This window comes from Microbulbifer maximicatervae (SeqCode), from assembly GCF_052467225.1.
Map to the genome: position 1 here is coordinate 3,824,017 of NZ_CP174303.1, position 57,671 is coordinate 3,881,687.

The 57,671-nt window shown below is 49.3% G+C and carries 46 protein-coding genes, 3 tRNA genes and 1 pseudogene (1 of these 50 running past the window's edge); 19 read left to right on the forward strand and 31 right to left on the reverse strand.

Going from position 1 to position 57,671, the window contains the following annotated elements; genetic code table 11:
- Nucleotides 1–261 precede the first annotated feature (261 nt).
- On the reverse strand, nt 262–1,092 hold the full coding sequence (locus ACJJIZ_RS16505; RefSeq protein WP_444914155.1) for a glycerophosphodiester phosphodiesterase family protein: 831 nt from the start codon (nt 1,090–1,092) through the stop codon (nt 262–264).
- A gap of 786 nt (nt 1,093–1,878) precedes the next feature.
- Here ACJJIZ_RS16505 and ACJJIZ_RS16510 point away from each other — a divergent pair.
- On the forward strand, nt 1,879–2,157 hold the full coding sequence (locus ACJJIZ_RS16510) for a hypothetical protein (RefSeq protein WP_444914156.1): 279 nt from the start codon (nt 1,879–1,881) through the stop codon (nt 2,155–2,157).
- 1,436 nt (nt 2,158–3,593) lie between these two features.
- On the opposite strand, the gene ACJJIZ_RS16515 is transcribed toward ACJJIZ_RS16510, so the two are convergent.
- Nucleotides 3,594–4,934: an ATP-grasp fold amidoligase family protein gene (locus ACJJIZ_RS16515; RefSeq protein ID WP_444914157.1), complete on the reverse strand. Its 1,341-nt coding sequence runs from the start codon at nt 4,932–4,934 to the stop codon at nt 3,594–3,596.
- Nucleotides 4,935–5,888: 954 nt separating this feature from the next.
- On the opposite strand from ACJJIZ_RS16515, the gene ACJJIZ_RS16520 reads away from it, so the two are divergent.
- The 4 genes and pseudogenes from ACJJIZ_RS16520 to ACJJIZ_RS16535 form a co-directional block, all read left to right on the forward strand.
- A complete protein-coding gene (locus tag ACJJIZ_RS16520; protein WP_444914158.1) occupies nt 5,889–6,074 on the forward strand; it encodes a hypothetical protein in 186 nt (61 codons plus the stop codon).
- 1,016 nt (nt 6,075–7,090) lie between these two features.
- Complete coding sequence (locus tag ACJJIZ_RS16525) at nt 7,091–9,622, forward strand: glycosyltransferase (RefSeq protein WP_444914159.1); 2,532 nt, start codon at nt 7,091–7,093, stop codon at nt 9,620–9,622.
- Nucleotides 9,623–10,491: 869 nt separating this feature from the next.
- A protein-coding gene (locus tag ACJJIZ_RS16530; protein WP_444905442.1) for an IS3 family transposase occupies nt 10,492–11,630 on the forward strand; the annotation gives its coding sequence in 2 pieces (ribosomal slippage) (nt 10,492–10,741 and nt 10,741–11,630; 1,140 coding nt in all).
- Nucleotides 11,631–11,662: 32 nt separating this feature from the next.
- Nucleotides 11,663–11,980: pseudogene (locus tag ACJJIZ_RS16535) on the forward strand (integrase core domain-containing protein); the annotation flags it as partial.
- Between the two features lie 408 nt (nt 11,981–12,388).
- Here ACJJIZ_RS16535 and ACJJIZ_RS16540 read toward each other — a convergent pair.
- The 8 genes from ACJJIZ_RS16540 to ACJJIZ_RS16575 all read right to left on the reverse strand — a co-directional run bounded on the left by ACJJIZ_RS16540 (nt 12,389) and on the right by ACJJIZ_RS16575 (nt 19,057).
- Nucleotides 12,389–12,628, reverse strand: coding sequence for a hypothetical protein (locus ACJJIZ_RS16540; protein ID WP_444914160.1), 240 nt, complete (start codon nt 12,626–12,628; stop codon nt 12,389–12,391).
- A 733-nt stretch (nt 12,629–13,361) separates the two neighbouring features.
- Nucleotides 13,362–13,604 carry a D-Ala-D-Ala carboxypeptidase family metallohydrolase gene (locus tag ACJJIZ_RS16545; protein WP_444914161.1) on the reverse strand — a complete coding sequence of 81 codons (243 nt, stop codon included), beginning with the start codon at nt 13,602–13,604 and terminating at the stop codon, nt 13,362–13,364.
- 71 nt (nt 13,605–13,675) lie between these two features.
- The gene (locus tag ACJJIZ_RS16550) at nt 13,676–14,503 is read right to left on the reverse strand and encodes a hypothetical protein (RefSeq protein ID WP_444914162.1); all 828 of its coding nucleotides are present in this window, start codon (nt 14,501–14,503) and stop codon (nt 13,676–13,678) included.
- A gap of 1,118 nt (nt 14,504–15,621) precedes the next feature.
- A complete protein-coding gene (locus ACJJIZ_RS16555) occupies nt 15,622–17,307 on the reverse strand; it encodes an RCC1 domain-containing protein (RefSeq protein ID WP_444914163.1) in 1,686 nt (561 codons plus the stop codon).
- A 316-nt stretch (nt 17,308–17,623) separates the two neighbouring features.
- Nucleotides 17,624–18,085: a hypothetical protein gene (locus ACJJIZ_RS16560; RefSeq protein ID WP_444914164.1), complete on the reverse strand. Its 462-nt coding sequence runs from the start codon at nt 18,083–18,085 to the stop codon at nt 17,624–17,626.
- Between the two features lie 609 nt (nt 18,086–18,694).
- Nucleotides 18,695–18,770 (reverse strand) — tRNA-His (locus ACJJIZ_RS16565).
- 115 nt (nt 18,771–18,885) lie between these two features.
- A tRNA-Arg gene (locus ACJJIZ_RS16570) sits at nt 18,886–18,962 on the reverse strand.
- A gap of 18 nt (nt 18,963–18,980) precedes the next feature.
- Nucleotides 18,981–19,057, reverse strand: a tRNA-Pro gene (locus ACJJIZ_RS16575).
- 340 nt (nt 19,058–19,397) lie between these two features.
- Here ACJJIZ_RS16575 and folD point away from each other — a divergent pair.
- The 3 genes from folD to ACJJIZ_RS16590 are packed head-to-tail and all read left to right on the forward strand — an operon-like array spanning nt 19,398 to nt 21,965.
- Nucleotides 19,398–20,243, forward strand: coding sequence for a bifunctional methylenetetrahydrofolate dehydrogenase/methenyltetrahydrofolate cyclohydrolase FolD (gene folD / locus ACJJIZ_RS16580; protein WP_282932201.1), 846 nt, complete (start codon nt 19,398–19,400; stop codon nt 20,241–20,243).
- The gene (gene rsuA, locus ACJJIZ_RS16585) at nt 20,224–20,940 is read left to right on the forward strand and encodes a 16S rRNA pseudouridine(516) synthase RsuA (protein ID WP_444914165.1); all 717 of its coding nucleotides are present in this window, start codon (nt 20,224–20,226) and stop codon (nt 20,938–20,940) included. Before folD ends, rsuA begins: the two co-directional genes overlap by 20 nt.
- Nucleotides 20,941–20,948: 8 nt before the next feature.
- Nucleotides 20,949–21,965: a class I SAM-dependent methyltransferase gene (locus ACJJIZ_RS16590; RefSeq protein ID WP_444914166.1), complete on the forward strand. Its 1,017-nt coding sequence runs from the start codon at nt 20,949–20,951 to the stop codon at nt 21,963–21,965.
- Nucleotides 21,966–22,014: 49 nt separating this feature from the next.
- Here the strand turns inward: ACJJIZ_RS16590 and ACJJIZ_RS16595 are convergent, their stop codons facing one another.
- The 11 genes from ACJJIZ_RS16595 to ACJJIZ_RS16645 form a co-directional block, all read right to left on the reverse strand.
- A complete protein-coding gene (locus tag ACJJIZ_RS16595; protein WP_282932198.1) occupies nt 22,015–22,470 on the reverse strand; it encodes a hypothetical protein in 456 nt (151 codons plus the stop codon).
- A gap of 126 nt (nt 22,471–22,596) precedes the next feature.
- Nucleotides 22,597–23,343, reverse strand: a complete 747-nt coding sequence (locus ACJJIZ_RS16600) for a spermidine synthase (protein WP_444914167.1) — start codon at nt 23,341–23,343, stop codon at nt 22,597–22,599.
- Entirely contained in the window at nt 23,343–23,816 is a 474-nt protein-coding gene (gene msrC / locus ACJJIZ_RS16605; RefSeq protein WP_444914168.1) for a free L-methionine (R)-S-oxide reductase MsrC, read from the reverse strand. The genes ACJJIZ_RS16600 and msrC overlap by 1 nt, the downstream gene beginning before the upstream one ends.
- A gap of 131 nt (nt 23,817–23,947) precedes the next feature.
- Complete coding sequence (locus tag ACJJIZ_RS16610; protein ID WP_444897771.1) at nt 23,948–24,409, reverse strand: 6TM ABC transporter family protein; 462 nt, start codon at nt 24,407–24,409, stop codon at nt 23,948–23,950.
- 168 nt (nt 24,410–24,577) lie between these two features.
- Nucleotides 24,578–25,780, reverse strand: coding sequence for a Wadjet anti-phage system protein JetD domain-containing protein (locus ACJJIZ_RS16615; RefSeq protein ID WP_444914169.1), 1,203 nt, complete (start codon nt 25,778–25,780; stop codon nt 24,578–24,580).
- Nucleotides 25,781–25,822: 42 nt separating this feature from the next.
- Complete coding sequence (locus ACJJIZ_RS16620; RefSeq protein ID WP_444914170.1) at nt 25,823–29,470, reverse strand: ATP-binding protein; 3,648 nt, start codon at nt 29,468–29,470, stop codon at nt 25,823–25,825.
- 156 nt (nt 29,471–29,626) lie between these two features.
- Nucleotides 29,627–30,391 carry a DUF4194 domain-containing protein gene (locus ACJJIZ_RS16625; protein WP_444914171.1) on the reverse strand — a complete coding sequence of 255 codons (765 nt, stop codon included), beginning with the start codon at nt 30,389–30,391 and terminating at the stop codon, nt 29,627–29,629.
- Nucleotides 30,384–31,811: a Wadjet anti-phage system protein JetA family protein gene (locus ACJJIZ_RS16630; protein WP_444914172.1), complete on the reverse strand. Its 1,428-nt coding sequence runs from the start codon at nt 31,809–31,811 to the stop codon at nt 30,384–30,386. The genes ACJJIZ_RS16625 and ACJJIZ_RS16630 overlap by 8 nt, the downstream gene beginning before the upstream one ends.
- 15 nt (nt 31,812–31,826) lie before the next feature.
- Entirely contained in the window at nt 31,827–32,015 is a 189-nt protein-coding gene (locus ACJJIZ_RS16635; RefSeq protein ID WP_108733723.1) for a DUF3012 domain-containing protein, read from the reverse strand.
- A gap of 114 nt (nt 32,016–32,129) precedes the next feature.
- The gene (gene cysS, locus ACJJIZ_RS16640; RefSeq protein ID WP_444914173.1) at nt 32,130–33,506 is read right to left on the reverse strand and encodes a cysteine--tRNA ligase; all 1,377 of its coding nucleotides are present in this window, start codon (nt 33,504–33,506) and stop codon (nt 32,130–32,132) included.
- 87 nt (nt 33,507–33,593) lie between these two features.
- Complete coding sequence (locus tag ACJJIZ_RS16645; RefSeq protein WP_444914174.1) at nt 33,594–35,267, reverse strand: glutamine--tRNA ligase/YqeY domain fusion protein; 1,674 nt, start codon at nt 35,265–35,267, stop codon at nt 33,594–33,596.
- Nucleotides 35,268–35,480: 213 nt separating this feature from the next.
- Between ACJJIZ_RS16645 and ACJJIZ_RS16650 the strand changes: the two genes are divergently transcribed.
- Both ACJJIZ_RS16650 and ACJJIZ_RS16655 read left to right on the forward strand, forming a co-directional pair.
- Entirely contained in the window at nt 35,481–35,990 is a 510-nt protein-coding gene (locus ACJJIZ_RS16650) for a peptidylprolyl isomerase (RefSeq protein WP_108733726.1), read from the forward strand.
- Nucleotides 35,991–36,025: 35 nt separating this feature from the next.
- Nucleotides 36,026–36,751 (forward strand): UDP-2,3-diacylglucosamine diphosphatase, encoded by a 726-nt coding sequence (locus ACJJIZ_RS16655; protein WP_444914175.1) that lies wholly within the window; start codon nt 36,026–36,028, stop codon nt 36,749–36,751.
- Here the strand turns inward: ACJJIZ_RS16655 and ACJJIZ_RS16660 are convergent.
- Genes ACJJIZ_RS16660 through ACJJIZ_RS16670 form a run of 3 tightly spaced genes read right to left on the reverse strand, consistent with a single transcriptional unit; the run spans nt 36,748 to nt 39,853 of the window.
- Complete coding sequence (locus ACJJIZ_RS16660) at nt 36,748–37,689, reverse strand: NAD-dependent epimerase/dehydratase family protein (protein ID WP_444914176.1); 942 nt, start codon at nt 37,687–37,689, stop codon at nt 36,748–36,750. The two genes, ACJJIZ_RS16655 and ACJJIZ_RS16660, sit on opposite strands and share 4 nt — an antisense overlap.
- A 24-nt stretch (nt 37,690–37,713) precedes the next feature.
- The gene (locus tag ACJJIZ_RS16665; protein WP_444914177.1) at nt 37,714–38,514 is read right to left on the reverse strand and encodes a glycosyltransferase; all 801 of its coding nucleotides are present in this window, start codon (nt 38,512–38,514) and stop codon (nt 37,714–37,716) included.
- A 34-nt stretch (nt 38,515–38,548) separates the two neighbouring features.
- Nucleotides 38,549–39,853: a condensation domain-containing protein gene (locus ACJJIZ_RS16670; RefSeq protein WP_444914178.1), complete on the reverse strand. Its 1,305-nt coding sequence runs from the start codon at nt 39,851–39,853 to the stop codon at nt 38,549–38,551.
- Nucleotides 39,854–40,063: 210 nt separating this feature from the next.
- On the opposite strand from ACJJIZ_RS16670, the gene ACJJIZ_RS16675 reads away from it, so the two are divergent.
- The 5 genes from ACJJIZ_RS16675 (at nt 40,064) to adiC (ending at nt 48,578) form a co-directional block, all read left to right on the forward strand.
- Nucleotides 40,064–41,224: a saccharopine dehydrogenase family protein gene (locus tag ACJJIZ_RS16675; RefSeq protein ID WP_444914179.1), complete on the forward strand. Its 1,161-nt coding sequence runs from the start codon at nt 40,064–40,066 to the stop codon at nt 41,222–41,224.
- 98 nt (nt 41,225–41,322) lie between these two features.
- On the forward strand, nt 41,323–43,005 hold the full coding sequence (locus tag ACJJIZ_RS16680; protein ID WP_282932184.1) for an FMN-binding glutamate synthase family protein: 1,683 nt from the start codon (nt 41,323–41,325) through the stop codon (nt 43,003–43,005).
- Between the two features lie 25 nt (nt 43,006–43,030).
- Nucleotides 43,031–44,743 carry a thiamine pyrophosphate-dependent enzyme gene (locus tag ACJJIZ_RS16685; protein ID WP_444914180.1) on the forward strand — a complete coding sequence of 571 codons (1,713 nt, stop codon included), beginning with the start codon at nt 43,031–43,033 and terminating at the stop codon, nt 44,741–44,743.
- 41 nt (nt 44,744–44,784) lie between these two features.
- The gene (locus tag ACJJIZ_RS16690) at nt 44,785–47,088 is read left to right on the forward strand and encodes an Orn/Lys/Arg family decarboxylase (protein ID WP_444914181.1); all 2,304 of its coding nucleotides are present in this window, start codon (nt 44,785–44,787) and stop codon (nt 47,086–47,088) included.
- A gap of 8 nt (nt 47,089–47,096) precedes the next feature.
- The gene (adiC, locus tag ACJJIZ_RS16695) at nt 47,097–48,578 is read left to right on the forward strand and encodes an arginine/agmatine antiporter (protein ID WP_444916217.1); all 1,482 of its coding nucleotides are present in this window, start codon (nt 47,097–47,099) and stop codon (nt 48,576–48,578) included.
- A 2-nt stretch (nt 48,579–48,580) separates the two neighbouring features.
- Here the strand turns inward: adiC and ACJJIZ_RS16700 are convergent, their stop codons facing one another.
- Nucleotides 48,581–49,051 carry a YpsA SLOG family protein gene (locus tag ACJJIZ_RS16700; RefSeq protein WP_444914182.1) on the reverse strand — a complete coding sequence of 157 codons (471 nt, stop codon included), beginning with the start codon at nt 49,049–49,051 and terminating at the stop codon, nt 48,581–48,583.
- Nucleotides 49,052–49,180: 129 nt separating this feature from the next.
- Here ACJJIZ_RS16700 and ACJJIZ_RS16705 point away from each other — a divergent pair, with 129 nt between their 5' ends.
- Nucleotides 49,181–49,636, forward strand: a complete 456-nt coding sequence (locus ACJJIZ_RS16705) for a DUF2269 family protein (protein WP_444914183.1) — start codon at nt 49,181–49,183, stop codon at nt 49,634–49,636.
- 18 nt (nt 49,637–49,654) lie between these two features.
- On the opposite strand, the gene ACJJIZ_RS16710 is transcribed toward ACJJIZ_RS16705, so the two are convergent.
- From ACJJIZ_RS16710 to ACJJIZ_RS16720, 3 genes are all read right to left on the reverse strand, one after another.
- Entirely contained in the window at nt 49,655–50,635 is a 981-nt protein-coding gene (locus tag ACJJIZ_RS16710; RefSeq protein WP_444897788.1) for a hypothetical protein, read from the reverse strand.
- A gap of 74 nt (nt 50,636–50,709) precedes the next feature.
- Nucleotides 50,710–51,339: a malonic semialdehyde reductase gene (locus ACJJIZ_RS16715; RefSeq protein ID WP_444897789.1), complete on the reverse strand. Its 630-nt coding sequence runs from the start codon at nt 51,337–51,339 to the stop codon at nt 50,710–50,712.
- Nucleotides 51,340–51,393: 54 nt separating this feature from the next.
- On the reverse strand, nt 51,394–51,858 hold the full coding sequence (locus tag ACJJIZ_RS16720; protein ID WP_444897790.1) for a DUF3429 domain-containing protein: 465 nt from the start codon (nt 51,856–51,858) through the stop codon (nt 51,394–51,396).
- Between the two features lie 70 nt (nt 51,859–51,928).
- Between ACJJIZ_RS16720 and ACJJIZ_RS16725 the strand changes: the two genes are divergently transcribed.
- Nucleotides 51,929–52,189 carry a DUF3081 family protein gene (locus ACJJIZ_RS16725; protein ID WP_413662543.1) on the forward strand — a complete coding sequence of 87 codons (261 nt, stop codon included), beginning with the start codon at nt 51,929–51,931 and terminating at the stop codon, nt 52,187–52,189.
- 302 nt (nt 52,190–52,491) lie between these two features.
- Here ACJJIZ_RS16725 and ACJJIZ_RS16730 read toward each other — a convergent pair whose 3' ends face one another.
- Together ACJJIZ_RS16730 and ACJJIZ_RS16735 are read right to left on the reverse strand one after the other, a co-directional pair.
- The gene (locus ACJJIZ_RS16730; protein WP_444914184.1) at nt 52,492–52,758 is read right to left on the reverse strand and encodes a hypothetical protein; all 267 of its coding nucleotides are present in this window, start codon (nt 52,756–52,758) and stop codon (nt 52,492–52,494) included.
- A gap of 1,934 nt (nt 52,759–54,692) precedes the next feature.
- Complete coding sequence (locus ACJJIZ_RS16735) at nt 54,693–55,319, reverse strand: MiaE family protein (RefSeq protein ID WP_444914185.1); 627 nt, start codon at nt 55,317–55,319, stop codon at nt 54,693–54,695.
- 219 nt (nt 55,320–55,538) lie between these two features.
- Here ACJJIZ_RS16735 and ACJJIZ_RS16740 point away from each other — a divergent pair, with 219 nt between their 5' ends.
- Complete coding sequence (locus ACJJIZ_RS16740; protein WP_444914186.1) at nt 55,539–56,474, forward strand: hypothetical protein; 936 nt, start codon at nt 55,539–55,541, stop codon at nt 56,472–56,474.
- Nucleotides 56,475–56,517: 43 nt separating this feature from the next.
- On the opposite strand, the gene ACJJIZ_RS16745 is transcribed toward ACJJIZ_RS16740, so the two are convergent.
- Nucleotides 56,518–56,967, reverse strand: a complete 450-nt coding sequence (locus ACJJIZ_RS16745; protein ID WP_413662547.1) for a DUF1289 domain-containing protein — start codon at nt 56,965–56,967, stop codon at nt 56,518–56,520.
- Nucleotides 56,968–57,271: 304 nt separating this feature from the next.
- On the opposite strand from ACJJIZ_RS16745, the gene acnB reads away from it, so the two are divergent.
- Nucleotides 57,272–57,671: the start of a bifunctional aconitate hydratase 2/2-methylisocitrate dehydratase gene (gene acnB / locus ACJJIZ_RS16750; protein WP_444914187.1), read on the forward strand. 2,216 nt of this gene lie beyond the right edge of the window; 400 of the gene's 2,616 nt are visible here — the first part of the coding sequence; the start codon lies at nt 57,272–57,274; the stop codon falls past the right edge of the window.

Here is a 57,671-nt window from a genome sequence, read left to right on the forward strand (position 1 = left end):
CGCAGAATACATACAACACTGGGAGATCTAGCCCCTATCGAATTTGAGGAATGTACTTAAAGAAGTGTCCGGCTGGAGTTGACCACAACAAATAGTATACTATTTTTGCCCATAACAACCGATATTACCTTCTCCGAGGGCCTTAAAAATCCAATGAAGCACTGACTTTTTAAGGTTGAAATTATTAAGTTATCACTAACTTCACTATTCTTTAATAAGAACATTTTTTTACTGGGCAATTCTGACCCGCATCTAGAAAAATTACCGCTCTCCAGCACTCTCAAGTAGTTGATAAACTCGCCCAGGGAAATCGCCAATAATCCCATCTACACCAAGGGATATACTGCGCTCAATGTCATCTATATCGTTAACTGTCCAGAGATCGACGGCCACGCCTTTACTCTGAAAAAAGCGAACATAGGGCTTAGTGGTAATACTGTATGGCAGTTGGGCAACTTCAAAGTCCGGCTTGAAAGCCCATCCAAAGCCCGAGCTCCAGGCTAGACTGGCCTCTATAAGTTCACCGATTGTTGCGCTTGTTCTAACCTCTCCTCCACTGATATCACGAAAATGTCCCATGGCTTTACTGTGCTGGCTGGCCACAGTAACTTGCTGCTCCATTCTATAGTCAACAACTACTTGCCATAGTATTTCTGAGAGGACTCTATCATTTGGTTTAATTTCAATATTAAATATAGCATTGGGGTAGCGCTCAAATAGCTCATTTAATGTTAAGAGAGTGTGCCCCTGGTCTCGGAAGGGGTAACTATCACCATTATCTAAAGTAAATTCATACCCTGCATCCAATGTTTTTATTTGCGCCAAAGTCAAATCTTCGATTTTGTCTGAGACACCTGCATTTTTTTCAAGGTCTGCATCGTGATTAATAATGATGAACCGATCTTTCGACAAATGTATATCCAACTCTAGAATATCTGCTCCCTGCTCTAATGCCATATCAAATGCCAAGGCGGTACTCTGAGGATACTCACCAGATGCTCCCCTGTGAGCAAGTATGTCAATGGCCCAAACCTCTTTGTAAATCGCCATCGATAAAACTAGACAAGTAACGACCTTGAGTACGCTGTTCATTTAGAAGTTTCCTATATTTTAAGATAAAAGCTATTGCTAAGAGTCTGCGAAAGGCCAATCAAAAAAGAGATACTACAGTTAGGTTTGCTATTACACTCACTTGCAAAGCACCTGCTTACTCATTCAACCCACTTACACCACTTAAGGGATGCAGAAAGTCTTCAAGGCCCATTTCGCCCACGTATACCCACAGAGCCACCACTAAAGCAATTAAGCCTGATTGGCATCCCACCTTAAATGCACCCATTTATCTTAGGCAAGATCATGTATTCAAGTATTTAGTACCAACACACAAATTCGAAAAATATCGCCACCTAATTCATTAACTAGACAAGCTTTCCTCTATAAATCAAGGATACACCCATCAGCCTTCTGATCTAATAAATTCCAATTTTAAAGCGACCCATGAAATATTTGGGTCAACTCAAGAAGGTTAAGGACCATAAAAAAGGCTTAAAAAGTCTCCCCCCACCTACACAGATGAGAAAAATAGAAATATATCGAACAATATAATATGCAACACAATTGAGGCTATTATCCTTATACAGATATGATGTAGATCACGACAAAAGTTCCCCCTCAAATTGCGAAAGCAAATCCTGATTAAGCTTCTGTACATAAACCAAATGGTTAAATTTGAGAAGATCGTTAGCATGTAAGCTTTATTAAAAGATAAGACATACCTTTAACCAAGCAACTAGCCAACTGCGCCTTGGCGTACCCAGCCGACAGTGGCTATCCAGGGCTACAGACTCGAAACTTAGATTGATAAATGTGGAGAATCCCATGGAAAGATACGCATTGTTCACCGGCACTTATAACCTACTTATGGGAGGAATAAAGGACTTTAAGCGATCATTTCACGATAAGGAGGACGCCTACACAGAGATAGAACAGATTGCCCAAATTGACCCATTTATCCATTGGGCACAGATATTTGATAAGAAAACCGACAAAGCGAGAGTTTTCCATATTGTCGATAAAAAGGTGATTGAGAGTAAAGCCGGTGGTTGCCCAAAGCAATCTGCAGAATCTATGATTAAGGCAGTAATCGAGATAAATTGAATAATATACAGGCAGTTTTTGAGCTCGCTTAAAGCGGGCTCGCTGCTTTCATTAGCAATATCGTAAATCAGAAACTGCAGATGGCTATTCAAACCTGTTACCTGCTATCAAGCCCCAATCAGTATTAATATTGCTAACATTGCTATTCCTCAATACGGATGAGATTTTTACAATCAGGGTTTAGAAAGCTTTAATCCACACATAGAGCTCATCGCACAATCAAAAGAGGTAGCTGGGACGCTATAGGTTCCTGAGTAACCAGTAATTTAGGTATTCGTACTAAAACTGCACGCTCATCATAGGCGTATTTTAGTGGTACAGCGGCTGTAAAAAAGGCAATGCCTATGATATTTAGAAGCCTATACAGAAAGGGCAAACCTCCCAGCAACATCTTTAGATTTCAAAATCTGAAAATATATCTCAGCAAGCATTCTCCATCATTTCTTTTACCGCACACTGAATTTTCACACCACCTCCAATCCTTCATTTATTTTTTAGCGTTACACCACACAACATAACCACCAACGCCAGCCATTATAATCTCTAGCAACGTGAACACCTGAGTTACTATTTTTAACTCTTTCATGCTTATCGACATCAGTCTCATCTGGGGCCGCTATACCAGTAATATTTTCGAGCCAATTAGATACAACTGAAATTATTAGCTGCTCTGAATTTCGGTCTGCGCATGATAACACCAATAAAATTAAAGGTTCTTAAGATTTAAAATGCCAAATAGTAAGTTGGAACGGCTAATTTCCACCTAAACAAGTTAAACTTTACCAGCACTAAGCCCTACTTCGTAAATTTTAAACCCACTACCTGAACAGTAATTATCAACAGCGTCACCACTAAAACCCCAAACTCACTTCACTATCTACTGAAAATTAATAGCTCAGGATAGGATGCACCCTCACACTAGTACAAACTTCAAATAATTGACCTATTATTTTCTGCAGAATGAAAAACAAAATACCCTCAATGTGACTTTTCCTGCAGTATCCGCACTTTGAAGACAAGCTTAGAAACCACAAGTGGTTCATCAGAGAGTGTCGCGATGGAAATAGCACTACGCAAGCTATCCAGAGTCAGCGCCCATGTAGAGGTATCTGTATCGAATTGCAATCACCCCGGATTTTCGCTCGAATTATTTGCGCTTACCCGGGGATCCAAAATTAACATTAATTGAAAATATAACCTTTCACTTCGACAACAGACAAAGTTATACCCTCGCCCTCAGATAGTTTTCTCACTTTTGAGTAAGTATCTCCCTCAAAAGATCTTTTGCCAGCAATAACTTGAGATAATCCCCCTTCAGAAATAGAACTCATTTTACGCAGACTTCACCTACGAAAGCCTGGATGGTTCCAAACCCCATGTTATTCCGATACTTATAGAGGCTTTCAAAAAAATTATGCACTCATAGCTCACTGACATTAATCAACTATTTTTTTTGCCAAATCTCTAACGGCGGGGGCATATTCGAGCTCGGCAAGCGCCTTAACAAGAGCTTCACCGATAACTCTCTGCTTATCGTCACCCTTCTTCTTGAGTAGACGCCCCAAACGCAAGGTGTACCAATTATGTTTCCCCAAATAAGGCTTGTAGAATTCCTCTGCTTTGCCCAAATAGTGTTGAACCGCATCATTTTCAAATACAGGGCTCTTGGAAATTTGACGTGCCACTCGCTCGAAAACCTCTCCGTTACCACCTTGAGATGCAAGAAAACTCCAAATTAGCGACACATAATTCAACACACTATTATTTGCATCCTTAAGCAACTTAGATAAAAGTAGAGCTGCCCTGTTATCTCCCAAATAGTATGCAGTTGCTAAAGACCTGTAATCATCAACCCTCAAAGAACCCAAATCACACTGCATATCCCTTAATTTTTTAACATTCAAAACCCCCAAATTGTTAATATTCTTCGATAACACTTCGCCATCAAATATTCTGTCAAACTTATTAAGTATTTCTCCAGAAAAAACTGCCAGCTTCATCTGTAAAGCACCTGGAGAAAATGTAAACTCTCCAAAAACAGGGCCTTCTATGCCATCATAAAGATCTACACTTACAAACGGAGTTTTTGGAATTTTGGATAATTTTTCTGCACATTCAATCAGTTCACTAGCCCTGTAGGGTATCAGAGGTTTTCCTGGCTTCCAGAAGGAGTCATTGATCCAATAATCTACTTGGTAGTTATAGGGGAAAAAATTTCCATCATATATAACAACCCTAGGTGGACTTACATTTCTATCTATTTGAACAATAGCACCCACCTGTCCGTTAAAGCAGTAAAATTTGTAATCCAGAGGTATGTCAATATCGACACTTCCACTTTCAATCTTTTCTTCTATATACCATACAGAACTATCTTTATTTACCTTTTCTGAAATAGCTTTTTGATTTTTACAAATTTCATTCCAGCTAAAATTTTTCTTCTTTAAAATATCCCTGTACATACGACACTTGGAATCCCCCTGCTTAACAGACTTTAGGATATCTATTCCAATACCCGAGTGAGCATCGCTATACTTCAGAACAAAACTTTCTGGAAGGCTATCTTCAGCATCACGTAAATCTTCGATAGAATCGAAGGTTGCCAACCTTTTGGGTACACGAAAACCTGCCTCTGACACAAACCCTGCACTTTTCACTTTAGCCGCGTAAAGAGGGATATCTGTATGTGTCCAGTTTCCGTAGAAATTCTTATGTATAAAGTTTAAAAACGGGCTATCATTATAATAGCCATGAATTGGTGGGTTTATATTGTTCATTTGCTCATCGACCACTATTCTACAATGAAGTAACAACTATCAGATGTTCTGAGCGAAGCATCCTCAAATTACCAATTGCAAGACAATGTCAACTTGCTATCGACACTAAACTCCCCTCGAGCCCGTATCTTACTAATCAACACGCCAAAACCCCTGATTGTATTGACATGCGTCATAGCTATTTAGAAGACTGTTTCAAGATCGTTCCTGGTCAAGCCCTAGAGTCTTCTGTGTGCTTGTGCCGCTTGGTATCCACGCTATCTCCTAAAACAATCAAAATCAACATACATAATTGCCCAGTAAACGGGCCTACGGAACAGCTCCGCTCGGTACGCGAAGCATATAAACCTTAACATCCAAGCTCATCCATAAGAACCTTATCCTGCCCCGGGTTATATTCCTTGAGCATTGATCAAACCCACCTTTGAAATATAACCCCAGCACTGAAACCGGAAACCGGAAACCGGAAACCGGAAACCGGAAACCGGAAACCGGAAACCGGAAACCGGAAACCATAGTAAGCCTCGACAGTTTATCGACACATTAAAGCCAGAGAGCAGATAGGGCTCCCAAGACATATGAACTTCACAATCTAACTCTGCAACCCGCACCTAAATACCATTGAAACAACCCTTCCAAAACTCAATGCCCGCCCAAGTGTGTTGGGGCAGATCGCTTAACCAACCAAATTCATTAGGAATATTTGCCACTTCCTCAAACCTGGAGAATATTCAAATTTCCTCCAAACTACTGGCAAGGTTCCACATCATAAACAAAAGGCTTTAGGCGACCGTTGGAAGTGGCTAAAGTCTCATCACCTCCCCAGAACTTTAGCAAAAGACAACCCAGCGCTAGACTCTCCATGGTACCACCCTCAGGATCTTATCTGGAGCGACCCCCTGCTCGTTCAGACTCTTCACTTATCGTGCTTCGCCCTACCCCCTGGTTAATATCATGAAGGCAATCAATAGCCTCACCTCCACTGGTCAGATGGTCACTACCGACCTAGAAGGGGTTACCTCCCAGCTTGCTTCAAGGAAATTTAATAAGTTGATTAGCTCCCTGCTTCTATTAAGAGCAACCATGCTAGATGTGAAGTCTGATCAGATTGTCCCATTTAAGGATTGGTTTGAAGTCTGATTGCCGACGATTATTTGAGTACATTCAGTATTGCAGATGTATAGCCACCAAGGGAAAACCATTTTTGGTGTTTGGTAGCTTTGAGGAAATAAGCTAGTCCAATCCCCGTGATAGGCTTGGGCAAGCACTCAGCGCCCCCATTGGTTTTCCGGGCACAAGTTGGGGTACGGTCGTACTTAATTTCCTGTAAACGAAAGAACTTTCGGAACGGTTTTCCAATACAACCGGAGCCAATGTTTGCATCAACCGCCTCACCACAGCCCCCAACTAACAAGCAAGAACGGCACCTAAAGCCAAAAACTAAAGGTCGAGTGGTGGGTTTCATCAGGCAAACCTCAAGGTTAGTCAGGCTGATCATCAATGGTCACGTAAAAACAATCCCAACCAACCTCTTGGAACCGTGCCTTATGATTGCCAACTATACATTGATCGAGGATCCAGCTTTTGATACTCAGAGATGTAAAAGCTCGCCAGTTAAAGACAGGGACGGATAGAGCTTGGCAGCAACCTTCTGAGCCCAGAGACTATACTCCTTGCAGCGATAGATTCCCCATTGCCGAATAGTTAAGCCACCACATCTTCACAGTAAGTGCTCTGCCAACCTATTAACACCATTTAAGTACACGTAACACTATTTACTCTCAAATATAACGCAGAATTCCTATCTCGCCTGCTAATGACATAGATCTCTTGACAGGGTTTGCTGTAAAGTCCACAACAAACATCTCAATGCGCCAAACAATCTCCTGAGTAATCCCGCGTAAGCCACCTCAGCCCCTGAAGCATGTGGTCGCCTCGGCATACGCATTTGTTATTTGGCCCTAAGTTGCTTTGAGACCATAGAATGGGCGAAAATAGAGGCCTCAAACTGACTCTAGAGACATAAAGATACAGCCCAACACTCGGGCGAACTCTATAGTCACAAATGAACTGGGAAGGGTCGCCGATGCTCCTTAATCTTTGAGACGCCGGCTAAGTTTATAAAAAATATAGTGTACGTACATAGCGAGAGAATAGTGCCTAAAAAAGTTTCAATAGTTATTCCTATCTACAATAACTCAGAACATCTCCAAGACTGCCTCGATAGCATACTTAATCAGACAATATCAGACATCGAAATTATATGCATTGATGACAAATCCGAAGATGATAGCGTTGAAATTCTGGATGAATATGTAAGAAAGTATCCAGATATCATCACAGCTATTAAGCACGATAAAAATCTTTCTGCTTCTCAATGTAGAAAAGATGGCGTCCTCTCATCTTCAGGCGAATATATCATGTTTGTAGATGCAGATGATTATATTGAACCAACGGCATGTGAAATTGCTTACAACTCAATAACGGAAAATGATACTGATATTCTGCAATTTGGGACTTTTATTGAAAATTGCGGCAACTTACCGCAATCTAGAATAGACTCCAATCAGAGAATGGTGCGGCCATTTATCGAAGAAACTATTTCAAGCAACTTGATGCAGGAATGTTTTTTACAAAAGAAGTTCAGCATCAACCTGTGGAATAAGATTTATAATGGAGCCATTTGCCGTAAGGCCTTTTCAGAGATTTCAGATGGTTATTTCCCCAAAGCAAATGATCTATACGCATTTTTCTTTATTTTAAAATACGCGAATAGCTACTCTGGAATTGATGATAAGTTATATCATTATCGGTTTGGCCTTGGAATGACAGGTCAACCAACTATGAGCCTAGAAAACTTCAAACTGCACTGCCAATCGGTATTAGTGTTAAACAAAATCAGGGAAAGTATTGGTTCTGAAGACAGTGACATTATCGAGGCATACAATTCTATTCTCAATAAAATTGAGAGCAACCTTATTAATGAGCAAGTCGAAAGATGGTTTACTAATTTATCGCAAGATGAAAAACATTCCGGCCTTCGCGAGATGAATGCAGCTTGGGCAAGAGGATATGACTTTATAATAGCAGCTTTAGCGAAAAACAGGTGGTTTAATAGAAGCGAAATATCCTCATACTTTAAAAACTTTGCTGAACTTGAGCATATACCAAGAAAAATAGAGACCATTGCACTTTACTATCATTCCGTTCGGGGAGGAGGAGCCCAAAGAGTGGTTGCTCATTTGTGCAATCTATTTGCGGAAGCCAAAATCAACCAAAATTACAAGTATAATGTGGTGCTAGTCACCGACCAGCCGCAAACCAATGATGAATTCTATATCTCCCCGCGAGTGAACAGAGAAGTCATTCCTGACGTAAACTTAATCCCCAAAAAAGAAAACTATACCAAGCGCGCTAAAGCTTGGGTGAGTATTATTGATAAATACAATGTGGATATTGTACTTAACTCCGCTTGGTTGAGCTCTGCAAACCTTTGGGACACCTTAACCATCAAGTCTCACCCAAAGCGACCAGCTTACATCAACCATACACATAATTTTTTCGCTATGATTTACAGGGTAAGCAACAAACTCAGCGAAATACTTAACTCCTATTATATTTCAGATGGTGTAATCACACTAACCGAATATGATGAAATCATTTGGTCGAATTTTAATAAGAATACCTATCTCATCCTTAATCCAATTCAAAAACTTAACGATACATGCGCCAAATTTGTTTCGGATAGAAAAAGAATTCTTTGGTTATCTCGAATTTCGGATGAAAAAAAGCCTTTAGAAATCGTATCAATAATGGAGCACGTCGTAAAGGTTCATCCCGATGCAATTTGTAATATTGTTGGGGATGGTGATGAAAAAATTATAAACGACCTGAGAAGGGCAATATCTCAAAAAGGCCTAGACAGAAATATTAACATAGCTGGCTATAACAAAGACGTTGGCATGTACTATTCAAGCTCATCTGTCTTCTTGATGACCTCTGTTTATGAAGGTTTTGGGTTGACCTTATTTGAGAGTGCCAGCCTTGGACTGCCCACTGTAATGTACGACCTTCCATGGCTCGAATATTACAAAATACTAGAGGGGTGGGAGAGTGTCCCACAATTTGATTCAAAGAGAGCTGCCGAAAAAATTTGCAACCTGCTAAGTGACGAGGAACGCTGGACCCAAAATAGTACTTTATTGAAAAATAGCTTTGCAAAATACGAGAAGCTTAACTTGCTATCTAAATGGGAGACGCTATTTAGCAACCTACATAATGGCGTAACTCCTACAAGTAAATCCACACCCTTCAATAAAAACTTAATTGAGCAAATCTCACTCTTTCACACTCAAGCCATGTATAGAGAGACAAATAAAAGCAATATTGCTCATAAAGAAAAGTCAGAAATAAATGCAAAACTTCAGCAAGCTTACAAAGAGAAATCAGAAATAAATGCAAAACTTCAAAAGACATATGAAGAGAAATCTGAAATAAGTGCAAAACTTCAAAAGACATATGAAGAGAAATCTGAAATAAGTGCAAAACTTCAAATAACTTACAAAGAGAAAGCGGAGCGTGGCTTAAAAATCAAGGAGCTTGAACATGAACTACAAAAAAGTAAAGAAAATTCTTTTGTGAAAAGAAAGTTATTGAGTTATTTTTCTCGCACAGAAGCAGCTGAATAAACTGCTATAGGGAATATTCGCACATTTATTTTTGATGGCCTTTCCTCTCACATTTGTTGTGAGGGGAGGTTATGGGCGATACAACCAGCTCACAGTAATTGAGTAGCATCGTCTGCAATGAAGAGGCATGGATCAAAGGCTATCTTGCTGGAATGCTCTTTGTCCTCTATCTGTTTGTAAACGCTTTGAGTGCAGCCTCTCCGATAAACGCAGAAAATTTAAACTAGAAGTTTGTATATTCGCGGCCCACTAAAGGTATCGAACATTCCCGAAGAACAATTCGCAGCCACTTCAACCAAGGAGCCATTTCTTCCCCAATCACAGCATACCGCTAACAAGAGCCAAACAAGGCGGGGTGGCATGGGTATGATCTTTCCCAGCTTTAACTGACACCAAAGTCAAGCGGACGAGGTGCCCTATGCCTAAATACAACAAGCCTAGAAAGACTTGGCGGTATTCAAATGAACTCAAAGTGAAAGAGCTTAATAGAGAGCATTTAAGTTAAAGAAGCGGCCAAAGCACTCAACACTCACCCTTTCATACTGTCACGATAACGAAAAGAGTGTCAGGAAGGGAAAGTTGTGGCAGATAAACGAAAAAAGCTTACTGAGGTAGGAGCTAGAACAGAAAAGGAACCTTATAAAATAAAGCGTATATACGAATAGAACAACAGAGTTAACCCGAATCGAATACTATATGAAAAAGAGGGTCACAATCGTAATTAATATTACACACGAACAGAGGCGTAGAGTACAGAGGGCCCGAGCATCAAAAAGGGTTGAGTACCCAGTATAGTTTGCGTAGAGTGTAGTGGTCTAATCCTTCCGGACACTTCGCTAAGATGGTAAAACTACCAAGCGAGGTGAAGTATGACAACAAAAGGTACACGTCGGCATTTCAAGCCGGAATTTAAGAAAGACGCCGTAGCGCTAGTCTCTGAGCAAGGGTATTCAATTTCTAAAGCAGCAGAGGCTGTAGGAACAACAGCCAATAACCTGCGACGCTGGATAAAGGAACAGAAGCAGGAAGAAGACGGTGTGAGGTTGGATGTAGGCGAGCGCGCAGAATTAGAGCGATTACGACGTGAAAATAAGCAGTTGCGGATGGAGAAAGAAATCCTAAAAAAGGCCAGCGCCTTCTTTGCGAAAGAAATGAAATAAAGTACAGCTTTATTGAAAAACAGCAAGGCAGCTTTCCTGTTAGGGTGCTCTGCCGGGTAATGCAGGTAAGTAAGACTAGTTATTACGATTGGTGTTGCCGTGGTAATAGCTCAATAGATGCTCAAACATGGCAACTATGCCATCGTTTGAAGGCCCTATTTGCAGAATCTAGACAGAGTCTCGGAAGTCGTCGGTTAATGAAGCTGTTACGTAAAGAAGGCTTTGAAGTCGGGCGCTATCGAGTCCGCAAGCTCATGAAAAAGCTAGGCTTGGCAGTAAAGCGCAAGAAGCGATTTACACTGACGACAGACAGTAAACATCACCTGCCTGTCGCAGAGAACCTTCTGAATAGGGAGTTCTCACCGAGTGCTAAAAATCAAGTTTGGACGACTGATATTACATATATTTGGACTTCGCAGGGCTGGCTGTACTTGGCGGTAGTGATTGATCTCTATTCGCGCCGGATTGTTGGTTGGCATCTAGATCGCAAGATGGAAACGGCCCTGGTAACTCGTGCGTTGATGATGGCTGTCAATTTGCGTACGCCCCCAAAAGGTCTCCTGCATCACTCTGATCGTGGCAGTCAGTATGCCAGCCATACCTACCAAATGTTATTGAGTCAGCAGGGGATGGTGTGTTCAATGAGCCGTAAGGGAAATTGTTGGGACAACGCACCGACTGAACGTTTCTTCAGCAGCCTGAAGCGGGAGTGGTTAACGGGAAACCTCTATCCGACAAGGGAGGATGCGGTAGCAGATGTAAGAGCCTATATTGCTTATTACAACTCACGCAGAATACATACAACACTGGGAGATCTAGCCCCTATCGAATTTGAGGAATGTGCTTAAAGAAGTGTCCGGCTGGAGTTGACCACAACAATTGCGGCAAGCTGGAGCAGCATGATTATCAGTTGTACTTGAATATCAACGAGATAGAACATACCAAGACAAAAGCCAGGCACCCACAAACAAATGGTATCTGTGAGCGCTTCCATAAAACTATATTACAAGAGTTCTACCAGCCATCGTTACGACGAAAGATCTATGGATCAATAGAAGAGCTACAAAAGGATCTGGACGAATGGCTCGTATATTACAATAATGATCGAACTCATCAGGGTAAAAAGTGTTGTGGTCGCACACCGATGGTAACCCTTGAAGAGGGTAAAAGTATCTGGAAGGAGAAACTCGTAAACTGAATTTGACCTGACAGAGTACCTTCTGAAAAACCGGTAACTGTCAGATCAAGTCTGAACTACTACATTTTATCGGGCAAGATCATCATTTACTCCCGGCCCTTTTTCAGACACCCAACACTCCGTTTACCGCTCCTACAAAGTGCTTACCTATAGGTTCTTAAGTACTATTTACCTCCCTCCTTTTTAACACCTATACAAGCACGGGGCCCTACCAGAATGTTCTTATAGGTATCGACTGAGATATTCCCGCTCCGGTTTAGCCTTGCTGCTTTTCCATGTACGGCATATACACCTGCAGACAGTAGACCCAAATGCCGAAGTGCACACTCAAACCTCTTGTCGCTGCGCTTCATATAGACATCTGACGATTTCAAGTATTTACTCGGCGCCGTGCCGTTGGTCACTTGATCACCAATAAAGATCTTCACAATACCTGGGCGCTGACACTGAATTCTTCACCAGTACAGAATTCAGTGTCAGCTTCGCTGGAGTTGTAAAGATGCATCCAATTGCTGCGTGCTCTTCTCCACGTATACGAAAGGTCGCATTATTTAGGGCAACCGAGCTGGTGTAAGGTAACTTCTTTCTTATTTCAGCAGATACCCAATCAAACTTTGAGACATCGAGCTTTACATTAACGTCCATCATTCCCACCCTGCTGCTCTTACGGCTTCTTGCGATACCGATCAACCATCAAGCCCGCCGTAACTATCAGTACTCCAACATGACCTAACCAGTTATCCACGAGCCAACCAGCGAGAGTTTCAACATCAATGGCAGTCGTGTAGCCAGCCTTATCCGCTATTCCTCTCAAAAATTACTAAACTGTAATGACTGCTTCCAGGCGATCACCACCTTCTTAACACTGCGCCTCACGATATAGCCACCGAAGCCGGTTCTTACGATTTCCAGTAATGCGAGCGTCTGGTCCTCACTGAGGTTTGGGGCAGCCCACCCCAACCAGTGAATTACAATCAGCCCAACGAATATGAGTATTATTACTGGCCGCCAATTTCTCTGCAGCCATGATTCTCCTGAAGCCTCTGAAGTAATTTGCCTTAAGCTCTTCCTGATCCATCACAATCAGCTGTGAATCTATCTGCGTCTTGAGTCGGTTGACCTCAATCTTGCTTGGAAAGGCTTTGCCTAGTAAATTTGATATGACTAAAATCATTAGTAGCTTCAGACAGTTGGGCGTATACGCCTGCCTGGGATTGAGTCATAGTCAGCCAAATGTATAAACCACTTTTTGATCGCCCCCCTTTTGCTTCACTCCTATCCCAGTGAAGCCCTCCTCTAAGGCAGTATTCAGAACTTTATGCGCCCAACTCAAAGCCACTGAAATATCAACAACCTGTCCAGTGGCATGGATTACGGTGACCTATAGCCGGGCGTTATGATCACGACAGTGATAACTGGAAATAATAATTATCGGATTACCATAAAGCTCTCTGACTTTAATCAAGCACCTAAAAGTTTCATCTTTAAAATAATTTTTTTTGCAACAGCGACGAGACAACCCCGCTTCAGTGAAATAATCGCTATCAAATATGAGGGCACCAGAAACAAAAAAACCCGCACAAGGTGGGTTAATTTTTATGAAATAAGTATCGCTACAGAGCAACTTTCTAAGATTTCTTAACTGATTTTAACATACAGCACACCTTAAATCTTAAATCAAAATTAAGGTTGCACTTAGAACTCATAAGCTTCTCTCAACATATCTTCAAGATATACGTGATGAGTTTCAAATTCCATACCTTGCGCGTCTTTCACTTTAATGCGTATGGCTGTTTCATCACCATCAGGACTAGGTGTTGTTGAAGCTTCTAGCTTATATGCTTCATAAAACTTTGATTCATCACCGAAAGGTGCGTGAAAATGGTAAACTTCTTTCCCCTCACCAAACCACAGCAACTCGACCACAAATACCATATCGCCACTGATTGAATTTGGATCAAGGATTGGGTTATCTCTTAAAGATAATTCAACCGGATTACCGTCAACTGTGAACGATGCGACATCAACAACCTTGCTTGGAGTCACATCAATCAGCTGTCCATGAACAGTAAATAGTCTCTGGTCAAAATTTAGTGAGCGCTCTTCCCCAATAAAATTATTGGCCTCAGAGACATAACCCTCAATGTTGATCATTGTATTATTTGAGCTTTCTAAGTCCAGGCCATCTACTACAATATCAAGCTGACGATATACCCAAACACCATCGACGATCGCTTCATGCCTCCAACCTCCGTCATCCACCTGGAAATTACTTACTGACAAACTGGGTGCATTAGGAAAGTTAATTTCCAACGAAGTAAGTATAGCGGGGGACCATTGATCCTCTTGATCGACAGTCAAAATTACAGAGCTAGCACCTTCTAAATCTAGACCTGGGTACTGTATTTCGCCACCAAATGAACCTAGATCTTGAAGTTCGTATTGGAACGTTTTAGCCTGCGCGCCGAAGGCCAATAAGGCCACAGAAACAGCAACTGTCTTGACGGTATTCCTAAAAAGCATAAAAACTCACCAAAAAATGTATTAAATTAACTAGCGAAAGAAGAAGTGAAACTTACAGCGTACCTTAAACCAAGCAAATTATATTTAACTTAAGTTAACATCCTTTTCTGGTACGATCTTACAAATTAAAGAAACTCAAAATTTCACGGGTAATATCTTTCTCATTCACCCGAATTAATACAAACAGAACGTATAAAAACCCAGTACCTGATCACACTTTGTAAAACAGCCACTCAAAAAACACATATAGTGGGATTAAGACCTGAAAAAACTTACTAATGACAGTAAAGCTGATTGCCTTCTAGGCACAAAAAAACCGGCTCAGTGGCCGGTTTTTTTGTGAAAAGCAGAAAGATTGCATGGTAGGGAATCTATACCTACTCAGGTCGAAGCTGTCAACAGACGCCTTTAAGCTACCCCCCCTGTACTCTTGCACAATCTCAGATATGGACCCTAAAGCTCTTGCAGGTAAAGGGGGCTGGCCCCGCTGCAAACGTTTCCAAGTTCTTACCCCCCTATCCCAACGCTTTTTGTCACACCCTGAAATTGTCCGCGCATTGCCCAGATCTATTAATCGACCAACCACATTACGCAGTCCACATGTATTAATGCAAAATGGCGCCAACTGGCTAACCTTGTCTCACGGGTGCGGCTCTTCCCATTTGTCGAATTCACTCATCAAGTATTTCAGTATTGTCGCTCGCTCTTTGACTCCTAACATTCGCGCCGAGAATGCCGAGGAATATATGACAGAGAAGCATAGCTGTATGTAGATCGGGTGATGCACCTGCACACGGCAAAACCACCCAGGCAGGCCATGCTAACAGATTACCACCCCCCTCTCTTCTGCTTTTTAAGGCCTTCTAAATCAACCGAATATTACGGATAGCCTAATTAGGAGACCCATTATTAGCTGATGGTAAACAATATTTCTCTTTTAATATACTTGAACTAAGGAGCCTGCAAAAAAATAGGAACAATACTCTGCCCAAAATGATAATCACCCTGACCATCACTTTCCTCACCGGCCCCCCAACAAACAACACTACCGCTATCAATTACACAGGCATGAGTCATTCCTAGGGTTAGTGAAGAAATATTGTTAAGGTTTTGAGGTACTATTCCCTGCCCAAAGTGGGGCCAGTCATTTGTATCACTTGAACCCCCCCCCAACAAATCAGCTCACTATTCTCGAAAGCACAACTATTATAAAAGTAACCAATTTCGAATAAATCTGGAAGAATCACTGTATCAGGTACTTTATTTTGCCCATAGCCATCAACTGTTCCCCAGCAGTTCAAACCCATACTTCCAGTTGCGCAGGTTATTAATCTGCCCGCCCCAAAGCCAGTAATTGATGATAAGCCACTAGGTGTATCGCTTTGCTTCCAACGATTTGACCCCCAACACTGCAACCCTTCCTCATCAAGCGCACAAGTATGAAAGAACCCAGCTGAAATATCAGTAACTACGCCTAAACTATCCGGAACTCGACTTTGACCTACATCTACGCCGAAAGCATCGGTATTTGATCCCCAACAACTGACTTGGCCATTAGAAAGTGCGCAAGTGTGTTCATATCCTGCAACCAGCTTCAACACATTGAAAACTTCTTCAGGCGGAGATGCCTCTCCACTAAAATTACGCCCCCAACATGAAATGCCATTCTCATCAGCTGCACAGGTATGGTATTCGCCAGCGGCCAAGTGTGTAACATCACCGAGGTGCCCAGGAACGGTAGCCTGTCCGACATCATTCAGTCCCCAGCAATATATCGTCTCCTGCTCTAATGCACAGGTGTGAAAAGCACCGGCATCTATAATGGATGCCTCCCCGCTAAATGATTGCTCAACAGTAACTTCCACATCAAATGCTGGACTATCAATCTTCCCATTATTAAATATTATTTCAATCTTATAAGTGCCAGCATCTTTATAGTCGGGCTCCAATACTAGGTCTATCGCTCCACTTTCTGACTGTAAAATTGCGCCAAATTTGGGTACCTTTGATGATGTAACCGATACTAAACTTCCAACCCCAGCCGAAAGAAGCTCATGAGTAGTTTTTGCACCTTCGGATACAACTATTTCTTCAGGAAAAGTTATTTCAGGAGCAAAGATAGCCTGTCTTACAATTACATAAAACGTGACTTTCTGCTTCCTGAACCCATCGGTCAATTCAAAATCAACAACATAGGTTCCAGCAGAGCCTAACTCTGGAGCCAGCTCAATGGCCAAATCATTAGACTCACCAATAAATATATTCGCAAAATCAGGAGCAGCTAGGTTATCTATATGAACTTCATTTGTGCCAATGCGATTGACTGGAAATCTCAAGATTTCGCTACCAGCTTCCTCAATTGAAATATCATTCAGGCTATCAATTAGCCCCGTCGAGTCACCATTTACCACCCGGACTGAAAAGGAAGTATTTGTGACACCTTTACCGTCAGAAATGTCAATACTCAAATGGTATTCACCCTCATCACCAGCTTCTGCTGCAAAGTTCAATGATAGCTTTCCGTTATTATTATCACTTGCAGAAATGAACTGAGGCAGATCTTCAACACTGAAAGATAAAGAGTCACCATCTGAATCTTTAGCAACTACCTGTAAGGTTAGATTGACACCAACTTCCAAAGTAAAATCTTGAATTCGATTTGACACTACTGGAACTCGGTTTTCCTTTTCAGCTTCTTCAGTACTTGATGGCTCCTCCTTACTTGCTCCTCCATCCTTACATGCTTGCAGGGTAAAACAAAAAATCAACAATAAAACGAAAAAATAATGACTCGTGTACTTCACAATATAATATCTTTGTGTCACAAATTTTGTTGTACATCATTTATGTACAATACTTAGTTAGAGTTTATTATCCTCCAAAATTGCCGCCAGGCTTTTTAGATTTAAAGCGCTGAAGATAATTTCAGAAGTTCAAGAAGACAGAAATTTAAGAGGATAGAGATCCCCATTCGACAACCCCAAAAACAGGACTGTATTGGTTCTAAATATTGACGAAGCTAAACTTTCCGTCCGCATCAGACTTATATGAATAAACAGGCGGAAAAAAGAAAAATACTTATCAAGTTATTTACGGGGCCCCTTAGAAAGAGAACCCATACTACCACTGATAAGCAAACTTTATACTCGCACCGGTAGTATGCTCATCAAAATACGGCCTATCGCCTGATCTGGTTCCCGCATGAACAGCGGCACCAAGAACAAGTGAGGATTCAGAAAACCCTGAGAAGTAATAATTGTAAAGCAAAGCAATCCCGTTATAGCGCGCTGCTTCATTTCTACTGTAGTGAACCTCTACAAGCCCCAGGAAAGCTCCTAAAGAATGGCTATCGGAAGCTACAAGTCGCTCCCAACCCAATCCGTAACCCGTGACTGAACCAGCCTCATCGGAGAAGCCCTTCCAACCCAAAGAGCCGAAGTACTTATCTTTACCGCGGTTAATCGAATACTTTGCTCCTAACCCAGCATGATCCACACCCACCCCTAATGAGAAATTTGAGTCCCCAGCCGCAGAGGCGAAAGCAGAACAAGTTAGGAAAAATACGGACAGCAGATACTTCATTACAGCTCCAAGCTACTTCTTAGTGATTTCAACAGGAGGGAGGGGGAATCTTTACCGCCAGATGGACATGACTCACGATCTGCCAAAATTAAACCTCAACATAGATTGAGGCCAAAATTGGCACCATGAATTGGCACCACGAATTGGCACCACGAATTGGCACCACGAATTGGCACCACGAATTGGCACCACGAATTGGCACCACGAATTGGCACCACGAATTGGCACCACGAATTGGCACCACGAATTGGCACCACGAATTGGCACCACGAATTGGCACCACGAATTGGCACCACGAATTGGCACCACGAATTGGCACCACGAATTGGCACCACGAATTGGCACCACGAATTGGCACCACGAATTGGCACCACGAATTGGCACCACGAATTGGCACCACGAATTGGCACCACGAATTGGCACCACGAATTGGCACCACGAATTGGCACCACGAATTGGCACCACGAATTGGCACCACGAATTGGCACCACGAATTGGCACCACGAATTGGCACCACGAATTGGCACCACGAATTGGCACCACGGGGCCTAAAACTCAAAAACCCCGCACTCGGCGGGGTTTTAAGTCCTTGATAAACAAGGAAGAATCTGGGGTGGCCGACGGGGATCGAACCCGCGACCTCAGGAGCCACAATCCTGTGCTCTACCAACTGAGCTACGGCCACCATAAAAGTGATATACTTCAGCACCTTGTGGCAGTACTGATTGCCGGATACCTCTTGCAGCCAATCTGGCTTCAGACTAAGTCCTTTTTGCCAAACCAGCACCATCTTGTGAAGATGGCACGCCCGGCAGGACTCGAACCTGCGACCATCCGCTTAGAAGGCGGATGCTCTATCCAGCTGAGCTACGGGCGCAAGGTGAACCCGGAAAATTGGTCGGGGCAGAGGGATTCGAACCCCCGACATCCTGCTCCCAAAGCAGGCGCGCTACCAGACTGCGCTATGCCCCGTTTTTCCAATCATTCGCACCTCTTTGACCCTGTTAACCGCCCCGTAGGTGGTTGTGTAAGTCGCTGTAGCTGCGAAGTGCGTGCATAGTAATGATACCCCCGGCCCATGTCAACGCTTCTAAGCTATTATTTTTAAAGAAGTTTATCCTTTTGCCTATCTGGGCCCAGAAGTGGCGAAATTATTTCCAACCTGTGCGAAAATGGCGCACTTCGCGAATCCGACCGGATAAAAAGTAAGCGTTTTTAAAAATCGCCTGCTTCCGCCCTTCTATATAAAGTAGGTGCTGAAGCAGATTCCGGTCTATTAGCCATCGATTTTTTACTGTTAGAGATAGTATCTATGTCTGCACTGGTTCTGGACGGCAAGGCCCTGGCACAGAAAACTGAAGAGGAACTCTCGGCTCGGGTAGCCGTACTAAAGGAAAAGAGTGGTGGCCAAACGCCAATCCTGGCGACCATTCTGGTAGGTGATGACCCCGCCTCCGCCACTTACGTAAAGATGAAGGGCAATGCCTGCCGCCGAATCGGCATGGACTCCCTCCAGGTGGAACTGCCCTCCTCCACCACCACTGAGCAGCTGCTCGCCAAGATCGAAGAACTCAACTCCAACCCCAACGTCCACGGCATTTTACTCCAGCACCCGGTACCGGCGCAGATCGATGAGCGCGCTTGTTTTGATGCGATCAGCCTGGAAAAAGATGTAGACGGTGTAACCTGCCTGGGCTTTGGCCGTATGGCAATGGGAGAAGAGGCTTACGGCTGCGCGACTCCTAAAGGAATTATGCGCCTGTTGGAGGCCTACAATATTGAATTGGAAGGCAAGCACGCTGTGGTTGTGGGTCGCAGCCCCATTTTGGGTAAGCCGATGGCGGCCATGTTGTTGAATGCCAATGCCACCGTGACTATCTGCCACTCCCGCACCCAAGACCTGGCCGAGCATATCCGCCGCGCCGATATCGTAGTGGGCGCCGTGGGCAAGCCTGAGTTTATCAAGGCCGAATGGATTAAGGATGGCGCTGTGGTTGTGGATGCCGGTTACCACCCCGGCGGTGTCGGCGATATCGAGCTGGGCCCACTGACCGAACGCGCTGCAGCTTACACCCCGGTACCCGGTGGCGTTGGTCCCATGACCATCAATACCCTGATCTATCAATCTGTCGATTCCGGTGAACGTAAAATTGGCTAACCTGATTCGTCTGGATAAAGCGGTCAGCCAGGTCACCGACCTCTCCCGCACTGATGTAAAGCGCGCCGCCTGGGCGGGGCGCATTACCGTCAATGGTGAGGTGGTCACCAATGCGGCCACCAAAATACAAGTCAGTGATGAGTTGTGCCTGGATGATGAGCCCCTGCACGAGGCGGGGCCCCGCTACATTATGTTGAACAAGCCCCTGGGCTATGTCAGTGCCACCAAAGATGGCGAGCACCCCACGGTGCTGGACCTGATTGATGAGCCTAACAAGGAAAAGTTACATATTGCCGGGCGCCTGGATATTGATACCACCGGCCTGGTGCTGCTTACCGATGACGGCCAGTGGTCCCACAAAGTGACCTCCCCCAACCACCATTGCGACAAGACCTACTACGCTCTGTTGGCCGAGAAAATTGAGGAAGATGCCGTGGCCAAGCTTGCCAAGGGTGTCTGGCTCAATAACGAAAAGAAGAGAACCAAGCCCGCCAAGCTGGAGATCCTCTTTGCCAACGAAGTGCGCATCACCATCGGTGAAGGGCGCTATCATCAGGTGAAGCGTATGTTTGCGGCCCTGGGCAACAAGGTATTGGAGTTGCACCGGGAAAAGATCGGCGAAATCATCTTGGATGAAGAACTTCAGGAAGGTGATTACCGCCTCCTGACCCCTGAAGAAATTGCCTCTATCAATTAAAAAAAGATATGTCAGCCCTTCTACATCAGGAACTTATCCAGGCCCCAGAGGAAACACTGTGGATCGCCGATGAAAACAGCAAACCCCTCTTACACCAGGAGGGGTTTCATTTTGCCGGAGATTTAATCAGTAACCGCTGGGATATTGCCGAACTCGCCGAAAATACGGTGAAGCGGAGCTTCTTCAACGATTTCCACTTTGAAGAACTGGACCGCAAATACCGCCGTATTGTTTACGCCGTTTCGAAAGAGAAGGCCGTAGTTCACCATATTATTGATTGTGCACCCCACTTCCTCGGTGAAGGTGGCGAGTTGGTTCTGCTGGGTGAAAAGCAAAGCGGAATCAAAAGCTACGCTGCGAAAGTAGCCGAGCGCCTGGGCACTGCCAAGCACTTGCAAAAAAACGGCAACGACTACCTGAGCAGTAATGTTGTCGCTCACGAGGACACCGGCAATCCAATCAGTGAGCTTCAGTACGCCCAGTTACAAAAGCTGCCCGAGCTTGGCGGCCTCTACTCCAAGCCGGGATTGTTCGGCTGGAACAAAATCGATAAAGGCAGTGCCCTACTCGCCCAGCAATTAACGACGGAGTTGCCACAGGACGGTTCTCGTATTGTTGATCTCGGTTGTGGTTATGGCTACCTGAGTATGCAATTAGCCGCTTTGGGTAAATATCATTTTACCGCTACGGATAATAACGCCGCTGCTCTATTGGCCTGCCGCAAGAATTTTACCGAACAAGGAGTCGAAGGCACCGTTGTACCCTCTGATGCAGGCTCTGAACTGGAAAGTGAAATCGCCGATCTGGTGCTGTGCAACCCACCTTTCCACCAGGGCTTTCAGGTGGAGGGAGATTTGACCGATCGCTTTCTGCAGCAGAGTGCGCGGATTCTTAAAGATTCCGGCGCTGCGATTTTTGTGGTGAATGAATTTATTCCCCTGGCGAAAAAAGGGCCCCGCTATTTTTCCCAGGTGGATTTGATCACTAAAGAGCAAGGATTTTGCGTATACCGTCTGCGCCCCTAAGAGCTAGGGGCGCAGGCCGGTAGCAGTCGCCTGGAAACTGAATTAAAGGCTAGTAATCGCGCAGATTAAACAAGTTCATCGACAGCGTATGCTCTTCCAACTCTTCGAGTTGTCGCAATCGTTCGAATGCATCTCGTGCCGATGGGGTTTCAGCGCCCTGGGCTAGATCCCGATATTGATCGGCCAGGTAGATCTCGATATCCATGGCCAACTTGGCAATCTGCTCCAAGTCTTCAATATCAATGCCGCGCAAGCGCTGCAAAAATTCTTTCTCTCGCCCTTCCGGGGCAAATTGCACCCAGGTATGCAGGGCTCCAGGGGGCAGGTCTGCATGGAAGTTTTCCAGTGAGTGCTTCATGGAATCTTCCCGTCGTCGCAGCTGATCCAGCAGCAACTCGACCCGTTCATTGGTGGCAAGCTGCTCATACTCTTCGTATTGCAGCGCCAACTTGGCATGAAAATCCCTTCCTTCCTGAATCACTTCCTCAACAGTTTTGTACCGCATCAATCGATCCCGGCAGAACACTTCGCTCACCTTGAGTATAGTCACGAGGTGACAAAGGGCGCCAATGAATATCACTATTAAAGTGACAGGGATTTTAGGAGCCGGCCTCTGTGGGGGCTGTCGAGATCAGCGAAGCTGGCTCATGCGGAAATCCAGGCGCCGGTTGGGGTTGGCGGGATTGATCTTTTCTGGGGCCCTGGCCGCCAACTCACCTTTGCGCAGAGTTCCTCTGCTCACTGCCAGGATATGATTCTCGTACTGGGGCATATAGGCCATCCAGGCTCCGCCGAGTCGATCGCGCATAGCTTTATCGCGCCAGGCGCTGTTCTGTAGCTCGGGCCTATCCCCGAAGTTGCTGACCAGCACGCCATCCTTATGAAGCAGGCGCATCAGGCTGGAGCACCAGGACTTATCGGCGGGTACCGCTCGCTGCGCTACGCCGTCGCAGTGCCCAAATAAGTCGTCGATCACCAGGTCGAAAGTGCCGTGAGAGGGTCGCTTCAAGTGGTCGCGTACAAAGTCACAGGCATCCGCACACACCAGCTCAACATCACGTACGCCAAAGAAGCGACGGGCAATATCCAGGTGCACCGGGTCCAAATCTACGCCGACAATATGCTTGGCGGAGGTGAACGCCTGCAAAAGGCGAATCAGGGCACCGCCACCAACGCCGAGCACCAATACCGAATTCAAGCGCTCTTCAGGGAGGAAAAATGCCGGTAGCAGCAACAACTCCCATAGGGAGCCCTTGAGCGGATCGCGGGGATTCCACTGAGAGTGGAAAACCCCATTGCTGTAGAGGCGCACACTGGCGCCATGGTTGCGCACCTGGTAACAGGTGTCGCCAACCTGCTTTTGCCAAAGCAGCGCCATCAGCTCGCCGGGAGGTCTGAGGACTTGAGCAATACCCTGGCAAATTCCTGTAGGCCCGCCAGGTCTTCCTCGCTAAAGCGCGCCACACTGGGGCTATCGATATCCAGCACTCCCAGGCAACGACCCGCGTCATCATACAGTGGCACCACCACCTCTGAGGCCGACACGGCATCGCAGGCGATGTGGCCGGGGAACTGATGCACATCGTCTACCAATTGGGATTCACCGGTCGAAACAGCAGTGCCGCAAACACCGGCCCCCACAGGAATCCGGGTACAGGCAGGCTTGCCCTGGAAGGGTCCCAAACGCAATTCATCACCGTAGAGGAAATAGAAGCCGGCCCAGTTGATATCCTCCAGCTCCATAAACAACAGCGCACTGGCATTGCCGGTGTTGGCCAGCCAGTCTCGCTCCGCAGAAAGCAATCCTTCCAACTGCCCATTTAAGGTGGTGTAAAACTTGTCCAGCGACATACCTAACGCCCCTTGCCCACTTATAATTTCAAATCGTGTCAGCTAAAACTGGCAAACCCGCAAAACAGTATCCTGCGGGAGGCAGGTATTTTGCGGGCTTTGGCGAGGGAATCAATATGCTGCGTGCAAAATTACTGGTAGGGATCGACCACTGCGGGTTCTTCACCGGTCTCACCGCGATACTCATCGGCATCTACAGTTGGGCGAGACCACTCACTTTCATCATTGTTGCTACGAGTGTTCGACTGGATAGCCGGCGGCGCGCTGGTAACGTCTGATTGCATCAGGTTGCGCGACTTTTCGAAGCGGTCTTCCACTTTTGGCTTGGGCGCAACTTGTGCGGGATTGCCGCTACCTTCACGGCGAATACGGTTGGCCATAGCACTGAGATTAGGGCGGCGGCGTTCCGCAAGCTTCACGGTTTCCAACTCACTGTTCAGGCGGTTGATCTCCGCCTGTAAATCACCCATCTGCGCCTGAAGTTCAGTAATCTGGGTCAACACACCTTTTACTTTACGGCTTTCCTTTTCGTACATCACGGCGGCGCCGCCAAAGGCCAACGCAAAAATGACCAGGATGGAAAACTGACGCATAGCAAACTCCGGAAACTGCACTTGTTATTCTGAGGGGCATTTTTACAGCATATTTTTTCTATCTTCCGAGAAATTGCGCATAAAAAACAAGTTCAAACGCCCGCCGACGCCTTAATAGTCACCATTCCATAAAAACGAACAATTAAAATTTATCGGATAGCGACATGTTCATACTAATGTCCCAGCCAGCTCCCCAATCTCAACAGCCTCCTGATCCACATAGCGATTGCTGTCTGAAATTGCTGGCAACAGCGTGCTATCTGCGTATTGGCAACCAATCGCTTGCACCAGCTTTTGCCCCACCTTTTCCGCCTGTTCCGGAGCATGGGCTTTTCCCGTGCGCAGAAAATGCAGTAACAGATCGTAGCCCGGGCGCCAGCACTGCAAGTCGGGAAAGCTTTTTCTCAGCGCTGCGGCAATCCGCAATCCTTCATAGTCCAGGTCCCCCCAGAAAAATGTTGGAACCGTTCGGGACTCCCCATCGTGCCACCAGCTAAGGAATTGCTGCCGGATATTTTCACTAACCACATTAATAGTGCTGAAGCGCACTCTCTCCCCATTGCGAATCCGTTCTGCACCACCCTGGTAGCCCTCGCTATAAACCAGCGCAGCACGACTGGGTTGCAGCTCCGCCAGGCTAATAAAAGTGTCCTGGTTTTCGATAAAAATTACCTGCTCAAATTGCCTGGGCAGGTAGGCGTGGAGTAAAAGCTGGCGCTCCTGGATTTTACGGCTCAGGTCAGGATAGAGGTTGCGCACCAGAGATTGACGGCTGGGTAATTCCAGGTATTTGGAATCCCCTTTAAAGCAGCGCGCGGCTAATTGTCGCCAGGAAATTTTATCGGCAAAGATCAGCTCTTTGCCGACGGAAACCCAGCAAGCGATAATTTCTTCGACGGAATCAAACCCCGGTTGGAGTTCCAAGCCTTCGAGGGGAAAAGCAGAGGGATTTTCAAAGCGATCGACATAGGGTTCCAGCAGGCTGGTCCAGGCGGATTGGCGAACGGTGGGGGATGGGCGATTGAGCCACAGGCGCAGCTGTTCCTCGCTGGCATCCCGAAAAATCAATTGGGCCCCCTGCCACTCGGCAATACCCGGCCGCCTTTTCGGATTCGGTTTCACCGTAAAACACTGGTATTCCCGCGCAAAGTGCTGCAATTCATTCCACAGCTCCTGCTCGTCCTGATCGGGGTCCCTGAGGGGCTCCAACACTTCCAACCAGCGCTTACTGCCAGCGCGCAAATCCAGCCTGAAACTAATGCGGGCTTCCTTGCCGCGTTCCAGCTGGCTGTCCCGCCGATCCAGAATAAAATTCAGGATGCCGATTAACAGCGGGTTTTCCTCTACCCAATAGGGCAATGTCTTTTCCATCGGTTGCCTCCCTGCCAATGGAGGGGTTTCCCCCGAAAATACCTATCCCTCTACTTCTACCAGGTCCATAAAATCCAGCGATGCCTGTTGGCGAATCGTGCGGCGGTGGTTGGCCCAGAGTTCGGCGATACGCTCCTGGTTGCACACCTTGCGATCGACATACACCCGGGTATTCAGCTGGCCGATGGGCTTGGCACTGGGGCACTTACTGAATACAAACTGATTCGAGATCAGATCCATAAAAGGCCCGGATTTACTGCTGGGCATAATAAACAGCAGCTGTAAGCCCAGGGTTTCAGTCAGGTAACGGATCACTTCCTTGGAGCGGGACTCATCCATTTTGGAGAAGGCCTCATCCACCAGCACCATTTGCAAATGGCTGCCGCTCTCACCAAAGCGGAAGGCCGAAGTGACCGCTGCGGAGCGGATAATATAAGCCGGCGTTTCCAGCTGGCCGCCGGAACCGGTGCCGTACTGACTGAGCGCAATCGGCTCCTTACCCTCCGGTTCCTTATAGATCTCATAGCTGCGGTAGTTGCGATAGTCGCTGATTCGATCCAGCTCGCGCCGCGCCACCTGCTCGTCCTCACTCAGCAGCATACTCAACAGGCGATCCCGCACCTTGCGGTGCTTGGGCGCCAAGTCCGTGTCGAACAGGCTCTGCTCTTCACCCAGATTCGGCAGTTCAATTACCGCCTTAAAGAAGCTCCAGTACTCCTTGAATTCCGCCACCCACTGGTAGTCGAAACGGAAGCGCTCACGGTCGGCTCCAAAGCGGTGGTGTTCCAGCTCTTTGTTCAGATCATCCAACACGCGCTTACCATCGTTAATGGACTGGTAAATAGCGTGGCACAAGTGGGTTACAAAAGTGGTGTTAAAGGATTTTTTCAATCCCAGCAATTGATCGTGGCGCTCCACCAGCAGGTTGTTCTTCAGGCGGTTGCGCAGGGTCTCTACCTGATCGCCGAGACCGCTGATCAACTTGAACAAACCATCTTTGTGGCCGCCACTCAAGTCTGGCTCAAATACCAGGGTATCGACGCTGGCACAGGTGGCGTTGTACTCCATCACCGCGCGATCCAACTGGCGACTGTATTTCTCCAGCTGCCCCTGCCAACTTTCGATATCCGCTGAGAAGTCGAAGTTGTCAGCTGCGCGCTCTACCTGCTCATCAGCAGTAACCAGTACTTGCTCGGCATCGAAAGTGGGGTCAATGGCGGTAATACGCCTTACCATTTCCTCGCTGTCACTGGCGGCATCGTCCAGGGATTCCAGCTCGCCAGACAGCGCGTATAAGAGTTTTTCGTTGCTTCTTAGCTTGGTCTCCAGAGAGCCATGCTTGCGCTGGAGGTCCGACAGCTGCTTTTGCTGATCTTTGAGCTGGGCCTTGAGTTCATCGACCTGCTGCTCGAACTGCTCGAAGTCCTTCAGGTCCAGGTTTTCCAGAGCCCGCTCGGCGCTGCGCCATTCCCGCTGGGCCGCCAGGGCGGAATCCACAATGGACAACAGCTTGATATTCGCCAGTCCGCGCACCGCGTTGGTGACTCGGCGGTAGAGCTGGTGGCGCTCGTTGACGTGGGCGGCCTCTTCCAGCAACTGCTCCATAGCGCGCTGCTGCGCCGCCAGTGCGCGAGCGCGGGCGCCCTGGCCGAATACCAACTCGGCATCGTCCATATCGCAGCGCCACATGCTGTAGTTGCCACTGGCCATACCGTCGGCAGTCAGGCCCCGGCGGGTGCCGCGCAGCTCGTGTTCATCCTCCACCTGTACCACGGCACCGTATGAGGCGCGCAGATAGTGCTCGGCAGTTTTATGGGTAAACTCCATCAGTTCGATAATAGAGCCCGGCGGAGTATCCAGGCGCTCCGCATCGCGGCGGGCTTTATCCCCCTGGATCACGCGGGCGCGGTTGTTGCGCCCGGGCAGGCCGCGCACGATACGAATTGCGCGGGCTTCATGTTCCGGCTCCACGATAATCGAGAAGCGCGCGCCGCCCAGATAGCCTTCAATCGCCATCTGCCAGCGCTCATCCAGCACTTCCACATAATCACACAGGACGCGGGGCTCCGCTTCAGGGCACTGCTCGCGAATTGCGGCCAGGGCCGCTTCCACCGATTGGGGGTAACGCACGCGGTTGGCCTGGAGATGCTGAATGCGGCTCTCCTGGGTGCGCAGCTGCTTTTGCAGTTGCTGGACTTTTTGCTCCCAGCGGGAGGCCTGCTGGGCAATCTGCTCTTTGGGAGAAACCTCATCACTGGCGCCAGCTTTGCCACTGCTATCCAGCAGATCGAAGAGGCGGTTCTGTAGAGCTTCGCTGCTGGCAGCGCGTTCGCGCAATGGCTCCAATGCAGCCAGATCGATCCAGTCCTTGCCCAACAACTTGTGCAGATCCGGCAGGTCTTCCTCGCGGGCTACCTGCTTAATTGCCTGCACCAGTGCCTTATCGGAGAAGGCCGGAATTTCCAGCTCGGCAGAGGTGGAGTTGAGCAGGTTTAATAATTCTTCGGCGGCCTCGCGGTTCTCGCGCCAGCGGGCTTCTTCGGCAGACATGGGGGTGTGTTGCTGGGACAGCAGGCTCAGGGCATTGTTAATGCGCTGTTCCAGTTCGTCCTTATTGCGCAGTGCATCGATACCCAGGCGCTGGGCTTGAAGCTCCACCAGCTGGCCATTGAGCTGCTCGACGCGTTCGGAAGCGACGCGCACTTCGCGCTCATTGTTGTCCAGATCGCTGCGCAGTTTTTTCTGGTCGTTCTTGCCGCTCAGATAACTCTTTTGTACCCGCTGCTGGCGGTGGCGTGCGCACAAATATTCCTGCACTCGCAACTGCAACCACTGCTCCCGGTAGAGCTCTACCGACTGGGCGATGGCCTCCAGGGAACTGACCCGCTCCACAATCTGGCGGGCTTCCTGCTCCATGCTGTGAATGGTTTTCATCAGCTCGGAGACGGAGCGGATGGCATCACCCAGATCGCGTTTTTCCAACACTTCCTGGGCGACAAAATCGTTGATGCTTTTTACTGGCTTGTAGGCCATAAAATTGGCAAAGGTGCGCGCGGCGTGCATAGCTTCGCGATCGGAGACCGCATCGCGGCGTCCGCGCAGGGCGCCGTAAAGGCGGCGCAAGTAGGCCTTTTTCTTGTCGTACTGTTCTACTTTTTCGAACTGCTTGCTCAGGACCTGGTTGAATTTATCCAGCGGCAGCAGGTGTTTACCATCGGTGTAATCCCGGACAAAATCCCCCATCACCAACTGTTCGCCGGGGAATACGAAAAAGCGCAAATCACTTTGGCGAGCCTGGGCGGGCTTGCTGCTGTTATCCAGGTGCGCGCGAATACCCATCACTGCGGTAAAGGGCTCAGCATCGTCTTCACCGCTGGTGGGATGGAAAATACCGGCGATGTAACAGTCGGTGGGCTCTACACGGGCATAACTGCCATCGTCACAACCCAGTACATAGGAAGCTAGCGTCCGCACCTGCTTGCCACCCCGCCCGCGCTGGGTGGTTTCATCCTGCCCCGGGTTAAAGGTAAACAGGGTATCGTGGGCGGCGGTCATCAATGTCTGGATAGCATCAGCCGCCGTGGTTTTACCGGAACCGTTGCCACCGGAAAACAGGTTGATCGGGCCGAAATCATATTCCAACTGCGGGATATTGCCCCAGTTAATCAGGATCAGTTTTTTTAGGAACATAGTCTTTTCAAAAAAACGGTCTTTTCAAAAGCAGGGTCTTTTTTGCAGGCGGGAAGCCGACACCCTTCTCCGAGGCTCCCGGGCGCGATTTACGCAAACCCGGGCGGTCGAATGTTTTCGATTTTTTATAGCCGCTAGTGCGGCCTCTATTTTCAACTAGGAAGCGGCTTCACTCTCAAACAGGCTGTTATCTTCGACTTCTGGAGTGATGCGTTCGAGCGCTTGCTCTTGTTCCGCTTCTTCAGCCTCATTAATTTCATCAGCTTGAGTGGCCCCGCTCTCTACTGCGGGCGGGACTTCGCTGTCGATCAGCTGGTGCAATACCGACTCGCTGACAAAGTGGGCGATGGTCGGGCGTACGCGCAACCAAACCTCCGCACTGGTCTCCACTTCTTCACTGCTGAACTGCACCAGACGCAGCTGGCGCAATTTCTTCAGCAGGTTTTTACGCTCGGCATGCTTATCCGGCAGGGACATTTTCAGCAGGTTGCGCATGCCCAGTTCCAGGGCTTCCATCGATAGCGCGGCACAGCCGCTCTCATCCACCTGCCCTTCCCGCAGCGCTTTATCGTATTCCACGCGCAGGGCGAGAATCGCGGCCACTTCCTGTTGGCTGAGACGGGCGCGGAAGCCGCCGTGGTGCGGCTCTTCCTGGTCCGGCAGTCCCGGCACTTCGGCGCCGGGCGGATACACGCGGATAAACTGGAAACGGCTGTCGTGCTGCAAACGCAACCCCAGCGGGGCCAACCACTCGCGCACCAGCTGCTCGCAGCGCTGGAAGCGATCGTAAAGCGTGGTCTCAATTACGCTTTCATCCCGGCAGATAACGCCGTAATCCAACAGGCGCACCAGCAGCTCGGAAAATTCGCTGCGGTTCAGGCGACACTGCGCCAGGGCCTCTTCCAAAGCCTGTTCAATCACTGTTTTTCAGCTCCAGGATATATTCGTCAAATTCGGTGAAATAGTCATTGCTGGCGATTTCACCGGTAAATTTCACCTGCAGGTCGGCGGCACCGCTCTGGTTCACCGCCGCCGCTTCGATCACATGGCTCATAGCGAGCAGATCACGCGCATCGCGCAATGGCAGGTTGCGGCTGTTGATCTGGCGGCCGGTGCCGAGGGCATCACTCAGATAATCGCGCAGGTTACTGTTGTTGAAATTAAACGCCTGGTCGAGCAATTGTTGCAGCTCGATCTCGCGGCGGTTCTCTTCACCGATGGGGGTTTCATCTTCAACCCGGGTATTCACCGGCTGGCGGCGATTGCGCTGCCACAGCTGGGTTTGCTTGGGGTCAAACAGGCGCAGCTGGAAGCCGCCTAACTGTTCGCCCAGCTGCTCGAGAATTTGTGTTTTTTGCTGGCTCTCACCGAGGCGCTGGCACAGGTCCGCAAATTCACCTTCGGCCTGGCTGTGCAGGTAGCTGAGCTGGCGAATAATAATATCGGCGCGCTTGGTAAAGCCCTGTAGCGCGCGGCGCAAAGCGGGCAACTTCACCTCGCAGGCGCGGCGCATACGGTCCTCGATGGTGTCGAGCATCAGCCACAGCAGGGAGTGGCCCGGCTGCATCAATTCCGGCAGCAGCTGGCGCAGGCGCTTCTCCCACTCCGCTTTCTGCACATCCTCCTTTCTGCGAATGCAGTCAATCACCCGATTGATGGAATCGCGGTGTTTTTCCACGCTGTCCGCAGACAGACGGATAGCCAAGTCCGGCTGGAAACGGCTCTCCATAAAGGAGAAAAACTCATCGGTGGCCTGCTGCACCAGCAATTGGGCCTCTACTTCCCGCACCATTTCCCGCTTGCGCTCTTCCAACTCGGCGATCATATCGGTGAAATCCGCCACGATACGTTCGGAGTATTCCCAGGCATCGATCAAGTCGTGGATTTCACCTCGGCTGGCAAAGGCTTCCAGGGCATTTAAGGTGTTGCGGGTATTGCGGTGGCGGGTGCGCACGCGAGTGCCGTTCACCTCCACTAGCGGCTGAGTAAAAAGGCGGCCCCGGCGGCTAAACGGATAGGTGGCGGTGAGCGTGGCGCTGTCCACCTGCTTCTCCAGCCAACCGAATTCCACCAGGCTATTCAGTACCCAGACGGCCTGATCGCGCAGGTTGCGGAAGCGGCCCTCGGGGTCCTGCACTCCATCTTCACTATCGAGCTGCGGCGCGCGGGTCAGGGCCTCGGCAAAAATTTCCAGGATCTGCTCGCGCAGCAAAGACTCACCGTAGTCAGCCTTGGCGGTGTACAGACGCTCATACAAAAGACGCAAGCACTCAACCACCTGCTCGCGGTATTTACCGGTCAGCGGGCGGAAGAAGTGCTGGTAGGAATCGACGAAGAACAACGACTATAGGCCCGCTTATTCCTCTTCCGGCTTTTGGTTGAAGACACAATATTTTGTGTAGTCGCGGGTATCATCAAAAGTCCACTGCCCTTTGGGAATGCCATCCATTTTCTCGCACCAGGCATCGGAACCCCGTTTGGGCTCACAGCCGGTCAATGCGATAAGGGCGATCACAGCGCTGGTCAGGACAAATACTTTTTTCATGGTTCGCTTCTACAAATGAAATTCGAATTTCACTTCCCCGGCGGCCGCAATGTGCCAAGCCAGGGAAAATCTATCGGTGTCTCAAGTCTATCCGTGTCTCGGGGTGGGACCGCGCTATTCGCGGCGCCACTTGGTCCCTTCGCGGCTATCCTCAAGCACCACACCTTTGGATTTTAACTCTTCGCGAATCTCATCGGCGCGGGCAAAGTCACGGTTCTTCTTGCTCTGTGCGCGCTCTTCGATCAGTGCTTCAACTTCTTCGGCAGAAATACCTTCATCTCCACCACGGGCCTGTTTGAACCAGGCTTCCGGGTCTTGCTGGAGAATGCCCAGCATATCTGCAGCGGCCAGCAGCAAACCTTTCAGGCGCGCTTTATCCGCCACATCGGCTTTGTTCAGGTCGCGGGCAATTTGGTGCAACTCGCTGATGGCGATCGGCGTATTCAGATCGTCTTCCAACGCCTTGATAAAGGCGGTGTCGTTAAGATCTGCCCCTTCAGCCTCAACCGCTTCCGTTTCACGCAGTGCGCCATAGAGAGTATCCAGGGTGCGCCATGCCTGATCCAGCAAATCAGCACTGAAATTCAGTTCTGAGCGGTAGTGGGCAGATAGCAGTGCAAAACGCAGCACTTCACCGGGGTATTGGCTCAGCAGGTCTTTGACCATGCGGAAGTTGCCCAGGGATTTGGACATCTTTTCGCCATTGATATTTACATAGCCGTTGTGCATCCAGTAGCGCACAAAATCCACACCATTGGCGCAGCAGCTCTGGGCGCGCTCGTTTTCGTGGTGGGGGAAGGTCAGGTCGCGACCACCGCCGTGAATATCGATAGTGTCACCCAGGTGCTTCTTGATCATGGCCGAACACTCCAAGTGCCAACCCGGGCGCCCACGGCCCCAGGGGCTGTCCCAGCCGGGCTCGTCATCGGCAGATGGCTTCCACAGTACGAAGTCGCCGGCGTACTTTTTGTAAGGCGCCACTTCCACCCGCGCACCGGCGAGCATATCGTCGAGGGAGCGCTTGGACAGCTGGCCGTACTCTTGCATAGATTCCACGGCGAACAGCACATGGCCTTCGGCGGCGTAGGCGTGGCCTTTCTCCAGCAGGCTTTCGATCATCGCGATCATTTCCGGCAAGTGCTGGGTGGCGTAGGGGACAATATCCGGCTCCAGGTTATTGAGCGCGGCCATATCCTCGTAGTAGGCCTGGGCATAGCGCGCCGACAGCACGCCGATTTCCTCGCCGTTATCCCGTGCGGTCTTCATGATTTTGTCGTCAATATCGGTGATATTGCGCGCGTAAATCACATCGCTGAAATTTCTTTTTAGTACCCGGTACAGGGTGTCAAACACCACCACAGGGCGGGCATTGCCAATATGCACGCGGTTGTACACGGTGGGGCCACACACATACATGCGCACCTGATCTTCAACCAGTGGTACGAAGGGTTCTTTCTTCCCGGAAAACGTGTTGTAGACCTGTAGAGACATCTTTTCTCTCGAATTCTTTTTGCTGTGTGACTGGGCCAATCATTGACCCAGCCGCGAATACTGCCGCTCGGGCAGCTCTCCGCTTGGCTATTTGTTTTGCTCTTTGGCCCAGCTGTCGCGCAGACCAATGGTGCGGTTAAACACCGGCGCTTCTGCGCTGCCGTACTTGCTGTCGCGACAGAAGTAGCCGTTGCGCTCGAACTGGTAGCCCTGCTCCGGCTCCGCTTTGGCCAGGCCGATTTCCGCCTTACAGCCTTTTAGGATTTGTAGGTTGTCCGGGTTTACGCAGTCGAGGAAGTTCTTACCGCCGGCATCCGGCGCCGCATCATTGAACAGGCGATCGTAGAGGCGCACTTCGCAATCGACATTGTTGTCCGCAGATACCCAGTGAATAACGCCCTTCGGCTTAACGCCGTCGGCCGGGTCTTTGCCCAGGGTGTCCAGATCAACCGAGCAGATCACCTCAACAATTTCACCGGCCTCGTTCTTCACGACTTCTTCAGCGAAGATCACATAGGCGTTGCGCAGGCGAACTTTTTTGCCCAGCACCAGACGCTTGTACTTCTTGTTGGCCTCTTCGCGGAAATCCTCTTTCTCAATATAGAGAGTGCGGCCAAAAGGAAGTTCACGGGCCGGCAGATCATCGCGCACCGGGTGGCCGGGTGCTGACAGCATCTCTTCCTGGCCTTCCGGGTAATTTTTCAGGGTGACCTTCAAAGGCTCCATCACACACATGGCGCGCGGTGCATTTTTATCCAGGTCGTCGCGAATGCTGTATTCCAGCATGCCCACATCGACAACTGAGTCCGAGCGGGTTACACCGATCATCTCGCAGAAGTTGCGAATGGAAGCCGGGGTAAAGCCGCGACGGCGCATACCGGACAGGGTCGGCATACGGGGGTCATCCCATCCGTCTACATGGCCTTCGTCTACCAGTTGCTTGAGCTTGCGCTTGGACACCACGGTGTAGTTGAGGTGCAGGCGTGCAAATTCGTACTGACGTGGACGCGAAGGCACCGGCAGGTTCTCGATCAGCCAGTCGTACAGCGGCTTGTGATCTTCAAACTCCAGAGTACAGATGGAGTGGCTGATACCCTCAATCGCATCACACTGTCCGTGAGCGAAATCATAGCTGGGGTAAATGCACCACTTATCACCAGTCTGGTGGTGGGCCATCTTTTTGATGCGGTAGATGATCGGGTCGCGCAGGTTGATATTCGGCGCGGCCATATCGATCTTGGCGCGCAAGCTGCACTGGCCCTCTTCCATTTCACCGTTGCGCATCTTTTCAAACAGCGCCAGGTTTTCCTCGACAGAGCGATCGCGGAAGGGGCTGTTTTTGCCCGGCTCTTTCAGCGTGCCACGATAGTGACGAGCTTCTTCTGCGGACAGGTCGCAAACGTAGGCCTTGCCATCTTTAATCAGGTGCAGAGCCCACTCGTACAATTGATCAAAATTATCCGAGGAGTACTTCGCCTCGCCATTCCACTCAAAACCGAGCCAGGAGACATCGCGCTTAATCGCATCGACAAACTCTTCCTCTTCCTTCGCCGGGTTGGTGTCGTCAAAGCGTAAATTACAGGTGCCACCGAATTCCTGCGCCAGACCAAAATTCAGACAGATGGACTTGGCGTGGCCAATATGCAGATAGCCGTTGGGCTCCGGCGGGAAGCGGGTCGCGATCTGCGTAACCCGGCCCTCAGTCAGATCTTCACGGATAAGGTTCTGTAAAAAGTGAGCTGGCTTGCTCTCGGATGTCATAGGATTCTCTTAATTTACAGCTGTGCGAACGTAAACGGCGAATTATAACCTACTTGAGAGACAGAATATCGAATTTGAAGGAACGCTTTCCATAGAAATTCACTGCAAGCGTTTGATTTTTGTGCAATTGACACAGATATTCCGACACAGCATTTTACAGCTACAGACTACAAGGTATCATGCCGCCCCAAATCAACCCTCATAGGACATTTTATGATCACCCTTCACACAACCCATGGAGATATAGCCATCGAATTGGATTTCGAAAAGGCACCCAAGACTGCTGCCAACTTTTTGCAGTACTGCCGTGACGATTTCTATACCGGCACTGTCTTCCACCGGGTGATCAACAACTTTATGATCCAAGGTGGCGGCATGACTCCGGACATGCAACAGAAGGAAACCCGCGACTCCATCGAAAACGAAGCCAACAATGGCTTGAAGAACGACACTGGCACCCTGGCCATGGCCCGCACTATGGACCCGCATTCCGCCAGCTCCCAGTTCTTTATCAATGTTAAGGACAACGATTTCCTGAACTTCCGCAGCGAAGATTCTCAGGGTTGGGGTTACTGCGTATTTGGTAAGGTTGTCGACGGCATGGACGTGGTCAACAAAATCAAAGACGTTAAAACCGGCAGCAAAGGCTTCCACCAGGACGTACCCCTGGAGACTATCGAAATCACCGGTATCAGCATCTCTGACGCCTACGCCGATAAGTAATTCCACGGGTCAGTACCGACTCTAAGGCGGGGACATTGTCTACTTATTTTATTTCTGACTTGCACCTCGACGAAAAACGCCCGGATATTACCCGGGCGTTTTTTGATTTTCTGCACGGGCGAGCTGCCGGTGCTGAGGCGCTATATATTCTCGGCGACTTTTTTGAGGCGTGGGTTGGCGACGACGACGATGCCCCGCTGGCCCGCGAAGTGATTGGCGAGTTAAGTCGTTATAGCGGTACCGGCGTAGAGTTGTACCTGATGCACGGCAATCGGGATTTCTTGCTGGGTACCGACTTCGCCCAGCGCGCGGGAGCCACTTTACTTCAGGACCCGACTGCGTTGTCCCTCGGTAATGAGCGCGTGTTGCTTATGCACGGTGACAGCCTTTGCACCCTCGACAAAGAGTATATGGAGTTCCGCCGCCAGGCCCGGGACCCCAAGTGGCAACAAGAGCTATTGGCCAAGTCCCTTCAGGAACGTCGCGCTATTGCCGCGCAGATTCGTTTGGCATCCAAGAGTATGAACAGCCGCAAGGCTGAAGACATCATGGATGTAACCCAGGACGAAGTGGAGCGGGTGATGCTTGAGCACAATGTGCTTCGACTGATCCACGGCCACACCCACCGGCCCGCTCGCCACGCGTTGACGATCAACGGTGAACCGGCGGAGCGTATTGTGCTGGGAGATTGGGATAAGAATGCCTGGTGCCTGAAAGCGGACAAAGACTCACTGGAGTTGATTCACTGGCCGATCGGCTAGGAGCCGGCGTTTTGGATGAGGCTCTGCTGTTGCTGCACAGCCTCTACCAATTCCTCAAGCGTCTCCCGCAAACGCTGCACACCCCCAAATTGAAAACCTTTCCCCTGTAAATAAGCGCAATCCATCACTGCCGGCGGTTTCACTTGTGGCTGGGGAGGTAGCGGTCCCTGTTGTCCGGATATCGATCTTAGAATCTTCACCAACTCGCGACTGCTAACCAGGCAATCACTACAGTTTACAGCCCGCCCCCGGGCATCCTCGTGCTCCAGTAAAAGCTCTACCGCCCGCGCCATATCTTCTCCGTGCACTTCCGTTGAAAGCCGGGAGTTTAAATAAGACTCCCCGGATATCACTGCTCGAGCGATGTCATACCACTTGCTACGACTTAGCGGACTCACCAGCCCGTAAACTCCAGTTAAGCGCAATGAAACCGCATGCCAGCCACGCTGATACGCCCAAGCAGACAGCATGGCTTCCACAGCCGCTTTATAGCCGCCGTAGAAAGTATCCGGCTGAACAACCTGCTCCTCACTTAAAGAACCGCTCAACTTTCCAGTGGCATAAACGGCACGACTGGAAATAAACACAAATTTTTTTACCTTCGCTGCATAGGCAAATCGGATTAATGCCAGGGTTTGACTGAGATTTACATGTAGAAAACCCTCGAGATCGTCCCCCTCCCCTTTTCGATAGCGCCCGGGAAGATGCTCGAAAGCTGCATGTACCACCACATCCAGATTGCTGGTGAATGTCTGTAATGCTGTATCAGAAGTAATATCCCCGACGCTCCACGCTAATCTGGGTGAAGCAATACTGTGAAAAAGATCTACACTTTCCTCCCTGCGCAGTAATGCTCGCACTTCATAGCCCTGCCGCAAAAAATGCCTAACCAGAAATTGCCCCACATAGCCACTGGCGCCAGTAATCCCTATTCTCACAAATCCCTCTCTCGATTTTATTTTCTAAGCACGGGCCAGCTCATCCAGATCAACGGCGATATCTCGCCCTTCGTAAACAGCCCACCACAAGTCGATTAGGGGTTTAAGCTTTTCAACTTTTGAGTGCTGTTTTTGCCAGGGTTTTTCATATTGGTAGTGAATGACATGAATACTGTCCCACTGCCACAGCTGCGGTAAATTCAGGTAGAGGTATTGCAAGGCGTTATAGATATAAGGCAGGCCGTGCCAACGAGGAAAAAAGGACTGCAAAAATGTCTGGTCTGTGCGCCGCCAGAAAACCCCTGGTCGATCCAGTTGCTCAAGCATTTTTTGGTAAGTCGCTTCACTCGGCACCGCAGTAAACAATCCCGAATTCATGCGATGAAATCCATCCAAGTCTTCGTAAAGATTGGGCGCTGCACAAAATTCCGGGTAATTCATCAAGTGGTCAATATTGCGCAAAACCAGGGTGTCCGCATCCAGAAAAACAAGCTTATCGAATTGGGTCAATTGCCACAGTGCCAATTTACAAAAGTTATTCAATGGGTCATGGAAAGCGGGCTTACTACCCTTATCAAAGGGCGCGCGCCGGTGCAAAGAATCGCGTTTATGGCGGTGGATAAACTCATCGGAAAAACGAGGCGTATAAACTTCTTTTATCTTACAGCCCGCCGCTTCCAATGGCGCTGCATCACAGCTGTTCGGTGGCACCATACAAATTAACGGATAGGCACTGGCCGTACGATCCAATGAGTGTTTCAGTGCCTGTGCACCTATTACATAATCCGGACTATTGACCAGGGTCACAAAGGCACATCTTGACATAACAATTGGCTCTACAGTCCCTATACAGCGTTATTTACAGCGGCGGTAGAATATCTTCGGGCCCGCACAATAATCTGTCACACCAGCGACTTACCATTGCTTCTACTTGTTTTTGTTCAAAGCAATTTTCATTGTAGATAAAGCTCGAGCGCAACTGCTTCCCAAAGACGGTAATAGATAGATAGATGCCATATGGCGTTAAGCGCGTCACCAGGGGGACAATGCGAATCTTCAAGTGCTCACTCAATTTGACCCAGTCAGAAGTTTCACCGGTATAGACCGCAAAAAAACCTTCCCGATGTTCTTCTGTTTGCAAGAAAGTCACCAAGTAGCAATGGGATGCATCGAGGTGATGGCCAATCAGGCCGTGAGGCCCAATTGCATCAGCAGCATAAACCGTGCGCATGGCATACTTTATCTCCGCAGACAGGCGCGTGAGCTTCTCCTGCCAGGATTCATCCCTACAAACCATCAGGTTGACATACCTGCACATGGGGCCAAACACTTCCCGATACTCTCTCTTTAGCCGAAGGGATAAATTGCCATTCATCCAAAAAGAGTGAGGTATGAATTCACATAAAACTTGCTGAAATGCAGCCGCTAGATAGGCGAAGAGACTCACATTCTCCGAGCTGGCCAATGCCTTTATCTGCTCCAGCTCAATCTCATCTATGTGCTGGATTACTTCACTACAAATAACCGAGGTCTCTTCCGATTGGGGCAACTGCTTTATCTTATCTTTTTGGGATTGCAACTTTTGCTGCCAAAGATTTCGCGCCTTATCCCCCCTCGGCGATCTCAGATAGGTATTTTCATAATTCACATAATCAGCAAAGTCTGCAGTTTCCACCCTGGGTTGATAATCCTTACCCTTCACACTATCCAAATAGTGAGTCAAGGATTCAGACCAGAGGAGTGACAAGCTAATCCCATCGGCAATGATGTGGTGACACTTGGTCAAGAAAATGTATTCATCTTCTCCACTGCGAAGAACACTGAGTCCCAACAATTGGTCCTGCGTCAAATCCATTGGCGAGCTACCAAATTGACGCAAAAAGCTCTCGAAGTGAGTATCACTTATGTGGCGAATGTCGATGTAGTCCAGTTCAATATCTACAAAAGAGCGAACAGCCGGTTCCCCGCTATAACGACAGCGAAAAATCGGATAGGTATTTACCACCTCTGAAATGGACTTCTTAAACAGTTCAACATCGAATTCTCCTTTGAAAACCATGGCGCGGGTAATTAGGTCGACCAGATCCTTGCGGTGATGCAAATCATAAATACGCTGCTCAGTGATCGATAGGGGGACCTGAGTCGATAAACTCCAACCGGCCATTCTGGTCTCCAAAAGTCATTTGCCCGACACAAGATCACTAATGAATCTGATAAAACTGCACAAGATCATCCGGAACGTTACTTTTAGAATATACAAAACAGTGAAATGACAACGGCGGTATGCTGAAGGCGCAGACAAGATTCTCTTGATTTAAGTCACCGGCACGATGCATGATCTCTACAAACTATAAGGGGCAGGAGTTCCATCCAGGTGATCAATAACCTGAATAAACGCGTATTGATTCTCGGCGGCTACGGCAATTTCGGTGCACGTATTGCACAAATGCTGAGTTCTGAGCCCAATATCCAGCTGATTATTGCCGGCCATAACAAGACACGGGCAGACCGCTGCGCCCAATCACTCGGTGGCCTCGCCGAGGGGTTACGACTGGAGCGGGACTCCATCAACTTGGCTGCGCAACTGAAAGCCTTGCACCTGGATTTATTGATCCACTGCGCTGGCCCCTACCAGAGAGAAACCGATTACCGGGTGGCCAAAGCCTGCATTGAAGCCCGCACACCCTACATCGATATTTCAGATGCGCGCCGCTTTGTATGTGATTTTCACCGTCTCTCCCCGGCCGCCGAGGCCGCCGGTATCGCCATGGTATCCGGTGCCAGCAGCCTGCCCGGCCTCAGTTCAGCAGCCATAGCTGAGATCCAGAAAGAGCTACCGGTCATTCGCTCCGTGCAGGCGGCAATTGCTCCGGCACACAAGGTAGAACGCGGCCTCGCCACCGTGCGCTCCGGTTTTGAAGCGCTGGGAGAGAGCTTCCCCCAATTGCGGGATGGGCGCTGGAGAGAATCATTTGCCGGCAATCACCTGCGCTCGGTAAGTCTTGCCCACCCTGTGGGAAAACGCTGGCTGTGCGACTTTGAAGTACCCGACCTGGAGTTGTGCCCCAGGTACCTGCCAGATTTAAACACAGCACTATTTTCCACGGGGACAGAGCCCCTGATTCTCCAGGCCGGCCTGTCTTTGTGCGCCCAGCTCTCGCGCCTAAATTTGCCCGCTACAAGCTCCCGCATCGCACAGATTGCCCATAAATTGAGTGCCCGCTGGCCTGGTGGCAGCTCTCACGGCGGCATGATTGTCCGCGCACTGGGTGAAGATGCTGACGGTGGGACAGCAGGTAGGCAGTGGCAAATACTTGGAATGGATGGCGATGGCGTCTGGATTCCTGCAGCACCCGCAGTGGCTTTAGCGAGAAAATTCCTTCGCGGTGAGATTTCAGACAGTGGCGCGCGCGCATGCTGGCAACTATTGAAGCTGGATGAAATTCTGGATGAACTGAAGGATTACTCCATCGTCACTGCCATCGAGTTTTTACCTGCAGAGCAAAATTCACTGCCTGCGTTGGCGGCGAGCTAGGGGAAAAAGCCCTTTAGTTGACCTTATCAAGGCAGAACCCTTACAAATGATCTAGGTTCAGTATCGGAACTTTATGTAACGATGCTGAACCTGATTTTATGAGTAGCTCCAACCCCTGGTGCGCCTATTCCGGCCGGAATGGTATAAAGCGCGCAATTATCCCCATTACCGCTCTTATCCTGACCCCATTCTTCTTGGTGCTCACGTTTACAGATAGCGCCTGGTGGCTGGTGGCTCTACTGATTAGCGTTTCACTGGTACTACTGGGAATCTACGATATGCTCCAACCCCACTGGAGCATTACGCGGAACTTCCCGGTTGCCGGCCGCATTCGCTGGATATTTCTGAATCTGCGTCCCTATTTCCGCGCCTATATGGTCGAGGGTGATGAGGAGGGGCGCCCTTACAGCATTGAAGCCCGACGACTGGTGTACGCCCGCTCTGAAGGTTTTTCCGATATGCATCCGTTCGGCACTGAAAAAGATGTGCAGAGCGAGGAATATACCTGGCTCACTCACTCAGTGAAGCCCGAAAAAAATGCAGACACTTCCTGCCGTACTGAAGTGGGCACGGGCCGCTGCAAACAGCCCTACTCCGCCGCCCTGTTAAATATCTCCGCCATGAGCTTTGGCGCTCTGTCCGCTGCCGCAGTAGAAGCCTTGAATAAGGGAGCCTCAATTGGCGGCTTCTATCACGATACCGGTGAGGGAGGTATCAGCCCCTATCACCGCAAGCACGGCGGCGACCTAGTGTGGGAATTGGGTACCGGTTATTTCGGTGCGCGCAACGATGACGGCAGCTTTAACCCGGATCTATTCCGCGAGGCCTGCAACGATCAGGTCAAAATGACGGAAATTAAATTGAGCCAAGGCGCCAAACCTGGGCACGGTGGGGTTTTACCCGGCGCCAAAGTTACCCAGGAGATCGCTTCCACCCGCAAGGTTACACCCGGGCAGAACTGCGTCTCCCCTCGCGCGCACTCCATGTTCTCCACCCCCATTGAAATGCTTGAATTCGCCGAGCAGATGCGCGAACTCTCCGGCGGCAAACCGGTAGGCATAAAACTTTGTGTAGGACACATCTACGAAGTGATGGCCATTATGAAGGCCATGCACGAGACCGGGAAACTGGTGGACTTTATTGTTGTGGACGGCGCCGAAGGCGGCACCGGCGCAGCGCCGCTGGAGCTGTCCAACCACGTGGGCATGCCGCTACTGGAAGGGTTGATTATCGTACGCAATGCCCTGGTAGGGGCGGGACTGAAAGATAAAGTGAAGTTGGCTGCCAGCGGCAAGGTTTATTCCGCGTCCGGCCTGGCACAGTGCTTGGCCATTGGCGCTGACTGGTGCAATGCGGCGCGGGCATTTATGTTTTCCGTGGGCTGCATCCAGTCCCAGCGCTGCCATACGGATACCTGCCCAACTGGTGTTACCACCCAGGATCCTCGGCGCCAGCGCGGGCTGGTGGTGGATGTGCAGAGTAAAAGGGCGGCTGCTTTCCAGGCAAAAACTCTCGAAGCACTGGGGGATATAGTGGCCGGTGCAGGACTTACCGATCCCCGGGACCTGAAGCCCTACCACCTGGTTCACCGAATTAACGGCGCTGAATCCAGGCCGATAGACCGTATCTGGCATTTTCTCGACACCAACTCCTTAATAGACGCACCGGAAGATACGCCCTACTGGCACTGGTGGCTGGCCGCACAGGCAGACAGTTTTCAGCCTGCGATCAAGCTCGAAGAAGGCAAGTACGCGTCAATCCGCCGCGCTATTAACCGCTAGCCCCACCCAATCTGTGGAGACTGCTATGCAGACCGTTTCAGAAATTATTGTCGATACACTGGTCAAGGCCGGCGCCAAACGGTGTTACGGCATTGTCGGCGATACCATCAATCACTTCACATCAGCAGTGCGCACTTCCGATTTGGAGTGGATACATGTGCGCCATGAGGAAGTGGGCGCTTTCGCCGCTGGGGGTGAGTCTTACCTTACCGGTGAGCTGAGCGTCTGCGCCGGAACTGCCGGGCCCGGCAGCCTGCACTTTATCAACGGCATTTTTGAAAGCCATCGCAATGGCGCCCCGGTGGTACTGATTGCCTCTCGAATCGACCGTGCGGAACAGGGGTTCGGCTATCCACAGGAAGTGGACCAGCAAAAGCTCTACGAACAGTGTTCGGTCTTCTGTGAAACTATGTCCCACCCGGAACAAGCCCGTCGAATGATTGTGCAGGCTGCACAAACTGCGCTTACTCGCGGTGGAGTCGCGGTAGTGCAAATTAGCGGCGATTTGTTCAAGGAGAAGAGCAAAGACAGTCTGCCCTGGTCGGTACATCGCCCTGAATGGCTAGCGCGTCCGTCTGACTCTGAGCTCGACGCCCTGGCAAAGAAAATCAACGCCGCAAAAAATATCACTATTTACGGTGGTATCGGCTGCCGTCACGCTCACGATGAAGTAGTAAAACTAGGGCAACACCTGGCTGCTCCTATTGCCCACACCACCAAGTCGAAAGAGTTTCTCGAATACGACAACCCCTGCCATGTGGGCATGACCGGGATTCTCGGCAATCCCGCAGGCTACCGGGCCATGGAGACTTGTGACCTGTTACTGTGCCTGGGCACCGATTTTGCCTACACCCAGTTCTACCCGGAAAAAGCCACCATTATTCAAATTGATGCGGAAGCGCCGCACCTGGGGCGACGCGCTCCTGTGGATATGGGCCTGGTAGGGCATGTGGGTCCCACCATTGAAGCCCTCTTGCCCCGATTAAAGGCCCGCACCGATAGCACCTTCCTCGATGACCTTCTCGAACGATACAAAAAAGATCGGGAAGAGATGAAGAGCCGCGGCAAAGAGAAAGACCCCAGCCTGATCCACCCTCAATTTGTCGCCCAGACACTCAACAAGCTGGCCGATGAGGATGCCGTATTCACCGCCGATGGCGGCGCCTGTATGGTTTGGATGCTCCGCGATCTCACTGCCAACGGCAAACGCTCATTTCTCACCAGCCTTTCCCACGGCACCATGGCCAACGCCTACCCCCAAGCCCTGGGCATGGCCAAAGCCTACCCCGGGCGCCAGGTCATCGCTATGTGCGGCGACGGTGGTATGACCATGTTAATGGGAGACCTGTTGACACTGGTGCAAGAAAAAATCCCATTAAAAGTCCTGGTATTTAACAATAACTCCCTCGGCTTCGTAGAGATGGAACAGCGCATTGAGGGGCTACTCGACAGCTATACCGACTTACATAACCCGGACTTCGGCCGCGTTGCCGAAGCTTGTGGCATCAGCGGTGCCAGTATCGAGAGTGCGGATCAGCTTGAGGACAGCATGAAGCGCTGGCTCGCTACTGACGGGCCGGCACTACTCAGCGTACCGACAAACCGCGTGGAACTGGTGATGCCGCCGGAAGTTACGGCGCAGCAAGTCACCTCCACCGCACTGTTCGGGCTTAAGGCAATACTCAACGGCCGCGCAGATGAGGTGGTAGATCTTTTGCGAGACAATTTTCTGCGCTGAGACTTTTTAGCAGGCCACAACAAAAGGTTTGTGCGGCACTCATGCATCATTTCGGACAGCAACGCCATAACAGCATGCTGGCCCTGATCGCCAGCAGTGAAGTCGACGACAACAGCGCTCCCGGCCGCGCCGCCATGAGGCTACAGGCAGAGTTATCAGAGCGAAAAATTGACGTAATAACAACCACCAGCGGTAGTGATGCCTGCGCCATACTGAGCACTAACACCGCAATCCAATGCCTGCTGATTAATTGGACCCTGCCCGGTGAAGCGGAATGCCCCGCCCTGGTTGTATTGGAAGAACTTCGCGCCCGCAATCCCCAAATGCCGGTATTCCTTCTGGCAGATCAGCAGACTGTCAGCACCATGCCGCGACGGGCCCTGGAATTAGCCAACGATTTTATCTGGATGCTGGAAGATACCCCGACCTTTATCGGCGGTCGCATCCAGAGTGCGATTGAAAGATACCGCCACGCCATTCTTCCCCCCATGTTTCGCGCCCTGACCCACTTTGCCCGGGTCCATGAATATTCATGGCATACACCCGGCCACACTGGGGGAACAGCTTTTCTCAAATCCCCTGCGGGTCGCGCTTTTTACGATTTCTTTGGGGAAAATATGTTGCGCTCGGACCTGTCTGTTTCTGTAACAGAGCTGGGATCGCTTTTGGATCACTCGGGCCCCATTGCCAAGGGAGAGCAATATGCAGCAAAAGTATTTGGTGCGGATCGCACTTACTATGTAACCAATGGCTCTTCGACATCGAATAGAGTGATATTGATGGCATCGGTTACCCGGGGGCAACTGGCTCTGTGCGATCGAAACTGCCATAAATCCGTTGAACACGCTATCACCATGTCAGGTGCAGTTCCAACCTACCTGATTCCACTACGCAACAACTACGGCCTCATAGGCCCTGTCCCTCCCCAACAGTTGACGGCCAGCTCTGTTGCCAATGCTATTCGGCAAAACCCTTTGTCCAAGCACGCCAAAAACTCCCGTGCCGTTCACGCAGTCATTACTAATTCCACCTACGACGGTCTCTGTTACAACGTGCGCAGAGTGGAAGAACTTCTCGGCGAGTCCGTTGATCGCCTGCACTTTGACGAAGCCTGGTACTCATACGCTCGATTTAATCCTATCTATCGAGATCGCTTCGCAATGTACGATTTGGGCGAAGCCGACACGAAAAATGGCCCGAGCAAATTTGCTACTCAGTCAACACATAAATTACTCGCCGCATTGTCCCAGGCATCAATGATTCACATTCGCGATGGGCGTAAACCCATTGAGCATGGGCGCTTTAATGAAGCCTTTATGATGCATGCCTCAACCTCCCCACTTTACTCCATCATGGCCTCCAATGATGTGAGCGCAGCAATGATGGATGGGCCGGGTGGAAAAGCATTAACAGAGGAGTCAATTGCTGAGGCCGTAGCGTTCCGACAAGTATTGTCCCGTTTGCAACAGGAGTATCGCGATAAAGAAGAGTGGTTCTTCGGAGGTTGGCAGCCTGAGCATGTCACCGACCCCAGTAACGGGCACAACTACGCCTTTCACAGCGCCCCAGCAGAGCTCCTGTGTCATGAGCCCAGCTGCTGGTTATTAGACCCCGGCGAGTCATGGCATGGATTTGGTGATATTGAGCCAGATTACTGCATGTTGGACCCGATTAAAGTATCGATTACCACCCCAGGGATAAACCCTGATGGCAAACTGTCTTCATCTGGAATACCTGCCAACATCGTCAGTAAATACCTGGACAATCTCGGCATTATCGTGGAAAAAACTACCGATTTTACGATTTTGTTCCTGTTTTCTATCGGTATTACCAAGGGTAAATGGGGCACTCTTATCAATGCTTTACTGGCCTTTAAGCGCGACTTTGATGCCAACCGGCCCTTAAGTGAATGTCTGCCAAACCTTTTAAAAAAGTCCCCAGCCTATCGCAATATCGGGCTGCGCGACCTAGCAGACAATATGTTTGCTTCCATGAAAAAATTGCAAACCACAGTGCAAATGTCTGTGGGGTTTTCAGCCTTACCTATAGCTGACTTCAGTCCGGTACAAGCTTATGAAACCCTGGTTCGCGGCGATGTGGAAATGCTTCCGCTAAGCAAGTTACCGGGACGTACCGCAGCTACAGGCGTTGTACCCTACCCTCCAGGTATTCCTCTGTTAATGCCCGGCGAAAACTTTGGCGATGAAGATAGTCCGGCATTGATTTACTTGAGAACTCTGGAAGCCTTCGACCAGCAATTTCCAGGCTTTACCCACGATAACCACGGAGTAGAGGTGCGGGACGGCCACTATCATATTTACGCCCTGCGGGGAGACTCGCCATAGGCTCGCCTATCAAAGAGGAGCATAAAATAGGCCTGGTCCCCGCAACCCTGATGGTTGCAGGCAATATGATGGGCTCCGGGGTTTTTATGCTCCCCGCCAATCTCGCTGCAGTCGGCAGTATTTCCCTGATTGGTTGGTTGATAACCATTGTCGGCGCTATCTCCCTGGCCCTGGTATTTGCCAAGCTCGCCGCTATCTATCCCGCAGCCGGCGGCCCTTACGCCTATGCCCGCCGCGCTTTTGGCGATTACATTGGCTACCAAACCAACCTGGTTTACTGGCTGGCCAATGTAATTGGTAATGTTGCGCTGATTACTGCAGGCCTGGGCTATCTGACCCATTTTTTTCCACCGTTAAAAGACCCACTGACTTTTGCCATGGCCCAGGTTGCCATGGTCTGGCTGCTGACTTACGCCAATGTACTGGGGCCGCGCACCGTCGGTCGCATTCAATCCCTCACCACCGGCCTGGTTTTGCTTCCAATCCTCGGCACCGCTATTTTTGGCTGGTTCTGGTTCGACCAGCAAAACTTTACCAGCAGCTGGAATGTTTCAGGCAAGAGCGACCCCAGTGCCATTATGGCCAGCCTGACCTTCACGCTCTGGGCCTTTATTGGAGTGGAAACCGCCTCTGTATCCGCCGCAGTGGTAAAAGACCCCATCAAGAACGTCCCCATCGCGACCGTTGGGGGGGTAATCCTGGCTTCTATCGCCTATGTACTCAGCTCATCGGTCATTATGGGGATGCTGCCGAACCAGGAATTAATCAGCTCCTCCGCCCCCTTTGCCGATGCTGCTCGCCTGGCACTGGGAAATACTGCGGCCAATGTCGTAGCCCTGTGCGCCGCTATTGGCTGTATCGGTTCATTGGGCGGCTGGATACTGTTGGTGGGCCAGTCTGCCAAGGCGGCGGCAGATGATGGCCTGTTTGCAGCACTATTTGCCCGCACCAATAACAAAGGCGTGCCTACCGGCGGATTAACCCTGGTGGCCGTGCTGATGTCTGTATTGATACTTACCACTATATCGCCAACGGCCAGCCAGCAGTTTGGCAAAATTGCCTCTGTCGCTGTGATTATGACACTGATCCCCTATATCTATTCAGCGGTAGCTTTGCGGGTTTTGGCCTACGGCAAAATGCCGCCTCAGCAGTACGGACTGTTTACTGTGATTTTGCTGATTGCAGCGGTGTACTGCCTTGTGGCCCTGGTGGGATCTGACGGGCAACAAACCCGCTGGTCCCTGATCTTTGTGATTGCGACAGTCATTTTTTATGCGCTAATTTTAAATCGCCGTCGCAGCGTTGAAGAAAAACATTTTCTTCCTGGCGGGCCAGAACCAGCCTGGGTTCACTACTTTACTCTCTTTGCCACAATTGCTGCCCTGTGCCTGTTCTTCTGGTTTTCCGTGGGGCAATACCCGGACTTGGAATTGCGCCTGCGCGCACCCAACCCCTCAGGTCATCATCATGAAAGGCACATTGAACCCTAGACTCAGCGGGTTAGCGCCCCCTCGATGGTTTCCGCGGTAATTTCAGTAATCCCTTGGGAGTTGGATTCACGGTTACCCGCCACATTCAGCGTCTGCGGACGATTCTTGAGGATAAAGTCGCGCACCAGTTGTACTCGATCGGCATCTGTCGGATTGACTACCAAGTGTGGTTTTCCCGATGCCTGGCAGAACTCAATAGTAAACAGGGTGCCATCACTACTGGGATTGGTTGTGAAGATAACCGTGGCATCGGAGTTGCGGATATTCTCACGAGTACGCTCTTCCAGATTCGGGGACGTGTTTTCAATCAGCCCAAGCCCTTTCAGAAAATCCGGCCGATCACCCCTCTCAGTCCAGTAACCCTGTGGTGCTATGCCACCGGTGGCAATTCCCAGGCGTTGCCCCGCTAGCAAGCCGCCGGTATCCGCCCCTGTCTGACCTCCACTGATTATTTTCTCCGGTCGGAAGATCACTTTTCTCCCCCATATCGTTTATCGTCCTACTAGCTCGAGTTAGCAGATATCAAACCAGCGATAATTGGCATTGAAATTAACGATCGCAGCCACTAATTTATCTCCGACTCTAGTCTGGCCGGCAACGCTGTGAATTACTATCTGATACTGAAAACACTGCATATCCTCTGCGCCATAATCGTCCTCGGTACGGGGACCGGCATCGCTTGGTACACGCTAAGAGGCTGGCTTTCCGGAAATGCCCAAGTTATTCAGTGGGTCAGTCGGGAAACGGTACGGGCAGACTGGATATTTACCGGATCGGCGGTAATTGGTCTATTCGGTAGCGCAGTGGGTATGCTAATGATTAACCCAAGCTGGATGCTGCAAGCCTGGTTGCAATTGGCCGCCGGTCTCAGCGCAACCGTGTTCTTATTGTGGCTACCGGTTGTTTACCTTCAGTACCAGCTGCGTAAACATGCCAAAGAAGACGGCGATATAGACAAACTGCGCAAGCTAATGATGGCTTGGTGCCTGCTCGGTGCTATAGCTTTTCCCATTACCGTTGCCATTGTCTATCTGATGGTGTCCAAACCGGCACTCTAGGGACTCATACCTGGCCCCTTACTTTTCTGGTCCCCTGAGGGTCTTATAGCTCGCTCGATGACCAACATCTTTCCACTGCCGCTTGAAGTCATCGAGGATAACGCCGGACACAATTTCAGCATTACCCTCCGCGCTTTTATCCAAACGTTGTATCGCTTCTTTCTTACACAATGGAATAATAATTGCCGAACGCTCATGCCGGTCCATTCTCAACAGACGACTGCGAATATGCTCTGCCTCGCCGCCTGTGCAACTCGCATCTGTAATCACAAAGACGTTGGTATCACTATCGAGATCCGAGGCTATGGTGCCAAAACCTAGATCAAACTGCCGAAATACCACCCCTTTAAACAGCCCCTCCCCCACTTCCGAACCCGTAATAAAGGGCCAGGCATGTGCCAGAGTCCACAAGTAAGATTTACTTAGGACATATTGTAAGTGCTGATTGCGAACAAGCCCCAACTGAAACTGACGCTCAAAGGTCTCATCATTCAACTTGGCTTTACTGCAAATGGCCTTGGGAATAAGTTCTCCCTTGTAGCTGGTGGTTGGGATAACCACGACAAAATCATCAGCATCCCGCTTTTTCTCTAACGCCTTAAGAATGGTTGCCTGGAGATGTAAGACAAATTCCTCAGTGGTAATCACATCGTGTGGCAGCGCTGTGCCTTCCATTTCGAGGTTCATATAGAGTTTTTCCGCTCTATAAGCCTGAATAATCGGCTCCAACTCTTCTCGACTAAACAACAATTTTTCATCGAGGATTGCCTGTTCGTTAATTTTTTTTGCGTAGCAATCAATCAGTAGTTGATCTGCGGCATAGATACCGGAATTTCCCGAACCGACACAGCGGAAGTATTCTGCATCTTGCATCGACAAAAATCGTTCTATCACAGCTCTGCTAATGTCCCGGCCAAACAACTCATAAAGCGCACCTTCCTGCCTTGGTAAAAAATGTTCTTCCGAGTCCATCAACCGCTGAGATCGTTTAAGAACCACTTAAGCACACCTAATTCTTAATCCACTGCCATTAACCCGCATTAACAAATACGAATTATGTTAAACGCAACAATTTACAGAGTTCTGCATACTTCATCGAAATCCAACCGAGGGTTGCGCGGATATAATTTGTCAGTTTCGCCATAGCCAAGATTGCACAAGAAATTGGACTTAATATGACAATCGGGGAAGTGCTCCGGCAGAAAAGCCGGTGCTGAGCATTTGTCACTAAAGAATTCCTCATCAACTAATGCGTTATCAAACCCCGACATTGGGCCGCAATCGAGCCCCAGGGCCCTCGCAGCTAAAATAAAGTAGCCTCCTTGCAAGGAACCATTGCGAAATGCGGTAACCTCGGCGTATTCGGGGCTATCGGCAAACCATTCCCGCGCAGGAGTCTGGGGGTAGAGCCTCGGAAGGTGTTCATAAAAGTGCATATCGTAAGCAACAATGGCAGTCACTGGAGCCCGCATAGTTTTTTCAATATTTCCCTCATTAAGCGCTGGCTTGAGCCGCTCCTTAGCCTCCGTACTTACAACAAACACCAATCGCATAGGGCAACAATTAGCACTTGTAGGTCCGAATTTGACTAGGTCGTAAAGCTGTTTCAAAACCACTTCTGAAACCGGCTTATCCTGCCAATGACTATATGTTCGGGCTTTGTTGAACAACTGGTCGAGCAACTCAGAGGAAACAGGTTGCATAAGAGCTACCCCAAAATAACTTCGCTGGTAACAGTTTAGTTTGCGCCAGGCATTTCAAAGGAGCAGCAGAATCATTAGAAGATGGCAGGCCATCACCAGGTAGGTCACGATGCTGCGGGTGCGGAAATACTGATCCCTCCCGGGCAGATTGGGGTTCAACCGGGCCTCGGCCCAGACCACAAAACCGAAAGCAATTAGTAATACCGGTAATGCCCAAGTGGTGCGAAACATCAGCAGCGCCACCCACCCCACCAATGTCACCAGGTTACTCAGTAGCGCTAAAATCATCCTGTGCGGATGCCCCACTTGATTGAGTGCAGCGCCCCACCAAACACCGCAAAGAAAACTCAGAATCACCGCGCTATAGGCGGTGAACAGCAGGCGCGGAGTCACTCCCCAAAGGGAAAACCCTAACCACTGCATAATGATTCCTGCGACAAATGGAATCAAACCAAGGTAAGCCAGCCAGTCAAACAGCCGCGTATCTACTGGTGGGTAGTGATGGATGTCAGTGTCCATGTCGTCTAAGCTTCCAAGTCAAAGACAGTTTCGTCTCAAACAACAAGCTTAGCGGCAGGAGCAAGCAGCAATGGATGCCGAACAGAAGATTGACGTCAAACAAGCGCTGCGGGTGTTTGATAGGGCGACAAAGGAGGGGCGCAAGGAAGGTAACGAATGGCATTACCAGGGGCTGGCAGTCAGCACTGACTTTGACGGCTATACGGTTTTTATCAACTCCCCCAAAGTAAAACTCACCATATTTTTCCACAATAAATTTTCTGTGGATTCCACCAGTAGCAAAGAGCTCGAAGAGTTTATTCGGCTATTGAAAAAGCTTGATTCAGGATAAGAGAAAAGAACCTAGAAACCTCAAATAGAGGTAAATTTTAAACACCAAAATGAGACACATTGAGAGCAACTTTTCGATATTCACTAAAAGAACACCGTAAGCACAAATGGGGACACTATCCGCCACCAAGCTTAAAAATCTCAGAAAACCCAACGCATCCGGTTTAAAATTACAGCCTAATACTACCGCAGCTACCTTCCAGATAAATCGATCATCTTATGGACTTACGCGGGTGGCACAGAATTTTGAAGCCCAGCGAAACATTGACCCATCATTTCACCCAAAGTCCGCTGGGCTAAATCTTAAGCTTCCCCTAGTAGAATTTTAATTATTGCCCCAAGAATATAACCAACACTATCCGTCACTCCACCAGACACATCACTTCCAGCCATTAACATATCTGCTGAAATGGTTTTCCCTTCTTCAGATACTTGAGTGTGAATCACATCCTCATGTATTGAGCCAGCAAAACATACGCTGATAGTTAAGACCATAAAAAACAATTTATATATAACTTTCATTAACATTCCTCCTAATTGATCAAGTTTTCCTTCTTTCCTTCTTTCCATCCTCCAAAAATCTCCCTATTTTTGGAATATCCACATTAATGGATATTTGAACAGCCTTCAAACCTATTAGATTAAACTTAAAAATCTCATATGAAACCTTAATAGCTTCCATGAACGAAATAATACCTGCGAGATCAGCCTAGGCATAACTCCCTGACGGAACAAAGTAGCCAGCAAGATTGAACTTGCGGTTGCCAATATCTTCCGGATCATATTCAACCTCCCTGAAACCTAAAAAGCATCAACAACTCCAAAAGGTTCAGTGTTATCACTGGGAGACGCGCCTAGTACTTTTCTGCCACGGCTAAAAGCAGAGGACCACCACCTGCCAACATGGTAGAATTGTGTTTAAAAAATCCAATAGTTGGTTATCTATAACCAGATACTTCGTCAAACACCAGTCCCAAATAACACCATCTCCCCAGCTCCCCTTTAATATCAACCTTTACATTTCATTGCATGCAAATATTTTTTAACATCCTCAGGAGCCAATAAACAATTACAGCTTTGAAATATCTTGCTCCTAGCAACATCATTGGTCACACAAAAGATCATCTTGAGCATCAATACTGATTCAGAGTTAGCTATGTTGATGTTCAAACGGCAAAATATAACCTTTTTCGCCAGAGTAAAGTTGGAAGCTTGCCATGTCTTTTTTCAGTCCTTCTCGAGTAAGGCCAAATAGCCTCACACCCTAACAGGATTCTTTAATGGCTTTATTGATACAACCTTCTCGCCAAGGATAAATGTAAATCATGGTCATATCTACTGGAGAGCGTCCCAAGATCTTTATATTTTCTGCAAACTAAAATACTACGGCGTCTAAGTGATCAACCCCACCGTGAATACCGTTTTGCTTTATGAGATCTTGTGCAAAATTATTGAGTAAAGCACGGGATAGCCTTGCCTCTGTGCTTCTCTCGATATCTGTATATTTCTTGGAAATGAAAGATAGTTTTTCCATTACTTACTTTTTTGGGGGGAGGAGGGGAGAAATTCCGGACTACCTGGTACAAACTCACCATAACAATCATCCTGACTGATCATTACGCTCCTCAATCTTCAGTGCTCCAAGATCGTCGAATGCGGCCCCTGCAGTAACACCAATAGGTTTACCGCCCCAGGCTTTCCCGTTTTGGTGCATTTCTCAGGTAGCCTAAAAACTTCCTGAAATTAGCCCGTTGCCTAGTATCCCTCTCTTAATATGTCTTTAAGCAGTTTCATTAGCCCTTAATGCACTACAAAAAAGCATCCAACGAGCCACTTTCGTCTTCCTTAAATCACTCAGACAAAGATGCCCATAAACCACTTATGCTCTCTGATTACAGAATAACTGATTGAAAATAAAAGTTAATTAAGAAACGGCACTTAAACCTTCAAAAGGCGGTACTCAAAAACTGTACTTCCACACATTGGCTTTAAATTATAATTTTTACGGAAGGATGGTCAGTAGAAATCACTGTGCAGTACATACCTTTTTCAAGATTGTGGCCAACAGGGTATTGATGAACAGCCCCTAGTGTACGAGTTTGATCTTCTAGCGAGCTTACGATAGTACAGCTTACAAATACCCATTAGTATTAGTTTACTACCGCTCACCCAGCTTACTTATAGCGTTTGATCAGTCGATATCGACTTGTACCGGCGAGATCCCAAAGAGACCTGTGCTGATTTTTAGGGCACAAACGTAGGGTCGGGTCGGGTCGGGTCGGGTCGGGTCGGGTCGGGTCGGGTAAAGGTAACAGAATTACCAAGCAGCCCTACGATAATTCTATAACCAACGATTAGCGCTACCGCCGGTATGACCCCATATAGTGAGCTTAGGCAGCAAGAATTCTGGTGTTATCACTAAAGAATCAGGAAGCTTGGAGCCAATAAACATCAATTCGAAAGCTTCCTGTAAATCTGAGCCACCTTAGCAGGCCAAGCGAGAATTACTGCCCGGCACTCTCCGGCACACCACTGTGAAAGCGGAACTGTCCATCACTACCTTCCACTAATTCCTTTTCTTTCTCCAGCAGCACCTGAACCCTAGGTTGAATATCTTCATCGGAAGCCTTCTGGGCAAGATGCAGGTAATCGCGGAAGTGACGCGCCTCAGATTTAAGCAGGGAGAGATAAAACTTCTGCAACTCATCATCTAACTGAGGTGCAATCCGTGCAAAGCGCTCGCAGGAACGCGCTTCGATAATAGCGCCACAAATCAACGTATCAATTAAACGCCCCGGCTCTGCGCTGCGCACTTCAGCGCGAAGACCGGCTGCGTAGCGGGAGGCACTAACGTGGGGATAGGCGATGCCGCGCTTCTCCATAATCGCCAGCACCTGCTCAAAGTGGCGCAACTCTTCGCGAGCCAGACGCGACATTTTGTTCAGCAGCTCAAAGTCATTCAGATAGCGAAACATCAGGTTCAGGGCAGTACCCGCCGCTTTTTTCTCGCAGTTGGCATGATCGATCAGCATCATTTCCGGCTCCTTCAATGCCGCCTCCACCCAGGCATCGGGCGTGGGACACAGCAGGAATTCATTGATAGCGGACAGATCTGGGATTTGAGCATTCATAGGGCGAACAAACTTAACCGGAGCAAAATAACTTGGCGCGGGATTATAGCGGCCCCAAGCCACAAACGCCCACTATTAAACCGCCAGCGGGTACTACTTCACCGACTGACAGAGCCTGGCAGCAATTACCCAAGAAGGTCCCTAGTGATAAATACAATCAATTTGATAACGATTTATTAAGTGCATTAATATAAAATCACTTTTTATCCGGCATATCTGATGAATGACTACAGAACCCAGGCAAAAGCTATCCCACCGCTATTAGAAAATGTCCATGGTACCGCCCAAGCCCTGAGAGAATCCCTGGAATTGCTGCAAAATGCCGAGAAACCCTGGCAGCACTATCTACTTCAGCCCCCTTTCGCACAGGATGCCGCACTCAGTCTCAATCAGAGCTTTGAACGCCCCTATTCACTGTCGGGCGCTCTCTACTCGCAACTCGACTATCTGGAGCCCATTAGCGCCGGAGGAGATGCCCGCGCTACTTTACAGGTACCAGGTTTATTGGCGGTACCGACCAAAACCCTTGAGCTTGCCCAACAACTCAATAGCCACAAAGAGATCTTTGCCAAGGCTATTGCCGAACTTCGCAGCGCCCTAGCAGAGCGGCCAGTAGCTGAGCAGGATCGCACTGTGCGGGAAACCCTTGCGGATGCTGGGTACCCCCGCGCACATCTACGCCAATGCTACCGCCTAGTATTGATGTGCCCGAAGCGGCCGGATGCCATCACCCTTTCATGGATCAAGGCGCGTAAATCTATTCGCAAGGTCACGGTGAAATGGTGTGAAAAGAAGTTGGTGCAGCTCGACCCCCAAGGGTCCGATCCCGGTATCCAATATCAGCGCCAGCTACTCGCCGGGCTACACAAAAGCCAGCAGGAGGATTTACGCCAGGTGCAGGTACAGAGTCGCCCTAATCTCCAGGTAGCGGAAATCTTCTATGGGCACGAGCTAGGTGAGGAAGAGGAATATCATCAGGTCGGCTATTCCTCCATGCCGATTCTGGTAGAGGCCAACGAAGCCGGGCAACTGCCTGAATTCACCCGAGTTGACCACCAACCGAGCTTGAGTCGGCGGCGCCAGCGGCGGGATCTGGCAATCGCCAGTGAGCCCTTTCTACCGGCGCTCAGAGTATTTTTGCGCCAGCAGCGCTAAACCCAGGCTCTCAAATGGAGCTGCCATCAACTTTTGAACCTTCCTATGTAATACCAGGCGCCACATAGCGCTGGTAATAGGCGACAGACAGTGCGTAAAAATCCTCATCGATAAGGCGGCGAATTTCCACCAGTGGGACGCCGCGCGCCTGTGCAGTGAGTTGCAACCCAAAAGCCTTGAGGTCTGATATCTGGCTGGCCCCTGCCCTCAACAGTTCGAACACCCAACAGTAGGGATTTTGACTTTCATCAAAACGGACCCGCTGGTGATGAAGCTGCTCCAATAGCAGCTCGCGATCCACGATCTCCAACTGGCTGCGTACTGCGTTCACCAAATACCCTTCTCGGCGCTCGGCAATTACTCGGCGCTGTTCTTCACTATAGGCATTCCAATCAATAACCTCGTGTGCAAAGCGCTTGCAGCCACGGCAAACATCATCGCCAATTCCCGTGGAGCAAACACCGATACAGGGCGTGCGAACCTTCTTATACATTAACTATCCGACCAACCTATTTATGCCGCCCGCGCGGCCTTCAAATTGCGCGTAGCCTATTTTGTTTCCGCCGCCAAGAAAAGGGGGGAAGTACCAGCTGCCAAACCACTAAAATTCACCTAGCAAATAGTCATAATTCACTTAAATTATTGATTTTTCGATAAACTTAACAGCTGTAGGGCTTTCCTGTAGTATTCGCCCCCCGCCATCAGCGGCCTCGAAAAAAAAATCCCGGCTGACAGTTAATAGACCGGGAATTCCACCCGCTGTAGGTGCCACCCCACACACCAAGAGGGACTTATCAGTGCTTGAAGCCTATCGCAAACACGTCGCCGAGCGCGCCGAACAAGGCATTCCGCCAAAGCCATTGGACGCCGAGCAAGTCGCCGGCCTGGTTGAATTGCTGAAAAATCCGCCAAAAGGCGAAGAACAGGAACTGGTTGACCTGCTCACCCAACGCGTTCCGCCGGGCGTTGACGAAGCCGCTTATGTTAAAGCAGGTTTCCTGTCCGCCATTATCAAAGGTGAAGCAGAATCCCCGCTGATCGATCGCAAACACGCTGTAGAACTGCTGGGCCAAATGCTGGGCGGTTACAACATCTCCACCCTGGTCGAGCTGCTGGACGACAAAGATCTGGCCGAACTGGCTGCCGAGCAGCTGAAAGGCACTCTGCTGATGTTTGACGCCTTCCACGATGTGGAAG

Excerpts from the sequence above, each read along its gene's own strand:
- ACJJIZ_RS16720 (WP_444897790.1), bottom strand. The coding sequence starts at position 51,858 with ATGGACACTGACATCCATCACTACCCACCAGTAGATACGCGGCTGTTT.
- ACJJIZ_RS16645 (WP_444914174.1), bottom strand. The coding sequence starts at position 35,267 with ATGACATCCGAGAGCAAGCCAGCTCACTTTTTACAGAACCTTATCCGT.
- ACJJIZ_RS16670 (WP_444914178.1), bottom strand. The coding sequence starts at position 39,853 with ATGGCCGGTTGGAGTTTATCGACTCAGGTCCCCCTATCGATCACTGAG.
- ACJJIZ_RS16740 (WP_444914186.1), top strand. The coding sequence starts at position 55,539 with ATGAATGACTACAGAACCCAGGCAAAAGCTATCCCACCGCTATTAGAA.
- ACJJIZ_RS16650 (WP_108733726.1), top strand. The coding sequence starts at position 35,481 with ATGATCACCCTTCACACAACCCATGGAGATATAGCCATCGAATTGGAT.
- ACJJIZ_RS16615 (WP_444914169.1), bottom strand. The coding sequence starts at position 25,780 with ATGGAAAAGACATTGCCCTATTGGGTAGAGGAAAACCCGCTGTTAATC.
- folD (WP_282932201.1), top strand. The coding sequence starts at position 19,398 with ATGTCTGCACTGGTTCTGGACGGCAAGGCCCTGGCACAGAAAACTGAA.
- ACJJIZ_RS16590 (WP_444914166.1), top strand. The coding sequence starts at position 20,949 with ATGTCAGCCCTTCTACATCAGGAACTTATCCAGGCCCCAGAGGAAACA.
- ACJJIZ_RS16745 (WP_413662547.1), bottom strand. The coding sequence starts at position 56,967 with ATGTATAAGAAGGTTCGCACGCCCTGTATCGGTGTTTGCTCCACGGGA.
- ACJJIZ_RS16540 (WP_444914160.1), bottom strand. The coding sequence starts at position 12,628 with ATGATGGACGTTAATGTAAAGCTCGATGTCTCAAAGTTTGATTGGGTA.
- ACJJIZ_RS16510 (WP_444914156.1), top strand. The coding sequence starts at position 1,879 with ATGGAAAGATACGCATTGTTCACCGGCACTTATAACCTACTTATGGGA.
- ACJJIZ_RS16560 (WP_444914164.1), bottom strand. The coding sequence starts at position 18,085 with ATGAAGTATCTGCTGTCCGTATTTTTCCTAACTTGTTCTGCTTTCGCC.
- ACJJIZ_RS16610 (WP_444897771.1), bottom strand. The coding sequence starts at position 24,409 with ATGCGTCAGTTTTCCATCCTGGTCATTTTTGCGTTGGCCTTTGGCGGC.
- ACJJIZ_RS16550 (WP_444914162.1), bottom strand. The coding sequence starts at position 14,503 with ATGCTTTTTAGGAATACCGTCAAGACAGTTGCTGTTTCTGTGGCCTTA.
- ACJJIZ_RS16735 (WP_444914185.1), bottom strand. The coding sequence starts at position 55,319 with ATGAATGCTCAAATCCCAGATCTGTCCGCTATCAATGAATTCCTGCTG.
- ACJJIZ_RS16690 (WP_444914181.1), top strand. The coding sequence starts at position 44,785 with ATGCATCATTTCGGACAGCAACGCCATAACAGCATGCTGGCCCTGATC.
- ACJJIZ_RS16725 (WP_413662543.1), top strand. The coding sequence starts at position 51,929 with ATGGATGCCGAACAGAAGATTGACGTCAAACAAGCGCTGCGGGTGTTT.
- ACJJIZ_RS16595 (WP_282932198.1), bottom strand. The coding sequence starts at position 22,470 with ATGCGGTACAAAACTGTTGAGGAAGTGATTCAGGAAGGAAGGGATTTT.
- ACJJIZ_RS16520 (WP_444914158.1), top strand. The coding sequence starts at position 5,889 with ATGAAGGCAATCAATAGCCTCACCTCCACTGGTCAGATGGTCACTACC.
- ACJJIZ_RS16505 (WP_444914155.1), bottom strand. The coding sequence starts at position 1,092 with ATGAACAGCGTACTCAAGGTCGTTACTTGTCTAGTTTTATCGATGGCG.
- ACJJIZ_RS16685 (WP_444914180.1), top strand. The coding sequence starts at position 43,031 with ATGCAGACCGTTTCAGAAATTATTGTCGATACACTGGTCAAGGCCGGC.
- ACJJIZ_RS16600 (WP_444914167.1), bottom strand. The coding sequence starts at position 23,343 with ATGGCGCTGCTTTGGCAAAAGCAGGTTGGCGACACCTGTTACCAGGTG.
- msrC (WP_444914168.1), bottom strand. The coding sequence starts at position 23,816 with ATGTCGCTGGACAAGTTTTACACCACCTTAAATGGGCAGTTGGAAGGA.
- cysS (WP_444914173.1), bottom strand. The coding sequence starts at position 33,506 with ATGTCTCTACAGGTCTACAACACGTTTTCCGGGAAGAAAGAACCCTTC.
- ACJJIZ_RS16515 (WP_444914157.1), bottom strand. The coding sequence starts at position 4,934 with ATGAACAATATAAACCCACCAATTCATGGCTATTATAATGATAGCCCG.
- ACJJIZ_RS16730 (WP_444914184.1), bottom strand. The coding sequence starts at position 52,758 with ATGGAAAGAAGGAAAGAAGGAAAACTTGATCAATTAGGAGGAATGTTA.
- ACJJIZ_RS16715 (WP_444897789.1), bottom strand. The coding sequence starts at position 51,339 with ATGCAACCTGTTTCCTCTGAGTTGCTCGACCAGTTGTTCAACAAAGCC.
- ACJJIZ_RS16665 (WP_444914177.1), bottom strand. The coding sequence starts at position 38,514 with ATGTCAAGATGTGCCTTTGTGACCCTGGTCAATAGTCCGGATTATGTA.
- ACJJIZ_RS16635 (WP_108733723.1), bottom strand. The coding sequence starts at position 32,015 with ATGAAAAAAGTATTTGTCCTGACCAGCGCTGTGATCGCCCTTATCGCA.
- ACJJIZ_RS16620 (WP_444914170.1), bottom strand. The coding sequence starts at position 29,470 with ATGTTCCTAAAAAAACTGATCCTGATTAACTGGGGCAATATCCCGCAG.
- ACJJIZ_RS16680 (WP_282932184.1), top strand. The coding sequence starts at position 41,323 with ATGAGTAGCTCCAACCCCTGGTGCGCCTATTCCGGCCGGAATGGTATA.